This is a genomic window from Metapseudomonas boanensis (assembly GCF_042232855.1).
GTDB lineage: Bacteria > Pseudomonadota > Gammaproteobacteria > Pseudomonadales > Pseudomonadaceae > Metapseudomonas > Metapseudomonas boanensis.
In genome coordinates, this window is the sequence record NZ_CP113889.1 from 3244527 (window position 1) to 3300247 (window position 55721).

At 60.7% G+C, this 55721-nt stretch carries 54 protein-coding genes, 2 tRNA genes and 1 pseudogene (1 of these 57 only partly in view); 27 read left to right on the top strand and 30 right to left on the bottom strand.

The annotated features are described in order from the left end of the window. The first annotated feature begins 21 nt into the window (after positions 1 to 21). The 6 genes from OXH74_RS15020 (at position 22) to OXH74_RS15045 (ending at position 4816) form a co-directional block, all read left to right on the top strand. Positions 22 to 660 carry a peroxiredoxin gene (locus tag OXH74_RS15020; protein ID WP_375737709.1) on the top strand — a complete coding sequence of 213 codons (639 nt, stop codon included), beginning with the start codon at positions 22 to 24 and terminating at the stop codon, positions 658 to 660. Between the two features lie 117 nt (positions 661 to 777). After that, positions 778 to 1743, top strand: coding sequence for a sulfonate ABC transporter substrate-binding protein (locus tag OXH74_RS15025; RefSeq protein ID WP_375737710.1), 966 nt, complete (start codon positions 778 to 780; stop codon positions 1741 to 1743). Positions 1744 to 1837: 94 nt separating this feature from the next. Next, positions 1838 to 2986 (top strand): FMNH2-dependent alkanesulfonate monooxygenase, encoded by a 1149-nt coding sequence (gene ssuD, locus OXH74_RS15030; RefSeq protein ID WP_375737711.1) that lies wholly within the window; start codon positions 1838 to 1840, stop codon positions 2984 to 2986. 10 nt (positions 2987 to 2996) lie between these two features. Next, entirely contained in the window at positions 2997 to 3779 is a 783-nt protein-coding gene (gene ssuC, locus OXH74_RS15035) for an aliphatic sulfonate ABC transporter permease SsuC (protein ID WP_375737712.1), read from the top strand. Then, positions 3776 to 4576, top strand: a complete 801-nt coding sequence (gene ssuB, locus OXH74_RS15040) for an aliphatic sulfonates ABC transporter ATP-binding protein (protein WP_375737713.1) — start codon at positions 3776 to 3778, stop codon at positions 4574 to 4576. Before ssuC ends, ssuB begins: the two co-directional genes overlap by 4 nt. A gap of 24 nt (positions 4577 to 4600) precedes the next feature. Beyond that, positions 4601 to 4816, top strand: a complete 216-nt coding sequence (locus OXH74_RS15045) for a molybdopterin-binding protein (protein ID WP_043252087.1) — start codon at positions 4601 to 4603, stop codon at positions 4814 to 4816. Between the two features lie 118 nt (positions 4817 to 4934). On the opposite strand, the gene OXH74_RS15050 is transcribed toward OXH74_RS15045, so the two are convergent. Further along, a tRNA-Met gene (locus OXH74_RS15050) sits at positions 4935 to 5011 on the bottom strand. A gap of 115 nt (positions 5012 to 5126) precedes the next feature. Continuing rightward, positions 5127 to 5203 (bottom strand) — tRNA-Met (locus OXH74_RS15055). A 320-nt stretch (positions 5204 to 5523) separates the two neighbouring features. Between OXH74_RS15055 and OXH74_RS15060 the strand changes: the two genes are divergently transcribed. Both OXH74_RS15060 and OXH74_RS15065 read left to right on the top strand, forming a co-directional pair. After that, positions 5524 to 7011, top strand: a complete 1488-nt coding sequence (locus OXH74_RS15060; protein WP_375737714.1) for an FAD-dependent oxidoreductase — start codon at positions 5524 to 5526, stop codon at positions 7009 to 7011. 366 nt (positions 7012 to 7377) lie between these two features. After that, a complete protein-coding gene (locus tag OXH74_RS15065) occupies positions 7378 to 8553 on the top strand; it encodes a tyrosine-type recombinase/integrase (protein ID WP_375737715.1) in 1176 nt (391 codons plus the stop codon). Positions 8554 to 8742: 189 nt separating this feature from the next. Here the strand turns inward: OXH74_RS15065 and OXH74_RS15070 are convergent, their stop codons facing one another. From OXH74_RS15070 to OXH74_RS15085, 4 genes are all read right to left on the bottom strand, one after another. Further along, positions 8743 to 12684, bottom strand: coding sequence for a hypothetical protein (locus tag OXH74_RS15070; protein WP_375737716.1), 3942 nt, complete (start codon positions 12682 to 12684; stop codon positions 8743 to 8745). Between the two features lie 295 nt (positions 12685 to 12979). Further along, the gene (locus OXH74_RS15075; protein ID WP_375737717.1) at positions 12980 to 13789 is read right to left on the bottom strand and encodes a hypothetical protein; all 810 of its coding nucleotides are present in this window, start codon (positions 13787 to 13789) and stop codon (positions 12980 to 12982) included. 152 nt (positions 13790 to 13941) lie between these two features. Then, positions 13942 to 14139: a helix-turn-helix transcriptional regulator gene (locus OXH74_RS15080; RefSeq protein ID WP_375737718.1), complete on the bottom strand. Its 198-nt coding sequence runs from the start codon at positions 14137 to 14139 to the stop codon at positions 13942 to 13944. Positions 14140 to 14155: 16 nt separating this feature from the next. After that, positions 14156 to 14512: a hypothetical protein gene (locus tag OXH74_RS15085; RefSeq protein WP_375737719.1), complete on the bottom strand. Its 357-nt coding sequence runs from the start codon at positions 14510 to 14512 to the stop codon at positions 14156 to 14158. 74 nt (positions 14513 to 14586) lie between these two features. On the opposite strand from OXH74_RS15085, the gene OXH74_RS15090 reads away from it, so the two are divergent. Further along, complete coding sequence (locus tag OXH74_RS15090) at positions 14587 to 15231, top strand: hypothetical protein (RefSeq protein WP_375737720.1); 645 nt, start codon at positions 14587 to 14589, stop codon at positions 15229 to 15231. Positions 15232 to 15449: 218 nt separating this feature from the next. Here the strand turns inward: OXH74_RS15090 and OXH74_RS15095 are convergent, their stop codons facing one another. Together OXH74_RS15095 and OXH74_RS15100 are read right to left on the bottom strand one after the other, a co-directional pair. Further along, the gene (locus OXH74_RS15095) at positions 15450 to 15950 is read right to left on the bottom strand and encodes a hypothetical protein (protein ID WP_375737721.1); all 501 of its coding nucleotides are present in this window, start codon (positions 15948 to 15950) and stop codon (positions 15450 to 15452) included. A gap of 102 nt (positions 15951 to 16052) precedes the next feature. Continuing rightward, on the bottom strand, positions 16053 to 16292 hold the full coding sequence (locus OXH74_RS15100; RefSeq protein WP_375737722.1) for a pyocin activator PrtN family protein: 240 nt from the start codon (positions 16290 to 16292) through the stop codon (positions 16053 to 16055). 140 nt (positions 16293 to 16432) lie between these two features. On the opposite strand from OXH74_RS15100, the pseudogene OXH74_RS15105 reads away from it, so the two are divergent. Both OXH74_RS15105 and OXH74_RS15110 read left to right on the top strand, forming a co-directional pair. Further along, a pseudogene (locus tag OXH74_RS15105) lies at positions 16433 to 16837 on the top strand (phage terminase large subunit family protein); the annotation flags it as partial. A gap of 57 nt (positions 16838 to 16894) precedes the next feature. Then, the gene (locus OXH74_RS15110; RefSeq protein ID WP_375741625.1) at positions 16895 to 17395 is read left to right on the top strand and encodes a lysis protein; all 501 of its coding nucleotides are present in this window, start codon (positions 16895 to 16897) and stop codon (positions 17393 to 17395) included. 4 nt (positions 17396 to 17399) lie between these two features. On the opposite strand, the gene OXH74_RS15115 is transcribed toward OXH74_RS15110, so the two are convergent. Then, positions 17400 to 17615, bottom strand: a complete 216-nt coding sequence (locus tag OXH74_RS15115; protein ID WP_375737723.1) for a hypothetical protein — start codon at positions 17613 to 17615, stop codon at positions 17400 to 17402. A gap of 267 nt (positions 17616 to 17882) precedes the next feature. Between OXH74_RS15115 and OXH74_RS15120 the strand changes: the two genes are divergently transcribed. After that, positions 17883 to 18686 (top strand): DNA adenine methylase, encoded by an 804-nt coding sequence (locus tag OXH74_RS15120; RefSeq protein ID WP_375737724.1) that lies wholly within the window; start codon positions 17883 to 17885, stop codon positions 18684 to 18686. A gap of 298 nt (positions 18687 to 18984) precedes the next feature. On the opposite strand, the gene OXH74_RS15125 is transcribed toward OXH74_RS15120, so the two are convergent. The 4 genes from OXH74_RS15125 to OXH74_RS15140 all read right to left on the bottom strand — a co-directional run bounded on the left by OXH74_RS15125 (position 18985) and on the right by OXH74_RS15140 (position 23616). Further along, positions 18985 to 21348 (bottom strand): HEAT repeat domain-containing protein, encoded by a 2364-nt coding sequence (locus OXH74_RS15125; protein ID WP_375737725.1) that lies wholly within the window; start codon positions 21346 to 21348, stop codon positions 18985 to 18987. Between the two features lie 21 nt (positions 21349 to 21369). Beyond that, on the bottom strand, positions 21370 to 22905 hold the full coding sequence (locus OXH74_RS15130) for an IS66 family transposase (RefSeq protein ID WP_375737726.1): 1536 nt from the start codon (positions 22903 to 22905) through the stop codon (positions 21370 to 21372). A 61-nt stretch (positions 22906 to 22966) separates the two neighbouring features. Further along, positions 22967 to 23302, bottom strand: coding sequence for an IS66 family insertion sequence element accessory protein TnpB (gene tnpB, locus OXH74_RS15135; RefSeq protein WP_155688131.1), 336 nt, complete (start codon positions 23300 to 23302; stop codon positions 22967 to 22969). Further along, positions 23299 to 23616, bottom strand: coding sequence for a transposase (locus OXH74_RS15140; protein ID WP_375737727.1), 318 nt, complete (start codon positions 23614 to 23616; stop codon positions 23299 to 23301). The genes tnpB and OXH74_RS15140 overlap by 4 nt, the downstream gene beginning before the upstream one ends. 1191 nt (positions 23617 to 24807) lie before the next feature. Between OXH74_RS15140 and OXH74_RS15145 the strand changes: the two genes are divergently transcribed. Next, the gene (locus tag OXH74_RS15145) at positions 24808 to 26166 is read left to right on the top strand and encodes a DUF4041 domain-containing protein (RefSeq protein ID WP_375737728.1); all 1359 of its coding nucleotides are present in this window, start codon (positions 24808 to 24810) and stop codon (positions 26164 to 26166) included. 446 nt (positions 26167 to 26612) lie between these two features. Here the strand turns inward: OXH74_RS15145 and OXH74_RS15150 are convergent, their stop codons facing one another. Continuing rightward, entirely contained in the window at positions 26613 to 27374 is a 762-nt protein-coding gene (locus tag OXH74_RS15150; protein ID WP_375737729.1) for a hypothetical protein, read from the bottom strand. A 232-nt stretch (positions 27375 to 27606) separates the two neighbouring features. Between OXH74_RS15150 and dinB the strand changes: the two genes are divergently transcribed. Then, positions 27607 to 28662, top strand: coding sequence for a DNA polymerase IV (dinB, locus tag OXH74_RS15155; protein ID WP_375737730.1), 1056 nt, complete (start codon positions 27607 to 27609; stop codon positions 28660 to 28662). 73 nt (positions 28663 to 28735) lie between these two features. Here the strand turns inward: dinB and OXH74_RS15160 are convergent, their stop codons facing one another. From OXH74_RS15160 to OXH74_RS15175, 4 genes are read right to left on the bottom strand one after another with little or no spacing between them, the layout of a single operon-like run. Then, positions 28736 to 29143 (bottom strand): META domain-containing protein, encoded by a 408-nt coding sequence (locus OXH74_RS15160; protein WP_375737731.1) that lies wholly within the window; start codon positions 29141 to 29143, stop codon positions 28736 to 28738. Then, entirely contained in the window at positions 29140 to 29580 is a 441-nt protein-coding gene (locus tag OXH74_RS15165; protein ID WP_215376848.1) for a hypothetical protein, read from the bottom strand. Before OXH74_RS15165 ends, OXH74_RS15160 begins: the two co-directional genes overlap by 4 nt. Positions 29581 to 29615: 35 nt before the next feature. Continuing rightward, the gene (locus OXH74_RS15170; RefSeq protein WP_375737732.1) at positions 29616 to 30599 is read right to left on the bottom strand and encodes a 2-hydroxyacid dehydrogenase; all 984 of its coding nucleotides are present in this window, start codon (positions 30597 to 30599) and stop codon (positions 29616 to 29618) included. 59 nt (positions 30600 to 30658) lie between these two features. Next, positions 30659 to 33415, bottom strand: coding sequence for a response regulator (locus OXH74_RS15175; protein WP_375737733.1), 2757 nt, complete (start codon positions 33413 to 33415; stop codon positions 30659 to 30661). Positions 33416 to 33675: 260 nt separating this feature from the next. On the opposite strand from OXH74_RS15175, the gene cysM reads away from it, so the two are divergent. The 5 genes from cysM to OXH74_RS15200 all read left to right on the top strand — a co-directional run bounded on the left by cysM (position 33676) and on the right by OXH74_RS15200 (position 39707). After that, positions 33676 to 34587: a cysteine synthase CysM gene (gene cysM / locus OXH74_RS15180; RefSeq protein WP_375737734.1), complete on the top strand. Its 912-nt coding sequence runs from the start codon at positions 33676 to 33678 to the stop codon at positions 34585 to 34587. Further along, a complete protein-coding gene (rlmD, locus tag OXH74_RS15185; protein ID WP_375737735.1) occupies positions 34574 to 35926 on the top strand; it encodes a 23S rRNA (uracil(1939)-C(5))-methyltransferase RlmD in 1353 nt (450 codons plus the stop codon). The genes cysM and rlmD overlap by 14 nt, the downstream gene beginning before the upstream one ends. An 82-nt stretch (positions 35927 to 36008) precedes the next feature. Continuing rightward, on the top strand, positions 36009 to 38267 hold the full coding sequence (gene relA / locus OXH74_RS15190; protein WP_375737736.1) for a GTP diphosphokinase: 2259 nt from the start codon (positions 36009 to 36011) through the stop codon (positions 38265 to 38267). A gap of 48 nt (positions 38268 to 38315) precedes the next feature. After that, positions 38316 to 39146, top strand: a complete 831-nt coding sequence (gene mazG, locus OXH74_RS15195) for a nucleoside triphosphate pyrophosphohydrolase (RefSeq protein ID WP_375737737.1) — start codon at positions 38316 to 38318, stop codon at positions 39144 to 39146. A gap of 21 nt (positions 39147 to 39167) precedes the next feature. Continuing rightward, the gene (locus tag OXH74_RS15200; RefSeq protein WP_215376823.1) at positions 39168 to 39707 is read left to right on the top strand and encodes a DUF2058 domain-containing protein; all 540 of its coding nucleotides are present in this window, start codon (positions 39168 to 39170) and stop codon (positions 39705 to 39707) included. 195 nt (positions 39708 to 39902) lie between these two features. Here the strand turns inward: OXH74_RS15200 and OXH74_RS15205 are convergent, their stop codons facing one another. The 4 genes from OXH74_RS15205 to purM all read right to left on the bottom strand — a co-directional run bounded on the left by OXH74_RS15205 (position 39903) and on the right by purM (position 42802). Beyond that, positions 39903 to 40178, bottom strand: coding sequence for a Rho-binding antiterminator (locus tag OXH74_RS15205; protein ID WP_375737738.1), 276 nt, complete (start codon positions 40176 to 40178; stop codon positions 39903 to 39905). A gap of 187 nt (positions 40179 to 40365) precedes the next feature. Further along, positions 40366 to 41082, bottom strand: a complete 717-nt coding sequence (locus tag OXH74_RS15210; RefSeq protein ID WP_375737739.1) for a DUF3108 domain-containing protein — start codon at positions 41080 to 41082, stop codon at positions 40366 to 40368. 11 nt (positions 41083 to 41093) lie between these two features. Further along, complete coding sequence (purN, locus tag OXH74_RS15215; RefSeq protein ID WP_375737740.1) at positions 41094 to 41744, bottom strand: phosphoribosylglycinamide formyltransferase; 651 nt, start codon at positions 41742 to 41744, stop codon at positions 41094 to 41096. Further along, a complete protein-coding gene (gene purM / locus OXH74_RS15220) occupies positions 41744 to 42802 on the bottom strand; it encodes a phosphoribosylformylglycinamidine cyclo-ligase (RefSeq protein ID WP_375737741.1) in 1059 nt (352 codons plus the stop codon). The genes purN and purM overlap by 1 nt, the downstream gene beginning before the upstream one ends. Before the next feature lie 250 nt (positions 42803 to 43052). Between purM and OXH74_RS15225 the strand changes: the two genes are divergently transcribed. From OXH74_RS15225 to hda, 4 genes are read left to right on the top strand one after another with little or no spacing between them, the layout of a single operon-like run. Further along, positions 43053 to 44093, top strand: coding sequence for a DUF2066 domain-containing protein (locus OXH74_RS15225; RefSeq protein ID WP_375737742.1), 1041 nt, complete (start codon positions 43053 to 43055; stop codon positions 44091 to 44093). Positions 44094 to 44131: 38 nt separating this feature from the next. After that, positions 44132 to 44680: a CDP-alcohol phosphatidyltransferase family protein gene (locus OXH74_RS15230; protein ID WP_375737743.1), complete on the top strand. Its 549-nt coding sequence runs from the start codon at positions 44132 to 44134 to the stop codon at positions 44678 to 44680. Position 44681: 1 nt separating this feature from the next. After that, a complete protein-coding gene (locus OXH74_RS15235; RefSeq protein WP_375737744.1) occupies positions 44682 to 45776 on the top strand; it encodes an AI-2E family transporter in 1095 nt (364 codons plus the stop codon). Beyond that, entirely contained in the window at positions 45773 to 46477 is a 705-nt protein-coding gene (gene hda / locus OXH74_RS15240; protein WP_375737745.1) for a DnaA regulatory inactivator Hda, read from the top strand. The genes OXH74_RS15235 and hda overlap by 4 nt, the downstream gene beginning before the upstream one ends. A 64-nt stretch (positions 46478 to 46541) precedes the next feature. Here the strand turns inward: hda and OXH74_RS15245 are convergent, their stop codons facing one another. The 3 genes from OXH74_RS15245 to arsC are packed head-to-tail and all read right to left on the bottom strand — an operon-like array spanning position 46542 to position 47897. After that, complete coding sequence (locus OXH74_RS15245) at positions 46542 to 46949, bottom strand: DUF2069 domain-containing protein (RefSeq protein ID WP_375737746.1); 408 nt, start codon at positions 46947 to 46949, stop codon at positions 46542 to 46544. Continuing rightward, positions 46942 to 47547 carry an NAD(P)H:quinone oxidoreductase gene (wrbA, locus tag OXH74_RS15250; RefSeq protein ID WP_375737747.1) on the bottom strand — a complete coding sequence of 202 codons (606 nt, stop codon included), beginning with the start codon at positions 47545 to 47547 and terminating at the stop codon, positions 46942 to 46944. Before wrbA ends, OXH74_RS15245 begins: the two co-directional genes overlap by 8 nt. Then, complete coding sequence (gene arsC, locus OXH74_RS15255) at positions 47544 to 47897, bottom strand: arsenate reductase (glutaredoxin) (RefSeq protein WP_375737748.1); 354 nt, start codon at positions 47895 to 47897, stop codon at positions 47544 to 47546. The genes wrbA and arsC overlap by 4 nt, the downstream gene beginning before the upstream one ends. Positions 47898 to 48020: 123 nt before the next feature. Between arsC and OXH74_RS15260 the strand changes: the two genes are divergently transcribed. After that, the gene (locus OXH74_RS15260; RefSeq protein ID WP_375737749.1) at positions 48021 to 49241 is read left to right on the top strand and encodes a YihY family inner membrane protein; all 1221 of its coding nucleotides are present in this window, start codon (positions 48021 to 48023) and stop codon (positions 49239 to 49241) included. Between the two features lie 30 nt (positions 49242 to 49271). On the opposite strand, the gene OXH74_RS15265 is transcribed toward OXH74_RS15260, so the two are convergent. Together OXH74_RS15265 and OXH74_RS15270 are read right to left on the bottom strand one after the other, a co-directional pair. Continuing rightward, entirely contained in the window at positions 49272 to 49664 is a 393-nt protein-coding gene (locus OXH74_RS15265) for a hypothetical protein (RefSeq protein ID WP_375737750.1), read from the bottom strand. Between the two features lie 121 nt (positions 49665 to 49785). Beyond that, on the bottom strand, positions 49786 to 51189 hold the full coding sequence (locus OXH74_RS15270; protein ID WP_375737751.1) for a PilZ domain-containing protein: 1404 nt from the start codon (positions 51187 to 51189) through the stop codon (positions 49786 to 49788). 30 nt (positions 51190 to 51219) lie between these two features. On the opposite strand from OXH74_RS15270, the gene OXH74_RS15275 reads away from it, so the two are divergent. Further along, positions 51220 to 51699, top strand: a complete 480-nt coding sequence (locus tag OXH74_RS15275; RefSeq protein ID WP_375737752.1) for a TlpA disulfide reductase family protein — start codon at positions 51220 to 51222, stop codon at positions 51697 to 51699. A gap of 4 nt (positions 51700 to 51703) precedes the next feature. Beyond that, positions 51704 to 51979, top strand: a complete 276-nt coding sequence (locus OXH74_RS15280) for an acylphosphatase (RefSeq protein WP_375737753.1) — start codon at positions 51704 to 51706, stop codon at positions 51977 to 51979. A 46-nt stretch (positions 51980 to 52025) separates the two neighbouring features. Here the strand turns inward: OXH74_RS15280 and OXH74_RS15285 are convergent, their stop codons facing one another. Both OXH74_RS15285 and OXH74_RS15290 read right to left on the bottom strand, forming a co-directional pair. Continuing rightward, positions 52026 to 52976 (bottom strand): hypothetical protein, encoded by a 951-nt coding sequence (locus OXH74_RS15285; RefSeq protein ID WP_375737754.1) that lies wholly within the window; start codon positions 52974 to 52976, stop codon positions 52026 to 52028. A gap of 14 nt (positions 52977 to 52990) precedes the next feature. Next, positions 52991 to 54706, bottom strand: coding sequence for a proline--tRNA ligase (locus OXH74_RS15290; protein ID WP_375737755.1), 1716 nt, complete (start codon positions 54704 to 54706; stop codon positions 52991 to 52993). Between the two features lie 114 nt (positions 54707 to 54820). Here OXH74_RS15290 and OXH74_RS15295 point away from each other — a divergent pair, with 114 nt between their 5' ends. After that, a complete protein-coding gene (locus OXH74_RS15295) occupies positions 54821 to 55228 on the top strand; it encodes a PaaI family thioesterase (protein ID WP_375741626.1) in 408 nt (135 codons plus the stop codon). Positions 55229 to 55330: 102 nt separating this feature from the next. On the opposite strand, the gene OXH74_RS15300 is transcribed toward OXH74_RS15295, so the two are convergent. After that, a protein-coding gene (locus tag OXH74_RS15300) for an OprD family porin (protein ID WP_375737756.1) crosses the window boundary here: on the bottom strand, positions 55331 to 55721 show its end. 947 nt of this gene lie beyond the right edge of the window; the window shows 391 of its 1338 coding nt (coding positions 948-1338); its start codon lies off the right edge, out of view — the gene reads right to left on this strand; the stop codon is at positions 55331 to 55333.

Sequence of the window (55721 nt, forward strand, 5' to 3'; positions counted from 1 at the left end):
CACTCACCCAAGGAGAAAAACGTGAGCATCCGTCTCGGTGACATCGCCCCCGATTTCGAACAGGACTCCAGCATCGGCCACATCCGCTTCCACGAATGGCTGGGCAACAGCTGGGGCGTGCTGTTCTCCCACCCCGCCGACTTCACCCCGGTGTGCACCACCGAGCTGGGCCTCACCGCCAAGCTCAAGGACGCCTTCGCCGAACGTGGCGTCAAAGCCATCGCGCTCTCGGTCGATCCGGCGGAGTCGCACATCAAGTGGATCGATGACATCAACGAAACCCAGGACACGCAGGTCAATTTCCCCATCCTCGCCGACGCCGATCGCAAGGTTTCCGGCCTGTACGACCTGATCCACCCCAACGCCAACGACACCCTGACGGTGCGCTCGCTGTTCATCATCGACCCGAACAAGAAGGTGCGCCTGATCATCACCTACCCGGCCAGCACCGGCCGCAACTTCAACGAAATCCTGCGGGTGATCGACTCGCTGCAGCTGACCGACAACCACAAGGTGGCGACTCCGGCCAACTGGCAGGATGGCGACGAGGTAGTGATCGTGCCCTCGCTCCAGGACCCGGACGAGATCCAGCAGCGCTTCCCGAAAGGTTACCGCGCGGTGAAGTCCTACTTGCGCCTGACCCCACAACCCAACCACTGATACGAGCCCCGTGCCGGGTCCACCCGCCACCCCATCCTCATAACGCCACACCCCCGCCTTACTGGTCCGCTAACGGACGAGCAGGCCGCCAAACCTGACACTGCAAAGGAGAGCGCCATGCGCACCATTACTTTGCGTCGGAGCCTGGTCGCCCTGTTCGCAGCGGCCATTTCCTTCGGCGCCATCACCCAAGCCCAGGCCGAAACTCTGCGAATCGGCTATCAGAAGTACGGCACTCTGGTCCTGCTCAAGGCCAAGGGTACCCTCGAGAAGCGCTTGGCGGAGAAGGGCATCGACGTCCAGTGGACGGAATTCCCCGGCGGCCCGCAGCTGCTGGAAGGGCTGAATGTCGGCTCCATCGATTTCGGCACCACCGGCGAAGCGCCGCCGATCTTCGCCCAGGCTGCCGGTGCGGACCTGCTCTACGTCGCCCATGAGCCGCCCGCGCCCACCAGCGAGGCGATCCTGGTGCCCAAGGGTTCGTCGCTGAAGTCCGTGGCCGACCTCAAGGGCAAGAAGGTCGCGCTGAACAAGGGCTCCAACGTGCATTACCTGCTGGTGCGCGCGCTGGAGGATGCCGGGTTGTCGATCAAGGACATTACCCCGGTTTACCTGCCACCGGCTGACGCGCGTGCCGCCTTCGAGCGTGGCAGCGTGGATGCCTGGGTTATCTGGGACCCCTTCCAGGCGGCCGCCGAGAGGCAACTGCAGGCCCGCAGCCTGCGTGATGGCAAGGACCTGGTGGCCAATCACCAGTTCTACCTGGCGGCCAAGCCTTACGCTGAGAAGCACCCGGACGTGCTAGGCGTGCTGGTCGAGGAAATCCGCGCCGTGGGTGAATGGACCCAGGCCAACAGCGAAGCGGCCACGATCCAGGTGGCGCCGCTTCTCGGCCTCCCAGCGGACATCACTCGCCTTGCGGTCGAGCGCCAGACCTATGGTGCGCAGCTGATCAGCCCGCAGGTGGTGGAAGCCCAGCAGAAGATCGCGGACACCTTCAGCGACCTCCAGCTGATTCCCAAGCGCCTGAGCATCAAGGACGTGGTCTGGACCCCGCCTGCCAATCTCGCACAGGCCCGGTAGCGGCCAAGTCCCACTGCCGGGCCGCGCTCATGCATGACGCGCGACCGGCAGCCTACGCGCCCGCTCCCTCGATTCGTCATAAGGAGACGACTCCATGAGCCTCAACATCTTCTGGTTCCTGCCTACCCACGGCGACGGCCACTACCTGGGCACCGCCGAAGGCGCACGCGCTGTCGATCACGGCTACCTCACGCAGGTCGCCCAAGCCGCCGATCGCCTTGGTTTTGGCGGAGTGCTGATCCCTACCGGGCGTTCCTGCGAAGACTCCTGGCTGGTTGCTGCGTCGCTGATTCCAGTGACCCAGCGGCTGAAGTTCCTCGTCGCGCTGCGGCCCGGGATCATCTCGCCGACGGTAGCCGCCCGCCAGGCAGCGACCCTGGATCGGCTGTCCAACGGTCGCGCCCTGTTCAACCTGGTCACCGGCGGTGATCCGGACGAGTTGGCCGGCGATGGCCTGCACCTGTCCCATGAAGAGCGCTACGAGGCCTCTGTGGAGTTCACCCGCGTCTGGCGTCGGGTGCTGGAAGGCGAGACCGTCGATTACGACGGCAAGCATTTGCAGGTGAAGGGTGCCAAGCTGCTCTATCCGCCCATCCAGCAGCCGCGTCCACCGCTATATTTCGGCGGCTCGTCCGAAGCTGCCCACGACCTGGCCGCAGAACAGGTCGAGCTGTATCTGACCTGGGGCGAGCCGCCGGCTGCCGTGGCTGAGAAGATTGCCCAGGTACGCGAGAAGGCCGCCAAGTTCGGCCGCAGCGTGCGCTTCGGCATCCGCCTGCATGTGATCGTGCGGGAGACCAATGAAGAGGCCTGGGCCGCCGCCAATCGGCTGATCAGCCATCTGGACGATGCCACCATCGCAAGGGCGCAAGCCGCGCTGGCGCGCTTCGACTCCGTTGGCCAGCAGCGCATGGCCGCGTTGCATGGCGGCAAGCGCGACAGGCTGGAAGTCGCACCCAACCTCTGGGCCGGCGTCGGACTGGTGCGCGGCGGTGCGGGTACCGCGTTGGTAGGCGACGGCCGGACGGTGGCGGCACGGGTCAAGGAATACGCGGAGCTGGGCATCGACACCTTCATCTTCTCTGGCTATCCGCACCTGGAGGAGTCCTACCGGGTGGCTGAGCTGCTGTTCCCGCATCTTGAACTTGCCCAGCCCGAGCGTCCGGAGTCCCGGGGCTACGTCAGCCCATTCGGCGAAATGGTGGCTAACGACATCCTGCCCAAAGCTGCAGCGCAGAGTTGAGGGCCTGGTCATGACCCGTACTTTGTTTTTGCGTGCTGCGCCCTGGGTGCTGCCCCTGACATTGTTGGCAGTCTGGCAGGCCGCGGTGAGCTTGGGCCTGCTGTCCACGCGCATCCTGCCAGCGCCGAGTGCCGTGTTGGAGGCGGGGTGGGCGCTGTTGGCGAGTGGCGAAATCTGGAAACACCTGGCCATCAGCGGTCAGCGCGCGGCCATCGGTTTTGCCATCGGCGGCGCCATTGGCCTGGTCCTTGGCTTCATCACTGGCCTGTCGCGCTGGGGTGAGCGCCTGCTCGACAGCTCGGTGCAGATGATCCGCAACGTCCCGCATCTGGCGCTGATTCCGCTGGTGATCCTGTGGTTCGGCATCGACGAAGCGGCCAAGGTCTTCCTGGTTGCCCTCGGCACCTTGTTCCCGATTTACCTGAACACCTACCACGGGATCCGCAACGTCGACCCGGCGCTCGTGGAGATGGCCCGAAGCTATGGTCTGTCCGGCTTCAGTCTGTTCCGCCAGGTGATTCTGCCGGGCGCGCTACCCTCGATCCTGGTGGGCGTGCGTTTCGCCCTGGGCTTCATGTGGCTGACCCTGATCGTTGCCGAGACGATTTCGGCCAGCAGCGGCATCGGCTACCTGGCGATGAACGCCCGCGAGTTCCTGCAGACCGACATCGTTGTCCTGGCGATCCTGCTCTACGCCGTGCTGGGCAAACTGGCTGATGTCGCCGCCCGTTTGCTGGAGCGCCTGTGGTTGCGCTGGCACCCGGCATATCAGGTCAAGGGAGATGCGCAATGATCACCCTACATACCCTCAAACGCGGAATACCGCTGGCGCTCAATGGCATCGGCAGGGCCTTTGGTGAGCGCCAGGTCCTGGCGGACATCGATCTGCACATTCCGGCTGGTCAGTTCGTCGCCGTCGTGGGCCGCAGCGGCTGCGGCAAGAGCACCTTGCTGCGTCTGCTGGCCGGCCTCGACCTGCCCAGCGGCGGCCAGTTGCTGGTGGGCAATGGTCCGCTGGCGGCTACGCGCGATGACATTCGCTTGATGTTCCAGGACTCGCGCCTGCTGCCGTGGAAACGAGTGATCGAAAACGTCGGCCTCGGGCTCTCCGGCAATTGGCGCCCGCAGGCCTTGGAGGCCTTGGCAGCTGTTGGCCTGGCCGAACGTGCCGAGGATTGGCCGGCAGCACTGTCGGGTGGTCAGAAACAACGCGTGGCCCTGGCTCGCGCGCTGATCCACAAGCCGCGCCTGCTGCTGCTCGACGAACCGCTCGGTGCGCTGGATGCGTTGACGCGAATCGAAATGCAGCAACTGATCGAGCGCTTGTGGCAACAGCATGGCTTCACCGTGCTGCTGGTGACCCATGACGTTAACGAGGCGGTGTCGATTGCCGATCGGGTGATCCTGATCGAAGAGGGCCAGGTCGGCCTGGATCTTTCGGTCGACCTGCAGCGCCCCCGTCAGCGTGGCTCGGCGTGCCTGGCCGCGCTCGAAGCCGATGTGCTCAACCGTGTGCTGGCATTGCCCGAGCTGCCACCGCAACCCGAGCCCGTTTCACCTCTGCCAACGCAATTGCGTTGGGCGCTTTAAGACCAATCCCCAAGGAGTAAGACCATGACCATCAAAGCCATCAACGTTCGCAACCAGTTCAAGGGAACCATCAAGGAGATCGTCATCGGTGACGTGCTCTCCGAAATCGACGTGCAGACCGCCGCGGGTGTCGTCACTTCAGTGATCACGACCCGTTCCGTGCGTGAACTGGAGCTGCAGGTTGGCAGCGAAGTGATCGCATTCGTGAAGTCGACGGAGGTATCGATCGCCAAGCTGTGATCTGGGCAGGACGCCTGGCCACGTGGCCAGGCCGATGCGCTGAAAAGGGTAGGGGCGAAGAGACGAAAGGCGTTGAAACGAAAAAGGCCACTCGATTGAGTGGCCTTCTTCTTGAAGCTGGTTGCGGGAGCTGGATTTGAACCAACGACCTTCGGGTTATGAGCCCGACGAGCTACCAGACTGCTCCATCCCGCGCCGGCAATTCTACAGTTCTGTGGGAGGCCGTCAATCGATTTCTGCTTTTTAATCAAATGTTTATTCGGGGCCAAACGAAAAAGGCCACTCGATTGAGTGGCCTTCTTCTTGAAACTGGTTGCGGGAGCTGGATTTGAACCAACGACCTTCGGGTTATGAGCCCGACGAGCTACCAGACTGCTCCATCCCGCGGTCGCCATTCTACAGCCAGACGCCGGGGGGTCAAACGTTATTTTCAAAAAAGTGTTTTTTCTTCAGATGCTTAGCGTTGCCAAAGTCCTGGATGGAGGGCCTCGAGGCCATGCCCACCGGGGCTTGCAGGGCTTTTCGTGTGCAAGATTTTACACAGAGTGAGAACGCCGCGTTACGCGTCTGAACTGCCTCCGGGAAGCACATAAGGGCAAAAGCGTGCGTTAGTCCAAGTGGACGAGGTGGAAGATTTCCGGCTGCTTGTACTTTGAGCGCTCGAACCAAGCAGCCCCCGCATGACAAAACCAACAAGGACAACATGCATGACCGTTGACTTCTCCGCCTCACGTCCCTACCGCATCCACCATGTTCCCCAGTGGGATCACGAGACCGATGTCCTCGTCGTCGGATTTGGCGCTGCCGGCGCAAGTGCTGCCATCGAGGCCGCCAGCGCGGGGGCAGGCGTAACGCTGCTGGAGGCGACTTCCGGAAACGGTGGCACCAGCGCCATGTCGGGGGGAGAGATCTACCTGGGAGGAAGTGGAGGCACCCCTGCTCAGCGCCAAGCTGGCTTCAGTGACGACACCGAAGACCTGTTCCGCTATCTGATGATGGCCGGTGGACCTGATGCGGACGAGTCGAAGGTGCGTGTCTACGCGGAAAACAGCCTTGCACACTACGACTGGTTGGTTGCCCAGGGGGTCAAATACAAGAACACTTTCCTGCCGGAAAAAATGATGGAACCGGTGACGGATGACTGTCTGATCTGGTCAGGTAGCGAAGAGGCCTGGCCGTTCGTGGAGCAGGCCAAACCTTGTCCTCGTGGGCACACGCCACAGTTTGTCGGTTGGGGTGGTGGGCGCATGCTCATGGATGCCCTGGCCGCGCGAGTTGAGGGCCTCGGCGTGGATATTCGCTACGACAGCCGCGTGCTTGCGCTGATTGCCGATGACGCCAACAACGTTCATGGCCTGGTGGTCCGTAACGATGGGCAGCTTCGCTTCATGCGGGCTCGCAAAGGCGTCATCCTCTGTGCTGGCGGTTTCGCGATGAACCGCGACATGGTCAGGCGCTACGCGCCGCATCTATTGCGTTCCGACGATCCCATCGGAACACCTGGCGATGACGGGACCGGCATTCTCCTGGGCAGGAGCGTAGGGGGCGCGGCCATTCATATGAACGAAGCGTTTGTGAGCTTGCCGTTCTATGCGCCAGAGTCGCTGGTGAAGGGGATTTTCGTCAATGAACGAGGCCAGCGTTTCATCAACGAGGACTGCTATCACGGGCGCATTGGCCATCACATCATGCAGCAGTCGGGCGATCGTATTTATCTGCTGGCCGATAACGCCATTTTCGAACGCCCTGCAGAGTTCACACGCATCGATATCGCCGCCGTAGGCGAGACCTGGGAAGAGGTCGAGCAGGAACTTGGTCTACCAGAAGGCACCCTGGCCCACACGGTCGAACTGTATAACCGCCATGCCGCTGAAGGCCGTGATCCCTTGTTCCATAAGGGCGAAAAATGGCTGAAGCCGTTGAATGAGCCACCCTTCGTCGCGCTGGATTGCCGAATCGGCTATGCCTTCTATCCGCACTTCACCCTTGGGGGGCTGGATACGCTGCCGACGGGCCAGGTCGTCACGGAGAAGCGTGAACCGATCCGTGGCCTGTATGCGGCCGGACGTACCTCGTGTGGTTTGCCGCGCTGGAGCGGCGGCTACAGTTCTGGCCTGTCGCTGGCAGATGCCACCTTCTTCGGGCGCCAAGCGGGGTTGAATGCTGCGAGGGCCGTGACCGAGGAGAGTCAGTAAGGTTAGCCTGCTGCAGCTTGGGCCTGCTTCATTGCCGCAGGCCCTACATTAAATGCGTTCTGAATCGCGCGTGGCTTCGTAGGTTCTCGAACCTGGGCCAGCGTGCTAGATAGTGGTTAACATAACAAGGTGTGAATTCGATTTTCTTTGACGCTACCCATTAAAACCAAAGACTTATGAGTCAAAGAAAGATCATCCACATTGACTGTGCCTTTCGTTTTCTCGCGTTTTATTGCATCCGCATGACCTGCGCAGGTCGCGGGCTGCGCGGGAAGTCTGTTCGCGGGGGTTCGCCCTTGTGCTGTCCCAGCCCATGAAAAAGGGGGTATCAAAGCGGGGTATTTTTCTCCGCAGGTGATACCCGCTATGCCGCTTACCGACATCCAGATCCGCCAGGCCAGGCCCGGCGACAAGCCCCGAAAGCTCAGCGATGAGCGGGGGCTGTTCATCGAGATCCGCCCCACCGGCGCCAAATACTGGCGCTACCGCTACAAGATTGACGGTAAGGAAAACGTGTTCGCCCTGGGCGAGTATCCCGAGATGGGCCTGGCTGAGGCTAGGTCTGAGCGTGACAAGGCGAGGGCCTTAGTGAAGCAGGGGAAGCACCCTGCTCATGTCAGGCGAACCGAGCGGGCGCGGCAGACTCTGGAGAATCAGTCCTCCTTTAAAGTGGTCGCCCTGGAGTGGATAAGCGGCAAGGTCGGAATTAGCGACAGCTACCGCAACCAACTGACTCGGGCATTCACCAAGAACCTGTTCCCCTACGTCGGCAAGATGCCGGTACGTGACGTTACAGCGGCCCACCTGCTGGAGTGCCTACGGCGCATGGAGAAGCGTGGGGCGACCTACTACGCCATCTCTCTGTGCAACTGGCTTTCGCAGATGTTCCGTTTTGCCGTTCGTACGCTGCGTGCCGATGCTGACCCGGCCTCCGCGCTGTATGGCGCTTTCGTGCGGCAGCCTATCGAGCACAGCCGCCCGATGTCGGTAGCGGACATGGCCCGCTTCCGAGAAGAGTTGCAGACCTATGGCGGCTTTCGGACTAACACCATTGCCCTGGAGCTGATGCAGCTGCTGTTCCTGCGGACAGTCGAGATCCGCCGCGGCCGGTGGGAGGATGTGGACCTTGAGGCAGCGCTATGGGATATCCCGGCAGAGTTCATGAAGAAGCGGCGCCGCCACCTGGTGCCGCTTCCGGCGCGGGCAGTTGAGCTGCTGAAGGAGTTGCACTCCATCACCGGCGGGCGAGGGCTGATGTTCCCCGGGCTGCGGCATCCGGACAAGCCGGTGGACGGCTCGACCTTCAACCGCGCGCTCGAACGCTTGGGCATGAAGGGTTTCACCTGCCATGATTTCCGTGCAACAGCCTCGACCCATCTCTATGAATCAGGCTTGTTCCGCGGCGAAGTGATCGAAATGCAACTAGCCCATGCGGAGAGCAATAAGACCAAGGCTGCCTATAACCATGCCCAGTATCTATCTGAGCGCGTAGAGATGATGCAGTGGTGGGAGAAATTCTGCTTAGCAACCTCCAATGAGTGACCTTGCGTGTTGAATGATTGACGCCTAACCAGTTTCATCTTGCGGAGCTTCCTGCTGACGGAGGCTCATATTGAGAGTTTCGAAAGTGAGCGAGAGGGCCGCTTAACCGGCCCTTTTACTTTCTGGAGGTCAATCCAATCCTGTACCTCCAGCTAGCGCAATATGGATGGTTGTTGATCTAGAGGCCGGTCAGACCATCGAGAGCTGGAACCCCTTGATGTAGAGTACTTCGAGGATGGCCTTGATTCCGGCCTGGCCGCTGACGGTCGCCTGGGTGGCTGCCTTTAGGGTCGCCGTGCCGGTCAGTTCCGTTAACTTGATATCCACTACACCCGCAAGTGCGCCCGTCAGGTCGCCGCCCAACATTCCCCCGGCGGAAAGCTGGAAACTGACCTCGATGTCCTTCTTGGCAATCAGCAGTGTCCCCTGGAGCTGGATGAGGGGTGCGCCGGCGGCAACCTTGGCCTTTTCCAATGGCAGGCTGTGCTTGTAGGAGACTAAAAGGTCGTCAGCGACGCCGCGTAGCGGAACGTTGTAGTCGTGAGCCGTGAGGTTTAGCCCGTCGATGGCCAGGCCAGGGACCTTGATTGTCAGGTTGCTCGAAAGTGGCTTGATCTCATCAACATATATCGAGACCACGATTGGCGTGCCGTTGTGGAGCAAGTCGTTCCATTGCGCGCGTTCGTTCGTTTGAATCGGCTTCAAAGGAAGTCCGCCATCTTCGGATGGTGTCGTAGTGAAGAAAAGACTGCCGGAGAACCGGGCATCCAGCGGCTGCTTGATTGTCTCGCCGAGCCACTCGGACGTGAGTACGACGTTCCAGACCCTTTTCTCGAGGATCGTCTCCTTGGCTACCGCCTTCCGGATGGGTCTGGCCTGCTCCGGTGGGAGCCGGTCGGCAATGTCCAGGGCCCCACCGAGATTTCCTAGCCTGTCTGTCTCGCGTTGCTCCGGCGTCCGCGCCGGGGCGCTGGGCGCGCTCGAAGGTCCTTGGCCGGACGGCAGAGCGGGCGTTCCGCTGGACGGCTGGGTAACCTGGGCGCCACCACTTTGCGGTTGCGGTGCGGTCTGGAAGCTGGAAGAAGGCTTGGCGCCGGCTGCTACGTCTTTGGCGGAATTCGCAATTTGCACTGAAGCCTCTGTGAGCTTCTTGAGCAGGTCGGCGACCTCCGTTCGGCCGGACATGTCGCGGAAGATGTTGGCGGTAGCCAGCGCTGTAAGTCCCGCCGCCATGCCGTGCGGATCGGGTGCGGGTGGCGGCGATATGATGCTCACGAGCGGCGAAGGCAATGAGGAGGCGTCCAGGCCCTCGACCTTGACGACCTGAGGTGTCACCGTCTGCGTCGGCGCGATTTCGGGGGCAAGGTGAGGGATCGGCGAGGCCTGCCAGTCCCAGAACCTCGTATTGTCGATTTCCTCCGAGGCGTTGCAGTGGCCGAGCTTGGCCTCGGCGAATACGCCTCGGGTCGGATAGGTCACTAGACGCTCGACGGGCGACGGTTCCTCTATTTTCAGGCCGTCGTAAGCCTCCTTAATGATTTGGGAGAATTTCGGGTCCACGCACGTGTAGGCGACGAACTCGCCGAGGACCTCCAGCGGCCGGTTTTCCACTAGTTCGAGCATGGACTTGCCGTTGGAGACGACAAAACCGCTGAGGTCGCGGGCCCGGTCCGCTGGCGCGGTTCCGAGTCGCAGGGCGCGCTCGTAGTGGCCCTGGTGATGGATGATGTGGTCAAGAAGGCCGAGGAGCTGTGCTTCCTCTTCGATCTCGCTTGCGGGGCGACCCGGCGGCGGCGGTGGAGAAGGAGGTCGGTTGGACACGAGCGTAACCGTCGTGTCCGCGTCCATGATCAGGTCGCCGCCGACGTAGGGATGATCCACTAGTATCGTGCGGCCGCCGAATGTGTCGGCTGCGGTGATCTTTATGTGTCGTACTGACATGTCGTCAACGCCACCGACCCGCTGGAACGAGATGTCGAAAGCGTCAATCAGCCCCCAAGCCATAACTCCGTTCGGGACAATCGCCGTGAATGCATTCCACGCTTCTTTGTGCGTAAAGCTGCCTGGCGGATTTATCGGATTACCGTCGTTGACCTTCAGAGTCCAGGGCGCAGCAGAAGTGCGGATCTGGCATCGGATCCAGATAGCCTGTTTGTCTTTGTTAATGTCTGCGACCATTCCGCCAGACAGGACTTCGAATTCGAGGAACTTGAAAAGCGGTCCAGCGGGGGCGTTCGGGTCGGGTGCAGGCGGTGCGGGCGCGGTGAGCGACTTCACGCGCTCCCGATGCATGATCGCCTCCAGGGTGTCGAAACGCGATGCCAGCCGCGGATCGAGCAGGGCCGCCTGGATCACCGACCGGTTGTGGACGAGGAGCTCCCGGTTCACTTCGTAATAGGCCTTGCCGATTCCAGGAATCCTCAAAGTGACCAGATTTGGTCCACGGTCGGTCAGCAGCACCGGCCGGCGCCGAACGAAGGACACGACTAGCCGGTAGTGGCGGAGCACCTCGTAGTAGAGCATTGTCAGCGCGTGGCTGTGGTTGTAGTTGACCACGGTCCGCGTCTCGATTGCCTCCCGCTCCGCCTGAGAGGTCTGGACGACAACAGTGCTGAACAGCTCTCGCGACGATGTCGCGGCTTGGGCGATGTTGTCGCTAAGCTTCTGGATCGTGTTGGCGGCGATGTCGCGGCTTCCACTCGACGTTGAATAGGCGCCGCCGAGCGCGGCAGAAATACCGCCCGAGACGCCTGAGATGGCACCCAGCGCTGCGCCGCCGCCGGAGCCGCCGCTCTGGCCTGCGCTCGCCCCCGCCCCGCTGCCGCCCGAGGCGGCAACCCCGCCCATAATGCTGCCGCCGCGTTGCCACTCCTCAATGCTAGCCTTCACTGACTCCTCGATCACTCGCTCGCGGCGCAGGTCGTGTACCAGCCTCTCGTCGACCTTGGTCTTTTCGTCGCGTGTGCCGACATCCTGGTGCGTCCAGTCGACGATCGCGAAGTTGACCGACTCGCCAGGCGCCAGCGGGAAACTGTAGAGAATCTGGCCGAGTGAGTGGCCGACTGGGACTAGGCTTAACCGGTATTCGTTCACGAAACCTGGACGAACGTGCGACTGCGCCGAGGCTTCGAGGGGGAGTTCGACTTCCCCCGGGGCGAAACCAACTACTTGGTGGAAACTGTACTCGTGGATTGCTACGTTTGCCGGAATGATCGCCTCGCAACCGTCGGCACCTATTAGGGATGAGGGATTGGCCGCGAAGGAACCGGGCGAGAGTCGCCAGTCCGTCAGGCCGGGCGTCTGCATGGCCAATAGGCCGAGATTTGCTAGTTCGGGTGGGAGAGTGTCGACATCCAATTCCAGCCGCATGACCACAGCATCGAGCGTAAAGCGGCGTTGGACTAGAGCGTCCATTTGAAGGGCGGCGAGACCGAACGGGTAGACATGGACCTCGGCTGGAGTGTCGGTCTCGCCTAGCGTGACAGCGTCTAGGCTTATCGCCATTCGTAAGGCTTCGCGGATCGGTAAGGGAAGCGGCGAAAGGTCAAAAGACAGGTAGCCGACATGATCCGTTGCGAGCATCCCCAAGGGATAAGCTGTCCGACGGGGCTCCTGGTTTTCCTTCGACGGCATCAGGGGTAAACCCTCCCGCTCGGCGACAAGGCGGAGAGCGTCCTCGAGTACGTCGTACAGCTGCGTGGCCGGGATGTCATTTAGTCTAAGCCCGCCGGCCTGGGCCCGCGCCTCCCGCAGCACGCTGGCAATGAAGTTAAAGGTGCGGAGTTCTTCCTGCGTAGCAAGCGTCTGCAAGCCCTGCACTGTCAGCACACTTTCCAGCAACTGGGCCAACGCTTTGCGGACCCGGTGCATGCAGTCGGGGATGATTGCACAGTCAGGTTCTATCTCGGTCAACGTTTCCGTGATCACCGCGTTGAAGCGGTCGCCGGTCGGGGGCGACTGTTCAGTCCAGACGATCTCGGCGTACACCGGCATGCGCTGGATTGGCCGATGGGTCTTAGGATTGACTGCAAAGACGGAAAGGCGAATTGGGAGGCTGGCGACTTGAGGGTTAGACATTTGTTTGGCTCCAAGCGACAAGGCCGGTGCCGACACCAATCTTTGGAAGCGCACCGAGCTGGGTCCCTGCAACGCTCTGGAGTGTAGTAAGCAATTGCGTCATCGGCCAGCCCGGCATGATGGGCTGGCTTGGCATCCGAAGGGCTGACTAAGCAGCCCTGGATGCTTTCTGTTGCTCAATCCACGCTTGGCTCTCTAGTTGTGACCACTGGGAGTAGCGTCCAATCTTGCTAGACGGAGGAAATTCTTCGAACTGGAGCATCTCCTAGATCTTCGTTTTACCCATGCCAACCTGAGCCATGAACTCTTCGATCTTGCCTAGGCTGTATAGCAATTCTTACGGTTTTTACTATTGATTATTAGCTCCCGTCAGGTGCTCGGAGTATGCAGAAAGTAAGATCTGGGCATGGGCTGTGCATTCGTCGTTATATCTGCAGGATGTGTTGATTTCTGGCATTTTTATGGCGGAGTCTTCCGACATGCTTCCAAACATGTTGTTGTTGTTTAGCAGAATATCTTTGGATCCATCAGTTTTGGCAAACCAACAGTAGCGTTCTTTTCTTTCTCCGACTTCGCGGGATGCGCATGTGGTAACGACCCATTCCGCTTGCGTTGGAAGTGTGAAGTCGAATTTTCCACTCGCATCAGACTGAGTGGTTGAAAATGGCGGGTCGAGAGCGGCCAGGTAGCGCTCGGCAGATGAACTGCTCACAAGATTTCTCAGGAGTTCGTTTCTCACAAAGACCTTTTTCTCAAACTCCTCCAAATGCTTTTTATAGGCTTTTCCTGAAGGATAACCCTCCTTTTTATTTCTCTCCATTGTGCTAAAGATATCTTTTTCCTGGGTGATTAACCTTGGAGCTAGGTCAATCACGTCCACAGCAACTACTTTCTGAAGGGGGGCGATAATCTTACTGAACTCATCATGCCTATAGATTGAAATTAAAACGCCGCCGAGAGGTATGCTGCTTCCGCCGCGAGTTACGATGAATATTTGACCGCTTGTATTGCGCTTGGCAACGAGAGGAGTCGGCTCATTTTTCGGTGCTGACGATCTATCCTGATTTAGAACCTCCTGATATCGCGCGTACAGCGTAATCGTCGAAGCCCCAAACATTATTGTGAGTGAGAAAAAGATAAAAAGTAGTATGTTTTTCATCTGTTCACCTCTAGCCTGGTGTTGATAAACAGCCTAGCTTTGGTTTCAGAGTCTGCGGGAATTAGCTCGATGCGAGTGGCCTTCATCCATTGATCTGATCCGCACCGACGTCGCCTAGAGAGTAGGTGATTTTTATGTGCAAAGAGGGCTGCTTACGCAGCCCGTTTAGATTTCTGCTCTTCGATCCAGTTTTGGATCTCAATCTGCGACCATCGAGAATACCTGCCTAGCTTGATCGGGGCCGGAAACTCCTCGAACTGGAGCATCTCGTAAATCTTCGTTTTCCCCATTCCGACCTGCGCCATGACTTCTTCGATCTTAATCAGGCGGTCCAGTGGTTTCTGATTCATCTCAGTTGTCCTCTCTTCATTTTTTTTCGGCAGCTAAGCGCAGTTCCAGCGGCAGAATTGGGCGCCAGGTTCGGCCGTATGCCGCTGCCTGTGCCTCGATCAGGCAGCCAACGGCCTCCAGCGAGTCGACCTCGAAAACGCCGGTGATGTAGTGACGCGTAATCCTGTGATTCGCCCGGTGGACCGCGATGGCGATGGCGATGGCGATGGCGATGGGGTTGTGGTTGATGGCGATGTCCGGGTCACGGTAGACCCTGGCTCCGCCGCTGCGGGCGCCGCCGGCACCTGCGAAGAGATCGACGTACAGCTCGTGAACAAATGGCAGTGCCCGTTGGGTCGCGACGGAGTGGAGATGGGGCTGGAAGGTGCTCATGTTGCCCCCCCATGGACGAGCAGTACGGCAGCGGGCAAGCTCGCACTGGGTTGCTTTATCAGGAGGGGTGCGGAGTGGATGATTCCATCAAGAGACGAGTGCTCACGGCCACGTTGTGGGCTCTTTGGTGGTTGTTGGTAGGTTCTGCGTCCGTATGGTTGTTGGCTGGCTCTGTCGCCTATTGGGCCAAGACGGGATGGTTGCCAGCTGATACCTCCGGCTGGGTGCAAGCCATAGGTGGCCTTCTGGCGATTGGTGTTGCCCTGATGATCCCGTTCATCCAACGGGCGCAGAACAAGGATCGACAGAGGCAGGACGAGATTCAGGCGGCTATACGCAAAACAGGGCTGGCCTTGCAGCTCTCTGAAGAAACAGAAATCCTGATCTCCCTGTTCGTGGCGCGCCGTACCTTTCAGTCGCCACGCATCCCTTGGCATGATGCAGAGTACTATCGCACGCGACTGGGCATGCTCCAGTCGCGCATAGGTGGTTTGCTGGGCGATGACTACCACTTGCTGAGATGGGGTGTATTTTTGAATCTGCAGACGGCAATCCATGAATTGGAGTCGTCGCTTCGCGTAGTTCCGATTGATGATCCTGTTCACGTTCGAAATGCTGAGAGCGTCCTTAGTTACGTCACTGAATCGAAAGGCTGGGCAAACGACGTGTTGAACAATCTGGTCAAGCTGAATGGCAACCGGATGGACGAGACGCTCTAATTCGACCTTTCTCGAAGGTGACGTATACCCCTTAACAAGCTGCGCGTGCGGGCGGAAGGGGAAGCGGAGCGTTGTCCCCATTTCTGTGCAGCGGCGCACGTCTGTCGTGGGGTGCCCAACCTCTGAGCGCGCCCTGGAAAGGGTAGGGATGGTGCCTGCCGCTGCGCGGCAGAGGCTGTTTATCTCGCCACCCTTGGGCATGTGCTGGCCTGAAGGTTTCATGCAGCTGCCTCCAGTTCTGGCAGCTGCTGGGTGCGGGCATTAGCTTCCAGTGCATCCTTCAGACGTTCGTGCATGCGGGAGGCAAGGCCGATCTGTTGAAGTGCGATGCGCGCCTTGTCCCTTGCCTGGAGGCCGGCGAAGGTGCTGGCGGCCAGGTCGAGCGTTGAGGCGACGTCGGCCAGTGTGCCCAGATCCCACTCATTGAACGGATTCGATCGACGCGCATACTCAGCGATTCGGCGATCCGCATCCTGGATTATCTCGTCGCGCTCCAGTTGGTGGCGGGTCAACTCCTGTTGACGCGTGAGATGTAATTCCCCGATATCGGCATTCAGCAGGGCGATGCGCTCTGCTGCAGCTTCGCGTGCGATCTGGTGGCCTTCGTCGTAGCCGGTGGCCCGCGCGTTCCGCACCATGCGCAAGGCGATCCAGGGCCAGCCGAGATTAACGATGACCAGCGCGGCGGCCATGAGTTGGATGGCGGTGATGTTCTGCATGTGCTGTATCTCCCTATAGGTGCCCGGCGCCGGGAATAGGCGTCAGAGTCCGGCGCCGGGGCTTGAGTGGTGGCTTGCATGCCCGGTACGGCCGGGCGCCGGTCATGCCGCCTTCTCGGACTGCTTGTCGAGGAAGTCGGCCAGGTCCTTCAGGCGCACCCACCAGCAGGCCAGGCGAGACTCGGTGTGCTTGTAGGTCACCAGGTCCACCTTGTTGTCACGGATGAGGGCGCGCATGCGCTTGTCGGTCTTGATGTGGGGGAAGTAGTGCTCCCTGACCTGGCTGAGCGTCAGGCTGCTGACCTTCCATTGCTGCATCAGTTGGTTGAGGGTGTCGCTCATCCTTGGACCTCAGCATCACGGACCCTTGGGAAATGGAGCGCAAGCTCACCAGCCTGTTTCGGCGGGCCCTGGAGGACGCCGAGCGGCTGATCAGCATCGACACCGAGTTGGAACAAGCGGCCAAGGAGCCCAACTGAACCATGGATCATCAGTATGCCGACGGTGCTGCCACGTACCGGGCGGCATACCTGCGGGGCCTGAAGCCAGACCCTGAACTCTGGGTGGACGAGTGGGCTGACGAGTATCAGCGCATCCCCCGCGACACGGGCGCCGCAGAGCCCGGCAAGTACCACACCGACCGGACGCCCTACGCGCGCGAGCCGATGCGCTGCCTATCACCGACCCACCCGGCGAAGCGCGTGGTGACCATGGTCGCCTCGCAGTTGATGAAAACGCAGATCGCGCTCAACTGGATCGGCGGGTGCATCCACATGGCACCGGCCAACGTCCTGGCGTTGCTGCCCAGCCTGAGCCTGTCCAAGCGGGTATCGAGCCGGATCAGCAAGACCATCGATGCCGTACCGGTGCTGAAGGAGCGTGTTGCCAACCTGCTCCCGACCTGGTGGCGGCTGGCGGCAGTTGGCGTGGTGATCGCGCTGGCCATGGTGGCAGCTTGGACGGCGCAGGGATGGCGCCTTGGTCGGCAGCTGGCCGAACAGGGTAGGGCACACGCCATCGAGCTGGCCAAGCGCGACAAGTTGTACACCGACACCCTCGCAGAGATCTCGCGAGCCGCTGCCAAGGCCGCGCGTGATGAGCAGGACAAACGCCTGAAGCTAGAGCACCAGCTACAGGCCGATGACGAAACCAACCACAGGATACTGACCGATGCACAGAAGGCTAATGCTCGGCTGCGTGATCAGCTCGCTACTGCTGACCTCCGGCTGTCAGTCCTCCTCGATGCCACCGACGCCGCTGCAGGTAGAGGCTGTGGAGTGCCTGCCGCCGCCGGCACCGGAAGCGTGGTGGATGGAGCCCCGCGAGCCCGACTTGACCCAGCGCATGCTCAACGAATTGTCGGCATCACCAGCGACGGTGACCAGGGGCTCATCGCTTTGAAGGCGTGCCAGGATTACGCACGGCAGGTATCAGCGAGGCACTAAGTGACTATCGGGGTCCGTGCTTATGAGCGTTCTGCTGCGCACCCCGTGGATCGAAGGCGTTTTTCTTGGCGGGCTGCGAGTCGCGGCCCAGCCCCTTGTAGTCCGGGCGGTACTTAGAGAATGCTTCCCGAAGGAACAGGCGGGCACCTTCCGTGCCCAGTTCTTCAACCAGCAGCTCCAGCGACAGTGCCGCCAGGTCCTGTACGTTGGGTGGGGTCATGATGAAGTCGTGCGCTTTGCTTCTGACGGCCACCATCGAAACGATGCTGATGTATCTCATACCGTCCCTTTAAACCATTCATTTCAGAGCTCTGCGGGTTTGACCCGCCGAGAGTTGAAGAGGAGCGGTCGGCCCTAGTGTTCCAGCACCCGGACCGACCGCTGAACCGCAGACCTAACCTGCAAGCCCAGCCAAGGCTCCCCGCCTCGTGCACGAAGCGCGGCGAGTCTAACAACTGGATATTCATACAGTAAAGGCTTGCACAAAATGACCAATCCGATCGTTCCCTGGATGGGCGGTAAGCGCCGCCTGGCCGACCGCCTTATCTCGCTGTTCCCGCCCCACGAGTGCTACGTCGAGGTCTTTGCCGGTGGCGCTGCGCTCTTCTTCCTCCGCCCGATGCCGGCACCTACTGAGGTGCTGAATGACATCAGCGGCGACCTGGTGTGCCTCTACCGCGTGGTGCAGAACCACCTCGAGGAGTTCGTGCGCCAGTTCAAGTGGGCCCTCTCCAGCCGGCAGATCTTCGAGTGGCAGAAGATGACCCGGCCCGAGACCCTGACCGATATCCAGCGCGCGGCGCGTTTCTTCTACCTGCAGCACCATGCCTTCGGCGGCAAGGTTTCCGGGCAGACCTTCGGTACCGCCACCACGGGCCCGGCCATCAACCTGCTGCGTATCGAGGAAAATCTCTCCGCGGCGTGGCAGCGCCTGTCCGGTACCTACGTCGAAAACCTGCCCTGGTTGGAATGTGCAGAGCGCTACGACCGGCCACACACCTTCCTCTACATGGACCCGCCGTACTGGAAGACTGAGGGCTATGGTGTGGACTTCCCGTTTGAGAACTACGAGCGAATGGCCGACTTCATGCGACGCTGCAAGGGGAGGGTGATGGTCAGTATTAACGACCACCCCGACATCCGGGCTGCATTTGACGGCTTCCACATGGTGGGGCTGGATATCCGCTACAGTGTGATGAACCAGCGGCAAGGGCAGGCCGATGTGACGGGCGAGCTGGTGATCATGAACTGGGAGCCGGCTGCGCTTGGGGGCTTGTTCGCTGGACTCTAACGCACCTGCAACTTGTCCACGTCAAAGCTGCGAAATTGCACTGAGGTGGCCACCCAATTACGCTCGTGGTGACCTGCCTATTCCACGCGGATTGACAGTAGCACCGGAGGGCCGCGTGTATTGGTAGCGACTGGCTGCACGCGCCCCCCCCAGCCGCTGGTTGCGACAGGCAACAACCGGCCAGAAGTGGACGTTGTTGCTATTGTGAAAAAAATGCTGGATTCAATCCTGAGCTGTCGCGAGAGCTGACGGTTGGATACCTGTGACTATACATCTGTAGGGCGCAATGAATTGCGCCCTACACGTGATACGCATCAACCAATGCCTTCCCGGCTGCACGAAGCATTCTGTCTCTGGGGACGGATATGCCGAAGTCGAACCAATGAATGACGTTGTAGTAAAACTGATCGGCAGCCATGTACTCGTCAAGAAGTGCCTTTACCCGGCGGCGCGGAAAGGCGCGGACATACTTGAGCGAAGCCAATTTCCGCACGTCCTCAATCTCAGACCGGAGGAGCGGAACGATGGCGGAATCGGCAAGCCCCTGGAAGGCCTTGTCGGGTATCAATGGAATGATGCGTGCCAAGAGGTACCCAGGCATCGTGGCGGCCAGCAGGTCATTGAGCCGATGCTTGCCGAGCGCATACAGTGTACGCGCAGCATCCTCGTACTTGGTGCTGCTCGCAGTCGAAAGCAGCGATGCATATTTGCGACCGTGTAAGGGCCGGTCGAGCGATGCGATCACCAAGGGAATGTCGCACCATTGGCCGAACTTAGCGAGGTACCGAAGGTCTGCGGCTGAATAGTCGGCACTGCCACTTGCAAGCATCGATCGAACGAGCGGCAGGTCGGCCGCGTCGAGTCTGCTGCAGATGATGTCCAAACCTTCGCGCGTAAACCTGCTGCGCAAGTACTCCCCAAGTGAGCGGGTTTTCTCGATAAGATCATTCAACGGACCATACCGCGTAGCCATTTCCTCCAGCAACGACTCAAAACGATCCACGAATTGATTGGCAACGGCCTTACGTAGGTCGTCTCCACGTAGCCTGAAGTCACGACGGATCAGCGCGAAGTAGGCGTTCTGGTCGAAGATCTCCGACCGGACTTCTTCTTCGAGCTGCGCGACGGTCAAACGATCAAAGAACTGCTCGGTGTAACGCGCTAAGACCGCCTCACCTTCAGCATCGGTCTGGCTCATGGCTGACAATCCAAATCCTCTGGAGGTCGGGCTCTTGCGCACAAAGACAGCTTTTGCCTGCTCAATGGAATAGCTCCGGCCGCTTGCGACGAGCGCCTGTAGCGCTTCATAGCGCACCTCCGCATCACTGTCGTTTAATAACGGTTCGGCGATGCTTGCGACGAGCGACCGCCGCTTTTGCAACAACTTGACCACTGTGATTCGGACCAAAGCGTTGCGATGATTGAGTCCACTCAGCAAGATTTCATCGTCAAACTCGGCATCGCGGCTGAACAGCTCGTCGAGAAGATTCTGCTCCACCGTGCTGGGCTGCAAGGCGTAGAGCGCCTCCAAGGCCTTGCGGCGATCGTCATGCAGCGTGATGCGGATGATGGCGTTGGCTGCCGCGCTAGCCGTCTGTGTCTCGTTCCTGGCAAACTCTTCATTGATGTAGGGTAGGTCTGTAGGCTGACCACATTCGCCAAGATACTCCAATGCGGATACGCGTACCTCAGTTTCGGCATCTTCGGCAAACCACAGCGAAACGATCTCCTTGCGGCCAAAGTGCTCGTTCTCGACGATTGGTTGAGCGATCAGGCGCATGGCTTTCAGCGCGCCGACACGCCTGTCGGTCGTGCTGACCAAAGAGCAAATGGGCAGAATGTTGTTCTTGAAACCGTCCACCGCTGCAATCCAGTGCCACAGCGGCACATTCTCGTGTTTGAAATGCGCCAAGCCGTCGTCAATCAGCCCGTTGAGTTCTCGCCGGCCGAACTCAAAACTAGTCCGCGCGCTGAAAAGAAGGTTTGCGTCATGCGGCCCCAGTGATTGCTGATCGTTACCGTGGACGGCCGCGATGATGGAAAGCAATCTGACCCGCGCCACGTCTTTGGCCGCCAGGGGATGCTCATCGGTCGCTTTCTCAGCCGTACTCAAGAAGTTTCGCAGGAATCTTGCGCCTTCTACGGACAGTGGCGTAGTCGGCCCTGGCTCGGACGTCGGCGTGGATTGCGTCTCGGCAGCAGGTGCTTGATCTTTCTCGGACTCTGACGCGTTGTCCATTTTGGCAAGTGAGATGACGTATCCCTGGATGCACTTGCGGAACTTACCTTCGAAGTCCCGCACGTCCGCGAAGGTGCACGCCAACAGCTTCTTCTCGTCAAAGACTTGGTCTTTGAATGCGACGACCTTCTTAAGATGATCCCCGGGATCGGCGAGCAACGAGGCGTCAATATCCTTCAGCAGGAGGTTAATTTCGGGTCGACCCTCCCTCTCGTTTCGCGTCATAGAGCGCTTGAATTCTTCCTCAAAGCCGGACGTGTAGGGCTCAGTCCCGGGCGGCGTACCCCAACGCTTCCAAAGCATGCCAACGAAGAGATCGCATCCATCAAGATCGCGATTAATGATCGCTTGTGGCCGACCGACACCGGGCAGAGTGTCTTCCCAGCCGACTAGTTCGACCTGATATCCGAGCGCGTCCGCCAACTGACTGTAAGCGAACGGGCATTACACCTTGCCGGCGGATACCCAGTTGTGCGGCAGCAGCTCGGCTAGAGCGCTGGCCTTCTGCGTCGGCAGTCGTGTCAGCACATCCTTGAGATAGGCATAGGGATCATGCCCATTCATGCGCGCCGACTGGATCAGGCTCATGATTGCCGCCGCCCGTTTGCCGCTGCGTAGCGACCCGGCAAACAACCAGTTCGAGCGTCCAAGGGCCCACGGCCGGATCTGGTTCTCGACCGGGTTATTGTCGATGGGCACAGCACCATCCTCGACATAGCGAGTCAGTGCCTGCCAGCGTTTGAGGCTGTAATCCAAGGCTTTCGCCGTGGCTGAGCCGTTGGGCACCCGATCACGCTGGGCCAGCATCCAGGCATGCAGCGCGTCGAGGATCGGTGAAGCCTGTTCCTGCCGTATTCGCCCGCGTTCTTCATCGCTCATGTCGCGCACTTGGCGTTCGACTTCGTACAGCCCAGCGATAGAGTGCAGCGCCTGTTCGGCCAGTTGGCTTTTGTTCGCCGCGTGCAGATCGAAAAACTTGCGGCGGGCGTGGGCCATGCAGCCGATTTCGGTGATGCCTTGCTCGAAACCGGCCTTGTAGCCAGCGAAGTCGTCGCAGACCAGCTTGCCATTCCACTGGCCAAGAAAATTGCGCGCATGCTCGCCGGCACGGCTGGGGCTGAAGTCGTAGACCACGGCCTTCAGATCGGCGAAGGGCGTGGTGCTGTAGGCCCAGACGTAAGCCCGATGGGTTTTCTTTTCGCCCGGCGCGAGCATTTGCACCGGGGTTTCGTCAGCGTGGATCACGCGTTGGCCCAGCACGGCTTCGCGCAGCGCATCGACCAGCGGCTGGAGCTGCACGCCGGTTTGCCCGACCCACTGCGCCAGCGTCGAACGAGCGATAGCCAGGCCGGCACGGCCGAAGATCTTTTCCTGCCGGTACAGCGGCAGGTGGTCGGCGAATTTGGCCACCATCACGTGCGCCAACAGGCCGGCGGTGGGGATACCCTTGTCGATCACCTGCGCCGGCACCGGCGCCTGGATCAGCGTTTCGCACTGGCGGCAGGCCCATTTCCCACGCACATGCTGCTCGACGGTGAACACGCCCGGCGTGTAATCCAGCTTTTCGCTGACGTCTTCACCCACGCGTTGCAGCTGGCAGCCGCAGGCGCACTGGGTGTTCTCCGGTTCGTGATGGATCACGGTGCGCGGGAGTTGCGGTGGCAGCGGTGCACGCTTGGGCTGCTGGCGTGCTTCGGCCGGCGCAGCCGGCGGATTGACCGCTTTCAGCTCCGCCTCGATGGCCACGATGTCGGTGTCGAGCAGGTCATCCAGCAGGCGGCCCTGGTCAGGGCTCAGTTGCTCGCTGCGCTTGGCAAACTTGTGCCGCTTGAGGATGGCGATTTCGTGGGTGAGGTTCTCGATAACCGTTTGGTCGCGGTGGATCTTCTTGCCCATCAGGTCGACCTGCGTGAGCAACTGCGCGGCCAGTGCGCGCAGCTGGTCAGGTGTCAGTTGGTCGAGATTGGGCGAGGCAGTCATGCCGCTGATTGTGCCAGAGCAGGCGGTCAGCGGAGATAAACCGATGGGCTAATGGCAGGTGCTACAGCACTGTGATCGCGCCGGCGGCACCGACCCGCTGCCAGGGTAGACCCAGTACCAAAGCCTGAAGTTGCTCGGTGTCGAGTTCGACTTCCGAGCCGTGCCGGATGCCTGGCCAGTGAAACTTGCCCTGGTGCAAGCGCCGCGCGGCCAGCCAGATACCCACACCGTCATGCACCAGGACTTTCATGCGGTTGGCGCGGCGATTGGCGAAGAGATAGGCACAGTGCGGCTTCGCCGCACCGAACACGGCCACCACACGGGCCAACGCGGTGTCGGTACCGGCGCGCATGTCCATCGGTTCGGTGGCGAGCCAGATGGTATCGATGCGGATCACGGGGTGAGCCCACGCACAAAGCGGGCGCAGCCTTCAGGATCGGAGGCTGGCCATTTCACCGTGACCGCTTGCTCGCCAAGGGACAACTCAATGATTGCGAACGCCTCAGTTGTTCGTTTAGGCGTGGCCCTCAATGGAACGAACGCCGGCAACGCCGCTGGTGGCTGATCTCGGTAAAGCGGCAGCCACTTGCGAATGACGTTGGCGTTGATGCCGTGGCTGATGGCAACGCTGGAGACGGTCGCACCAGGTTGCAGGCACTCCTGAACAACCTGGGCCTTGAACGGTTTGGGGTAAGAGCTTCGTTGGCGCATGGAAATCCCGGCGATAAGGGCTATCGCGTCCGCTTAAAAATACGCGGACACCATCGCCCTTAATGCGGGAGTTCGGAAGGTGACTTGGCTGGACGCTTACAACTGACTGTTGAAATCGTCAACGATAGCTTTGGCAATCTTGCGCTCTTCATCCAGGTCGCCCGGAGAAGCGAGAAATACTTTGACGAACCGTCGTGTTCCTGCCATTGCACGCTATACCTGTTCCATGTGCATGTTATTTATCTTTGGGACTCGTCACGCGACCGCGGATTGGCGGCTGCCTTGCTTCCGCAGACGCACACTCAATGTCGCTAAGTCCTTACGGCTCTGCCAACCTTTCACTTGGCCACACACAGCTCGTACATAGCTGTTCGGCGAGTTGCGCGCCGGGATGAATGGGCTTTTATGGCGATGTGGCAATCGTCGCCCGTCCGATTGACCGTTGGCTATGCCGAACCTGCAGCTCGACAACGGCTGCCAAGCAGGATCAATGGTTGGTACAGAGCTGTACTCCAAGAATCGCGTACCACTGCCGCTACCTTCCGATTGCTGCAGAGCCCTGCGATGTTCTGGCATCCCAACTGGCGTCGCCGCCCGTAGACATCAGCAGGTGTTTATCCCGGATGCTGTTGGGAGTAAGGATACAGCGGAGGATCTTCGGCAAGCAGTCCGCCGTGTTCAACGGCAATTGTCTGAATCTAAGCGTTTTCAGTAGCCAGTGGCAACGTCCGCTTCTGGCCGATTCTGTTGAAAAACTCCTGCTGCAATTTCTGCCCGCAAAAGTGGGCGACTGACGTTGAAATCTGAGCCAATGCCGGCGCTGATCTACTCCAGATTTCGCGTAGCAACGCCTCAGTCGGGCGTTTCTTCGGCTTTCTGCGAGCGAACCAAGACTGCACCGACTTTTTCAACAGAATCGGCCGAAAGGGGAAGGGCAATCTACCTCCACCATCTTGTTAGGCGGTCCTTCCAGTCAACTGAAAGTCTGCTCGGTAGAGTTGACGGGACTGGCGTGACCCGCTGCCCACGTGACTGGCACAGAATCCCAAGACCCGCCCACCGTGTCGGGTTTTCTGTTTCTGGCCGTAGACGACTGCCAGACAGTTATTGCGGCTAGGTTGCGCTATAAAGTCTTGCAGGTTGGCGTTCAGAACTGAACAACCATTCGATTTACTAACGAGGAAGGAACCTATGGCCTTTAGCGACTATTGGAACGGCCCAGCGCACCGGCAGCGGGCGGATGATCTGGACATCCAGCTTACAGACCTTCAGGCGCGCTATGCGCAGTTGCAAGCGCTCAATAGGAAGATCGGCGCCATGGACGCCTTGGAAGTCCAGAATCTGATTGAGCAAGAGAAAGGAAAGCTTGCTGCTGTCCGCCAGGATATTCAGCGCGCCGAGCAGGAGGTAACAGCGCTCGCGCAGCGCTCCGCTGATTTACAAGGGCAGATCCTCGTATGGGAGGAGACGTTACTTCTGGAGAGCTTTGCGCTCTATGAGCCCAAGTTCAAACTGAATGCCAGCCATGAATACAAGTCCCGTCTGGACAGTGTCCGCGAGCGTCAGAAGGCGATGATCAAGAGCGGGGAGGCTGCCACCGGGAACATGGCCTGGACGGTCAATGGCAGCCAAACTCAAGGGCGCAAGCTCGTAACCGACATGATCAAGCTGGTGATCCGGTCGTTCAACAACGAAGCAGATTACTGCGTGGACAACGTAAAGTTCGACAACGTCGAGCTGGGCGAGAAGCGAATTCTCAAATCGTTCGAAGCCTGCAACCGCCTCGGCAAGATTATGGACGTGGAGATATCGCGCAAGTACCTGGCCCTCAAGCTCGATGAGCTGCACCTTGCCCACGAGTTTCAGATCAAGAAGCAAGAGGAAAAGGAAGAAGCCAAGCGCGCCCGAGAAGAGCTGCGGGAGCAGCAGAAGCTTGAGCAGGAGATTCGCGCGGCTCGGGAGAAGATCGCCAAGGAGCGTAAACACTTCGCCACCGCTATGCGTGACCTCCAGGCTCGCCTGGACAAGGCAGCGTCTGAAGAGGAGCGCGCACCACTCTTGGCGAAATTGGCTGAGGTTGAAATGGGCCGGGCCGCGTTGGAGAGCGAAGAGAAGCTCATTGACTATCGCGAACAGAATGCCAAGGCCGGATATGTGTATGTGATCTCCAACGTGGGAGCATTCGGGGAAGGGGTATACAAGATTGGTATGACCCGCCGCCTGGAGCCGATGGACCGCGTCGATGAGCTGGGTGACGCATCGGTGCCGTTCTGGTTTGACGTGCATGCGATGGTCTTCTCTGATAATGCCCCCGCGCTGGAAGCGAAGCTGCACGACCGCTTTGCCGCAGGTCGCCTAAACAAGGTCAACGGGCGCAAGGAGTTCTTCCGTGCGGACATTGCTGAGATCGAGTCGGTCATTCGAGAAAACTACGACGTTGCCGTCGAGGTCACCCACGAAGCGCCAGCCGAGCAGTATCGCGAAAGCCTGCGCATGGAATTGCCCAAGGCCGCAATCCAGCAATCAGCACGAGTTGCGGCACAAAGCTAGCATTAGCGATTGGATGCCCGTGAATAGGCCTCGGTTCTCTGGAGGCCTATCTACCTCAGGACCTATATGCGGAAACGTCCAATTTTCGCCACTTCTTGCGAATCGTCCCTTCGGCGTACACTGGTCAAGCCAGATGTAATCGGTGGTCAACTGACCAAGGCGTCCCGGCAGACTGTGTGAGAGTTACCGGGACTCAACGAGAAGGCCCATTGTCCTGTCTGGACCACGGGCCTTTTTGCTTGGAAGCCTTCCCTTTGGGTGGGGCAAATTTGGGGCAACTCGTCCGCCAAACTATGCCCTTCTATGCCATAAACGCGCTTTAGGTGTAACCGGCGAACCGTCGTAAAGCCTGTATTTCATTGGCTCTAGCCAAAATTCAGCGAGTACACACGCACAATCGGGGTGTGATTAGAAAGGTTTTCCATCAATACCTAGGGATAGACTGCTTACTGACCTGAGCGACGTGCATTGCCGAAGCTGAGTTTGTTTGCATGGGACCGTTGGACAGTGTGCTTCATCGCGCGAAAATCACTTGACTTACTCAAAGCTCGTGAAACGACGTAAACGGGCGGCGCCGTTCGTAAAGAGACAGCCTTCAACTCAGGTGGGAACGGCTGCGCATCGACCTTAACGTATGCGACTGTTTCGCCTAAATACAGGCGGTAGGCATTGACGCCAAACCACTTTTCACGCCCAGGATTAAGTATTGCTGTCGTTGGACTATGGTCACCTTCATCGCGCCACCGTGACAAGACGGCATCAAATACTGGGGACAGTTCGGTGGCATGAGTGTTTACAGCAGCGCGAGCGAACGGTTCATGAGGGCCAAGATCTACTTTGGAGTAGAAAGGACGTGATGAGACCGAAGCTCGCCAGAGAATGGTTACTAGAAACTGAAGCAGTCGGCTTGGATCTACGCTAGCCGATTCAAATCCTGCGGTTTTACCGTCGCGCTGAAGCGGGTGAAAGCGTTCGTCAAATTTCTTCAGAAGCACTTCGATCCCGTAGTCGTCGATTTTGCTGAAGCTCGGCTCGCAGTCTTCGCACAGGATTTCTTCGTCATACACACCGATCGGTGCTTTCTTTGGGAACTGCCCCGGTTGGCCAGAGACAAGTAGAGACTTCTCTCCATCGACGCGCATTTCACGAAAGAAGGCTTCGGGGATCGCGTGTGCCTTGATAAATTTATGCTGCTGAAGGCAGAGCATGCAGGTTTTCATAAGCGACCTAACGTCCAGGGTGAGCGAAGCGTCCTGAGAATACACACGCACAAGTGGCGGGGAGTAGGGGAGTAGGGGTGTAAAATTCTTAGCCACTCGTCGGCGAGACTGCTGAAAACATTCGGTGAGCAGGTCGGGGCCACAGTAACTCGTTTAGCGGGTACGGTAGCGGGTATCAAATGCGCGTTCCTTTGGCTAATGCTAAAAAAATCAATTGGTTATGAGTCAAAGAAAGATCGTCCACATTGATTGTGACTGTTTTTACGCTGCCATCGAGATGCGGGATGACCCCAGTCTGGCCAATCGGCCGCTGGCTGTTGGTGGCGCAGCGGATCGGCGTGGGGTGATTGCGACCTGCAATTACGAGGCGCGGGCCTATGGCGTGCGTTCGGCGATGTCGTCGCGGCATGCGCTGAAGCTATGCCCGGACTTGCTGATCGTCCGGCCGCGCATGGATGCCTATAAGACTGTGTCTCGCGAGATCCACCAGATTTTTCGTGATTACACCGAGCTCATCGAGCCGCTGTCCCTCGACGAGGCTTATCTGGATGTGTCGGACAGCCCGCACTTTAGCGGCAGCGCCACGCGCATCGCGCAGGAAATTCGCAGGCGGGTAGCGAAGGAGTTGCGCATTACGGTGTCGGCTGGCGTGGCGCCGAACAAGTTCCTGGCAAAGATCGCCAGCGACTGGCGAAAACCGGATGGACTGTTTGTGGTCACGCCGGAGCTGGTGGATGATTTCGTGGCAGCGCTTCCCGTCAGCAAACTGCATGGGGTGGGCAAGGTCACGGCGGACAAACTCGCGCGTCTCGGAGTGCGTACCTGCGCCGACCTGCGCGACTGGAACCGTCTGGCACTGGCTCGCGAGTTTGGCAGCTTCGGCGAGCACCTCTATAACCTGGCCCGCGGGCAGGATGACCGCCGTGTGCAGGTTGACAGCCGGCGGCAATCGGTCAGCGTCGAGCACACCTACGACCAGGATCTGCCGGACCTTGCTGCGTGCCTGAATCGGCTGCCTGCGCTACTGGAGGAGCTGAACGGCCGTATGGCGAGGCTGGATGCCAGCTACAAGCCGGACAAGCCTTTTGTCAAACTCAAATTCCACGATTTTACCCAGACGACCCTGGAGCAAGCGGGCGCCCGGCGTAACCTGGACAGTTACAAGCTGTTGCTCAGCGCGGCGTTTGCCCGGGGCGACAAGCCGGTGCGTTTGATCGGGGTGGGTGTGAGGCTGCAGGACCTTCGTGGTGCCCATGAACAGTTGGCGCTCTTCTAGCCAGCGAGTGGCGCCGTGTGGGGGCGAATTCATTCGCAAAGGGCCGCGAAGCGGCCCTGGGGGAGACTGACGATCAACCCTCTGCCGGCCACAGCCGAATCGGCTTGCCTTCGGTCGGCCACAGGCGCAGTTGGTCGATCGGGGAGAAGTCCCAGCGCTGGACCTTGGTCAGGGCCTCGAGGAAGCGTTGCTCTTGCTCCATCAGCGACGGGGCACACATCTTGCGAGTACTGCCGGCGGCGCCGAAGCTGAGCTGGTCGCCTTCCAGCTTGTAGGAGGCGAACCAGTGGTTGCAGCCGGCGGTGCCATAGGCGCGACCGTCTTCGCCGAGGGTGACGGTCAGGTGGCTGCGGTCGATGAGTGGGCGCTCGCCGATCCATTCCACTTGGTAAGTGCGGTCAGTCTGCAGCTGCAGCGCATCGGACGCGCAGCCGGTCAGGCCCGCGGCCAACCCGGCCAGTAGCAGCATGTGGTGCTTCATGGGGCGTCCTCCTGGCGGCATTTTGGGCAGTAATGCTTGCCGGCACGGCTGCGCCAGCCCAATTCGGCGATGCGGGCTTCTGCCGCCGGGGACTGCGCTGACTTGCCAAGGCCGCCATCGACGGCGAACTCGAAGTCCAGGCGGGTGCCGCAGCTATCGCAGTCCACGTGCCAATTGTGGATGGCAAGCTCCTTGAAAACGGGGCCCTTGGCCACCGCCAGCCACTGGCCGGGCGGGTTGATCAGGTGGCGTACCTTTTCGACCACCAGGCGCATGCTCAGATCGCGACTGCCCTTGAGGGTCACGAGCAGGGCATCGCCGTTCTGGATCGAGCCACCGGTGCCGGTTACCTGGTAGAGGCCAGGCGACAGGGCGCGGCACTCGTTGAGGGTGTGGGCGGGGTTGAGCAGGGTGTAGCGAAAATCGTGTTCGGCCATAGGTCCTCCAGAAACGCCGCGCATCCTACCACGGCCTAGGCTTCCACCTGGTTGCAGGACCGCCCGGCGGCCCAGGCAGTGATGTTGTCGAGGGTAGTGCGGGCGATGGCGGCAAGAGCCTCGCGGGTGAGGAACGCCTGGTGGGCCGTGATGATGACATTGGGGAAGGTCAGCAAGCGGGCCAGCACGTCGTCCTGCAGGGGCAGGTCGGAGCGGTCTTCGAAGAACAGGTTGGCTTCCTCTTCATACACGTCCAGGCCGAGGTACCCGAGCTGCCCGCACTTGAGCGCTTCGATCAGCGCCGGGGTATCCACCAGGGCTCCGCGGCCGGTGTTGATCAGCATGGCGCCGGGTTTCATCCGTCCCAGGCTCTCGGCGTTGATCAGGTGCCGGGTGGCGTCGTTCAGCGGGCAGTGCAGGCTGATGATGTTGCTGTTGGCCAGCAGCTCCGGCAGCTCGACATAAAGCCCGCCGAGCGCTTCTACGCTGGGGTTGCGGTTGGGGTCGTAAGCCAGCAGACCGCAGCCGAAACCGGCCATGATGCGAGCGAAGGTGGCGCCGATCTTCCCAGTGCCGACCACACCGACGGTCTTACCCACCAGGTCGAAACCGGTCAGGCCGTGGAGGCTGAAATCCCCCTCGCGGGTACGGTTGTAGGCGCGGTGCAGGCGCCGGTTCAGTGCGAGGATCAGCGCCGCGGCGTGTTCAGCTACCGCGTGCGGCGAGTAGGCTGGCACGCGTGCCACAGTCAGGCCCAGCCGCTTGGCGGTGACCAGGTCGACGTGGTTGTAGCCGGCCGAGCGAAGGGCGATCAGGCGTGTGCCGCCGGCGGCGAGTCGCTGCAGCACCGGTGCGGAAAGGTCGTCGTTGATGAACGCGCAGACCACGTCGAAACCGCTGGCCAAGGCCGAAGTGTCGAGGGTAAGGCGCACTTGCTGGAAGTGGAGATCGAAGGTCGGGTGGGCGCCGAGGAAGCTGTCGCGGTCGTACGCCTGGCTGCTGAAGACGATGGTGCGCATGGTCTCTCCTTGTTTGTTCAGCAGTCTAGCCGGCCGCGGATCGCTGGAATTGATCGGGGTCAGGCACTGACCCTGGCGGTCTGTGCGAGGCGGACGATGGCGGCGTCGAGTTCCTCCAGAGCCTGTCGTGACGCAGGGTCGTTCTGCTTGAGCAGGGTTTCGCTGCGCTGGCAGGCAGCCCGCAACTGTGGAACGCCGCAGTAGCGCGTGGCGCCGTGGAGGCGATGGACGCGTTCCAGCAAAGTGTTGCGGTCGCCGTTGGCCTGCGCCTGCTGGATCGCTTCGCGGTCGGCATCGAGAGAGGCGAGTAGCATGGCCAGCATATCGGCGGCCAGGTCGGCCTTGCCGGCGGCCAAGCGCAGGCCTTCTTCGGCATCCAGCACCTTCAGGTCGCCGTTCGCGAGCAGTTCGCCGTTCGAGTGGGGGCTGGGCGGCTCACCCAGGGAGAGGCCGCTCCACTTCAGGATCACCTGGATCAATTGGCGCTCGCCAATGGGTTTGGTCAGGTAGTCATCCATGCCACTTTGCAGCAGGGCGCGCTTTTCATTGGCCAGCGCATGGGCCGTCAGCGCAATGATGGGGACCGGATCCATTCGTTGCTCGTTTTCCCAGCGGCGGATCGTTGCGGTGGCCTGGATGCCATCCATCCCCGGCATCTGCACGTCCATCAGGACCAGATCGAAGCGCTCGCGCTGCACGGCTTCCACGGCGGAGACGCCGTTGTCCACAGCGCGCACGTCGGCGCCCATGTCACTGAGCAGGGTCTGCACCAGCAGCAGATTGGCTGGGTTGTCGTCGACGCAGAGCAGGCGAGGGCGGTGATTGATGCTCACAGGCCGGTCTTCCTTGCGTAGCTGGCGAGGCGCAACCAGCCCCGTCAGGGCCTGCTGGAGCTTGCGGGTACAGGCCGGTTTGGCTTGCAGCTGACTATGTGCCTCCGGCAGTGCCCGGTGATAGAGCCCCTGCTCGGTTGTGGGGCAGAGCACCAGGCTCTTGCAGCCGAGTTGCTCGAGTTCCCAGATACGTTGGCTGAGTGGCTCGGGGGCGAGCGATTCTGCATCTGCGCCGATGACCGCGAGCCCGATGGCCTGTTTGCCCTGGCGGAGGCTGGCAACTCCTTCCACCAGCGCCTCGATGCTGGGGAACTCGACTACGTCCAGGCCGAGGTCTTCCAGTTGGTGGCACAGGGATTGGCGAGTCAGCTCCAAGGCTTCCAGCACGGCAACCCGACGTCTGCTGAGCAGCGCCAATGGCAGGTCGTCGCTGTCGGTGGGCGCTTTGGGTAGGCTGAGGGTGATCCAGAACTCCGAGCCAACCCCCGGCGTACTGCTTACGCCTATTTCACCGCCCATCTGCTCCACCAGGCGCTTGGAAATCACTAGGCCCAGGCCGGTGCCGCCCGCTTGTCGGGTAAGGGAGTTGTCCGCCTGGCTGAAGGCCTGGAACAGTGCACGCAGGTCAGCGTCGGAGAGGCCGATTCCGGTGTCCTGCACGCTGATGCGCAGTTGGGCCAGATCGGTTTCGCTGTCGTCATCGAGCATGGCGCGAACGGCAATGGTGCCTTCGCGGGTGAACTTGATCGCGTTGCTCACCAGGTTGGTCAGCACCTGCTTCAGGCGCAGCGGGTCGCCCACCAGGTTTAGCGGTGTATCACGGTAGACCAGGCTCACAAGCTCAAGGTGCTTTTCGTGCGCCGCCGGGGCGAGGATGGTCAAGGTGTCCTGGATCAGGTCGCGAAGATTGAAGGGCAGGCTTTCGAGCATCAGCTTGCCAGCCTCGATCTTCGAGAAGTCCAGCACTTCGTTGATGATCCCCAGCAGGCTTTCCGCGGACTTCTCGATGGTGCCCAGGTAGTCCTGCTGGCGCGTGGTGAGATCGCTTTTCTTCAGCAGATTGGTGAAGCCGAGGATGCCGTTGAGCGGAGTGCGGATCTCGTGGCTCATGTTGGCGAGGAACTCGGACTTGATGCGGCTGGCCTCCAGGGCCTCCTTGCGTGCAAGGTCCAGTTCGATGTTCTGGATCTCGATGGTTTCAAGGTTCTGCCGCACGTCTTCGGTTGCCTGGTCGATGTTGTGCTGGAGCTCTTCCTGTGCCGTTTGCAGCGCTTCGGCCATACGGTTGATGCCTGAGGCCAGCTCGTCCAGCTCATGACTGCCAAGCGGTGGTAGGCGGGTTTCCAGCCGACCTTCCTTGAGCAGGGCAACCCCGTGCTTGATGCGTCGCAGCGGCTCGTTGATCGTCCGGCTCAGGCGCAGGGCCAGCAGTGCGGTCACGCCGAGACCGGTCCCGATCAGGAGCAGGCTGGCAAGCAGGCTCCGGTATCCACGCAGGAGAGTGCCCTGGTGTGACATTTCCAGTTCGACCCAGCCAAGCAACTTGCCGTCTCGCGTGTGCAGAGTGTCGCCCGCATCGACGCGCTGCTCCTCGAGAACTGGCTGTAGAAAACGCGTCGCATCAGTGTTGCTGCTCAGGGCCAGGCTGTCGCTTTCGCCTGCCGGGGCCTCGTTGAGCATGCGTGGGCCGGCGTGGGCGAGACGCTTGTGATTGATACTGATGAAACTGACAGCGCGTACGTCCGGCTGGTCGAGGGCGTGGTCGGCGATGTGCTCCAGTAACTGGGCGTCGCCGCGCTTCAAGGCAGGCGCGGCAAGCGGGGCCAGGTGTTCGGCGATTATCTGGCCACGCTGCAACAACTGGGCCTGGAAATCGGCCTGTTGCACCCAAGTGAAGTAACCGCCCAGCACCAATGCCAACAGGCTGGTGGGTAACAGCGTGAGCAAGAGCACGCGGCCCTTGATGCCTAGATCCTTGAACACGCCCATCCTCCCCATGCGCTATGTGCGCAGTGTAGCGATTCGTCGGGAGGTAATCTCCAGGCAGTTTTGCCAGTTTTTCAGTGCGGGTGGTCCTCGGGCCTGTCTGGGCGGGGCAATTGGGTTGAGCTGGGGCGGCCCTGGAGAGGGTCGGCGTCGCCCAGCTGACCTGCGGCCATAATCTGCAACCTACGTGCGATATGGAGTTGGGCGGTTTGCCGTTATCATAGGCGTCCTTCCCGAGTCTGGACTGCGAACCTGCCATGACCCTGCAGTACCCCACTATCGCCGACTGCGTCGGCCACACCCCACTGGTGCGCTTGCAGCGCCTGGGGGGCGATACCAGCAACACTCTGCTGGTCAAGCTCGAAGGCAACAACCCGGCTGGTTCGGTCAAGGACCGTCCTGCGTTGTCGATGATCACTCGCGCCGAGCTGCGCGGTGACATCAAGCCGGGCGACACCCTGATCGAGGCGACCTCCGGCAACACCGGCATTGCCCTGGCCATGGCGGCCGCGATCAAGGGCTACAAGATGATGCTGATCATGCCCGACAACATGAGCGCCGAACGCAAGGCTGCGATGACCGCCTACGGTGCCGAGCTGATCCTGGTCAGCCGCGAAGAGGGCATGGAAGGCGCTCGCGACCTCGCCGAAAGCCTGCAGCGCGGCGGCCGTGGCAAGGTGCTCGACCAGTTCGCCAACGGTGATAACCCGGAAGCCCATTACGTCGGCACTGGCCCGGAAATCTGGCAGCAGACCCAGGGTACGATCACCCATTTCATTAGTTCCATGGGCACTACCGGCACCATCATGGGTGTGTCGCGTTACCTCAAGGAGCAGAACGAGAAAATCCAGATCGTCGGCCTGCAGCCGCAGGAAGGCTCGGCCATTCCTGGTATCCGTCGCTGGCCGCAGGAATATTTGCCGAAGATCTACCAGTCCGACCGCGTCGACCGCGTCATCGACATGGCCCAGAGCGAAGCGGAAGACACGATGCGCCAACTGGCTCGTCAGGAAGGCATCTTCTGTGGCGTTTCCTCGGGTGGGGCAGTGGCCGCCATGTTGCGCCTGTCGCGCGAAGTGGAGAATGCCGTGATGGTGGCGATCATCTGCGACCGCGGCGACCGTTATCTTTCGACTGGCGTCTACGACGATCCCAATGTCCCGGCGTAATTCCAGCCTGCGCTTCCAGCCAAGCGGTGGAAGCCGGGCCTCGCAAGCTCCGGTGGGCAAGAAGCAGCGCCTTGCCATCGAGCGACTAGCCCATGACGGTCGGGGTATTGGTTTTGTCGACGGGAAGACCTGGTTCGTCGAGGGCGCCTTGCCTGGCGAACAGGTGGAAGCGCGAGTGCTGGCTGCGCGCAGCCAAGTGGTGGAGGCGCGTACCGAACAGGTGCTCACCGCCAGTCCGTTGCGCCGCATCGCACCGTGTGCCCACGCAGGGCATTGCGGCGGTTGCACCCTGCAACACTTGCCTCATGCCGAGCAGCTTGCCCTTAAACAGCGCACCCTGACCGAGCAGTTGGCTCGCGTCGCCGGCCTGGAACCGGAGGCCTTGATTGACCCACTTGTGGGGCCCGAATTCGGTTATCGGCGCCGCGCCCGAATCGCCGTGCGCTGGGATGCCAAGGCCCGCAAACTGGAGGTTGGATTCCGCGCGGCTTCCAGCCAGGCCATCGTCGCAATCGCCGATTGTATGGTGTTGGTACAACCCTTGCAGCCGATCATGCGCGGGCTTCCGGCGTTGCTGCATGGACTGGAACGACCGCAGGCCATCGGGCATGTCGAATTGTTCCACGGCACGGCATCGGCCGTCCTCGTGCGTCACACCCAGCCGTTGGGTGAAGGTGACCTGTCGCAATGGCGCGCATTCTGTGCCGAGCACCAGGCCCAGCTCTGGCTGCAGGGCGTTGGGGAGCCGCAACCGGACCAGCCCGACGCGCGCCTGGGTTACCGCCTGGAGCGCTGGGATCTGATGCTGGATTATCGCCCTGGGGATTTCGTGCAGGTCAATGCGCCTGTCAACGAGGCTATGGTTGCGCAAGCGCTAGACTGGTTGAGCCCACAACCCGGTGAGCGCGTGCTGGACTTGTTCTGTGGGCTTGGCAACTTTGCGCTGCCGCTGGCGCGCAAGGTAGGCGAAGTGGTGGCAGTCGAAGGCGTCGAGGCGATGGTGGAGCGTGCCCGCGGCAACGCTCTGGCCAATGGCCTGGGCAACGTGCACTTTTTCCAGGCCGATCTGTCGAACCCGCTAGTTGGCGCAGCCTGGGCGGCGCAGGGATTCGATGCGGTATTGCTGGATCCGCCCAGGGATGGTGCACTCGAGGCTGTCCGGCAGATTGCCTCCACGGGGGCTCGGCGAGTGGTTTATGTCTCCTGCAATCCAGCGACCCTGGCGCGTGACAGCGCCGAGCTGGCCAAGCAGGGCTATCGGCTGAAACAGGCCGGGATTCTCGACATGTTTCCGCAAACGGCCCATGTCGAGGCCATGGCGTTATTCGAGGCGAGCTAGGAAGCTCGCGTAATCCGACTGGTCCACAGAGGCTGGCGACTATTCGACGTGAGCGGTTCATGTCGTAGGGAAGGTAGGCAAGATGGTACAGGTGAGAGCGCAACAGCCGGTCAATACGGACGGCAGCATCAACCTCGAGGCGTGGCTGGACCATGTCCTGAGTCTCGACCCGGTGCTCGACCGCGCGTTACTCAAAGAGGCGTGCGAGTTCGCCCGCGACGCCGAATTGCAGTCTCAGGCCAAGGACACGCAGAACCGCTGGGCTGAGGGTACTTCCAGTTTCCACACGGGCCTGGAAATTGCCGAGATCCTGGCGGACCTCAAGCTTGACCAGGAGTCCTTGGTGGCAGCCTTGATCTACCGCGGCGTGCGCGAGGGCAAGGTGCCCCTGGCAACCGTGCAGCAACGCTTCGGCCCAGTGGTGGCCAAGCTCATCGAGGGCGTGCTGCGCATGGCGGCCATCAGCGCGAGCATGAACCCCCGCCAGTCGATGGTGTTGGGCACTCAGGCGCAGGTGGAAAACCTGCGCAAGATGCTGGTGGCCATGGTCGATGACGTGCGTGTGGCACTGATCAAGCTGGCCGAGCGTACTTGCGCCATCCGTGAAGTGAAGAACGCCGACGAAGAGAAGCGTCATCGCGTCGCCCGCGAGGTGTTCGACATCTACGCCCCTCTGGCCCATCGTCTCGGTATCGGTCATATCAAATGGGAGCTGGAAGACCTCTCCTTCCGTTACCTGGAACCTGACCAGTACAAGCAGATCGCCAAGCTGCTGCACGAACGGCGTTTGGATCGCGAGCAATACATCGCCGATGTGATGAAGCAGTTGCGCGAAGAACTGGCTGCTACGGGCATCAAGGCCGATATCAGTGGTCGCGCCAAACACATCTATTCGATCTGGCGGAAGATGCAGCGCAAGGGCCTGCAGTTCAGCCAGATCTACGACGTGCGGGCCGTGCGCGTGCTGGTGCCTGAGGTGCGTGATTGCTACACCGCCCTCGGTATCGTGCACACCCTCTGGCGCCACATCCCCAAGGAATTCGACGATTACATTGCCAACCCCAAGGAGAACGGGTACCGCTCCCTGCACACAGCGGTGATCGGCCCCGACGGCAAGGTGCTGGAGGTACAAATCCGCACCCACGCCATGCACGAAGAGGCCGAACTGGGCGTTTGTGCGCACTGGCGCTACAAGGGTACTGACGTCAAGAGCAGCTCCGACCACTACGAAGAAAAAATCGCCTGGCTGCGCCAGGTGCTGGAGTGGCACGAGGAGCTGGGCGATATCGGTGGCCTCGCCGAGCAGCTGCGGGTCGACATCGAGCCGGACCGCGTCTACGTCTTTACCCCTGACGGTCACGCGATCGACTTGCCCAAGGGCGCTACGCCTCTGGATTTCGCCTACCGCGTGCACACCGAGATCGGCCACAACTGCCGTGGCGCGAAGATCAACGGCCGCATCGTTCCGCTCAACTACAGCCTGCAGACCGGCGAGCAGGTGGAGATCATCACCGGGAAGAACGGTGCGCCGAGCCGCGACTGGCTCAACCCCAACCTGGGTTACATCACCACCTCGCGGGCGCGGGCGAAAATCGTCCACTGGTTCAAGCTGCAGGCCCGCGATCAGAACGTCGCCGCCGGCAAGGCCATGCTCGAGCGGGAGCTGTCGCGCCTGGCGTTGCCGCCGGTGGACTTCGAGAAGCTGGCCGAGAAGTGCAACCTGCGCGCAGCCGAAGACATGCATGCCGCGCTCGGTGCTGGCGACCTCCGCCTGGCCCACGTGGTCAATGCTGCGCAGCAACTGGTTGAGCCGGAACGCGGCACAAACGAACAACTGGAGCTGATCCCGCGGCGCATCCACCATCACAAGCCGGGCAAGCGCGGCGATGTGCAGATCCAGGGTGTCGGCAACCTGCTTACGCAGATGGCGGGTTGCTGCCAGCCGCTTCCGGGCGACCCGATCGTCGGTTACATCACCCTCGGTCGTGGTGTCAGCATCCACCGCCAGGATTGCGCTTCGGCATTGCAACTGGCTTCGCGCGAACCCGAGCGGATGATACAGGTCAGCTGGGGCCCAGCGCCGGAACAGACGTATCCGGTGGATATCATTATCCGCGCATATGACCGTTCTGGCCTGCTGCGCGACGTGTCCCAGGTGCTGCTCAACGAGCGCATCAACGTGCTGGCGGTGAATACCCGTTCCAACAAGGAGGACAACACCGCTGCCATGTTGCTCACCATCGAGATCCCGGGGCTGGACTCGCTCGGGCGCTTGCTGGCGCGCATCGCTCAGCTGCCGAATATCATCGAGGCCCGCAGGAACCGCGGCGCGACGTCGTAGGATGGTGCTATGCACCAACCTACATGGATACAGGCACAGGACATCGTTATGTACCAACTCAAAGACCTGCTGCACCTGATGGCCCGGCTGCGTGATCCGCAGTACGGCTGCCCGTGGGACCTGAAGCAGGACTACGCGAGCATCGTCCCGCACACGATCGAGGAAGCCTATGAGGTGGCCGATGCCATCGAGCGGGGCGACTTCGCGCACTTGCCCGGGGAACTCGGCGACCTGCTGTTCCAGGTGGTCTATTACAGCCAGTTGGCAAAGGAAGACGGGCGTTTCGAGTTTGCTGGCGTGGTCGATGCCATCACCCGCAAGCTGGTTCGTCGCCACCCCCATGTGTTTCCCGATGGCGACCTCTACGGCGCACCGGACATGGCACGCCTGGAGGAGGCTGCAATCAAGCAGCGCTGGGAGGAAATCAAGGCCGAGGAGCGCGCCGAGAAGGCTGAAGCGCCCGAGCAGCTGTCCCTGCTCGACGATGTGCCTGCGGCGTTACCGGCCCTCAGTCGGGCCGCGAAGTTGCAGAAACGCGCAGCGCAGGTGGGCTTCGACTGGCCGGAAGCCCTTCCAGTGATCGACAAGCTGCGCGAAGAGCTGGATGAAGTGCTGGAGGCCATGGCCGACAATGACAGCCAGGCCATTGCCGACGAGGTTGGCGATCTGCTGTTCGTGGTGGTCAATCTGGCCCGGCACCTGAAGGTGGACCCAGAGACTGCACTGCGCAATGCCAATACAAAGTTCGATCGACGTTTCCGTTTTATCGAACAGGCATTGCGCGAAGCAGGTCGTCCCATTGAAGATTGCAACCTGGAAGAACTGGATGCCCTGTGGGGCGAAGCCAAGAAGCAGGAAAAACCGGCCCTTGGCTGCTAACTCGAGAGACTGAATCCCGTTATGAGCCTTTCCCTTCGCGACCAGTTGCTGAAAGCCGGCCTGGTCAATGAAAAGCAGGTCAAGCAGGCCAGCAAGCAGCAGCAGAAGCAGCAGCGCCTGGAGAAGAAGAACCAGGTCGAGAAAGACGAATCCTTGCGTCAGGCAGCTCTTCAGGCTCAGGCTGAGAAGGCTGCCCGCGATCAGGAGCTGAATCGCCAGCAGCAGGAGAAGGCTGACCAGAAGGCCAGGGCTGCGCAGGTCAAGCAACTGATCGAAAGCTCGCGTCTGCCAAAAATGACCACCGACGACTATTACAACTTCGTCGACGAAAAGAAGGTCAAGCGAATCGCGGTGAACGACATGATGCGCGACAAGCTCAGTCGTGGATCCCTGGCGATCGTGCGGCACGGTGGCGGCTACGAGATCATCCCGCGTGATGCAGCGTTGCGCATCCAGGAGCGCGACCCGCGCCGGGTGGTGCTGCTCAATACTCAGGTGGAAGAGCCGGATGCCGATGATCCGTACGCCGCCTACAAGGTGCCTGATGACCTGATGTGGTGAGGCACGTTGAGCCTAGAGCGCCGGGCATCGCCCGGCTTTTTATTGTCCCGTCGATTTGATTCCCGGCGCAGCGTAACTGGGTGTCTTGTAGGAGCGAGCTTGCTCGCGAAGCGCCGTGCACCTTTCGCCGGCAAGCTGGCTCCTACGGAGTATGTGGGGCTGCGCCAACGAAATCGCTCCTGCAGGGCTATAGCTTCAGCAAATCTGGTTGCCCAGCAGCACCCGGCCGAAGCTGGCGCCTTCGGTGAGCGGTGTAATGGCGATGATCTGGTCTAGGCGCAAATGTTCCTGGCCGCCTTCGTTCTGCACGATCAGAAACTCTTCCTTGTCGGGTGTTGTCAGGGTCGTCACTGCGCGGGCATCCAGGCGCCCACCACCGGTCAGCTCGATGTGCAGCTGATAGCGGTGCAGGCAGGCGATCTCGATGTAATCGTAGAGATCGCAGGATAGCGGCAGGTATTCCTCGGTCATGACTGATTCCTCAGCGGCATGATGGCAGCCTGCGCTCTTCATGCAGGTGCCGGCCGAACGGGCTGTTCACCTTCCTAGTATTGGCACTCTTCAGCATAGCGGGGCCTGGTCCAATGTTTGGTCGTTCGGGCGCCGTTGAGCAGGCAAGAAAAACCGGGCGCTGGGCCCGGTTTCTTCATGATGTGGATTACTCGGTCAGGCCTTTCACCTGCCGCCCGTTGACCGTGCCTTCCTTGAGCATGATCTGGTATTCCTTGCCGTCCTTTTCCACCTGATGCAGGCGGACCAGCAGGAAGTCCCAATCCTTGGCGAACCAGAGCACGGTTTTGCGGCTGCTCTGAGTGGGGTCGCGAACACGTTCCACCTTGATCGCATCGACTACACCCGCTTCGGTGTGGACGCGCTCTTCGCCCAGGACGCGGAAGTCGTAGGTTTCGATCTCGTCGCCATCGATCACCTGGTAGCTCATGCTCTTCTTGCCGTCGGCAACGTCATGTTGCAGTACCAGTTGGTAGGTGGACTTGTCTTGCAGGCCACGGTTGAGTGGCAGGCGTACCTGAGCACCCCGATCGCTGCCGATAATCTGCTTCTGGGTCCAGTCGAAGTCGAACTCGACTTGCTTGCTCTTGCCCAGGCCGCTGCGGTTGAAGCGGTAGGTCAGCGGCAGGAAAGCGTTGTTCTCGACGCGGAAGGTGCTGACTTCGCTCAGGCTGGCGACCAGCATGGCGGCTTCGAAATCCAGTTCCCAGCGACCATCGCCGAGACTCTTCAGGCTGCGTCCAGCGTTTCCGCTGATCGGCAGCTGTTTCCAGTCGGCGGTGTAGCTGGCCGTGAATGGCTTCAACTCGGCGGCCATGGCAGGCAAGGTGAAGAGGGCGAGGACCAACAGCAAGGCACGGCGCATTGGCGAATCTCCTAGTTACGCAGTTGCTGCCCGCTGGCAGGCAGCTCTTGTCCATCCAGTTCGGCACCTGTCGGGGTCAGGCGGAGCCTGTCTTCGGCAAACCAGCGCATGGCCAGCGGATAGATGAGGTGCTCCTGCACGTGGACACGCTGGGTCAGGCTTTCCGGTGTGTCGTCCGACTGTACCGGGATTACGGCTTGCACCACCAGAGGCCCGCCATCGAGTTCCTCGGTGACGAAGTGCACGCTGCAGCCGTGTTCCGTATCGCCGGCTTCCAGTGCGCGCTGGTGGGTATGCAAACCCTTGTACTTGGGCAGCAGAGAGGGATGAATGTTCAGCAGCCGGCCCTGATAGTGGCGAACGAAGCCTGGAGTAAGGATGCGCATGAACCCCGCTAGCACCACCAAGTGCGGCGAAAATGCGTCAATTACTTCGATCAGTGCCGCGTCGAACGCCTCGCGGTCGGCATAGGCCTTGTGGTCGAGTACGCGGGTCTCGATGCCTGCGCGTCTGGCACGCTCAAGGCCAAAGGCGTCGGCGCGGTTGGAAACAACCGCGCAGATGCGTGCCGGATGGTCGCAGCCGGTGGTGCTGTCGATCAGCGCCTGCAGGTTGCTGCCGGAGCCGGAGATCAGCACAACCACATCACAGCGTGCGGCCATCAGTGGCTTTTCAGGTTGTTCAGAACGACACGTTGGGCGCCTTCGGCAGCGGCGGCGATTCCGCCGATGATCCAGGGTTGCTCGCCCGCTTCACGCAGAACCTTCATGGCCGCTTCCGCTTGTTCCGGTGCCACGCAGATGACCATGCCTACGCCGCAGTTCAGCACGCGGTGCATTTCCACTTCCTCGACGTTGCCTTGCTGTTGCAGCCAGTCAAAGACCGCCGGGCGCGTCCAACTGGCGACGTCCAGGACGGCCTGGGCGCCTTCCGGCAGCACGCGCGGGATGTTCTCGATCAGGCCGCCACCGGTGATGTGGGCCATGGCCTTCACCGCACCCGTTTCCTTGATCAGCTTTAGCAGCGGCTTGACGTAAATGCGAGTCGGCGCCATCAGCAGGTCGGTCAGGGGCTTGCCATCGAGCTGGACCTGCCCGATGTCGGCGCCGCTGACCTCGATGATCTTGCGGATCAGCGAGTAGCCGTTGGAGTGCGGGCCGGAGGAGGGCAGGGCAATCAGGGTGTCGCCGGTGCGGACTTTGGAGCCGTCGATGATCTCAGCCTTCTCGACCACGCCGACGCAGAAGCCGGCCAGGTCATAGTCTTCGCCCTCGTACATGCCGGGCATCTCGGCAGTCTCGCCGCCCACCAGGGAGCAGCCGGCCAGTTCGCAACCGGCACCGATGCCGGTAACGACGGTTGCTGCGACGTCGACGTTGAGCTTGCCGGTGGCATAGTAGTCGAGGAAGAACAGCGGCTCGGCACCGCACACCACCAGGTCATTGACGCACATGGCCACCAGGTCCTGGCCGATGCTGTCGTGTTTGTTCAGGTTCAGCGCCAGGCGCAGCTTGGTGCCAACACCGTCGGTACCGGAAACCAGCACGGGCTGCTTGTAGCCGGCCGGGATTTCGCAGAGGGCGCCGAAGCCGCCCAGGCCGCCCATCACTTCCGGGCGTGCGGTGCGCTTGGCCACGCCTTTGATGCGTTCGACCAGGGCTTCACCAGCGTCGATGTCTACACCGGCGTCCTTGTAGCTCAGGGAGGGTTGCTTGCTCATAAATCCAGGCCTATAGGGGAAATTCGAGGTTCGACCGGCAAGTCTGGCTGCCGGTTTGCGAAGGCGCGCGATTTTATCAGGGTTGCCCGGTAGCGGCCATCGGCAGCGGTCGGGCATGGTGAAAAGCTTAAAAAAATCTTCGCCTTTGCCCGGAAAAAGGCCGCGCCGTTGCCCATCGAAGGACGGCTGTTTAAGGTATAGCTCTCAAGTTGCGGCCTGTGCCGTGTCCCGTCTAATCAGAGAACTCACCATGCGCCTGATTGCCCCGTTGCTCTTGCTCTGCCTGTCGCTGTTCGGCTTGGCTGTCCATGCCGAGCCGGTCAGCGACCTTTACCAGGTTCGTGAGCCGGTCGCTTCGCAACAGCCTGAAGAGCGCACTCAGGCGCTGAACCGTGCCCTGGAAACCCTGCTCCTGCGTCTGACCGGCAATCGCAAGGCCGCACAGAATCCTGCTCTGGAAACTGTGCGTAAGGACCCGCAGGAATTGATCAGTCAATACGGCTACGAAGGGCAGATGCTGGTGGTGGATTTCGATCCTGTGACCACCGAGCGCACCCTGCGCCAGGCCGGTATCCCGATGTGGGGTGCGAATCGCCCGTCAATCCTCGCCTGGTGGCTGAACCGCGGCAATGAAGGCGCCAGTCTGGTAGGTGACGGGCAGGATGCAGCAGCCTCGCTGTATCAGGCAGCGCAGAATCGTGGTTTGCCGCTTCGTCTGCCGCTTGCTGATCTGGACGAGCAGTTGTTGGCAACGCCCGAACAGCTGACGTCCGCCCAGCCCGGCGCGCTGACCCAGGCTTCCGAACGCTATGCCGCCGATGCATTGCTGGCAGTGGATGCTGCCGAGGCGGATGGGAAATGGCAGGCGCAATGGCGCTTGTGGCTCGGCGACAGTCGCGAGCAGGGAACTGTCGAGGCCGCTGACAACGCAGCGTTGGCGGATGCCGTACTGCTGGCAGTGAGTGAGCGCCTTGCCCCCCGCTTCGTGGCTGCGCCAGGCGCGGGGGAGGATATTGAGTTGGAGGTCCAGGGCGCCAATCTCGCTCGCTATGCCGAGTTGTCGCGAATGCTGGAGCCATTTGGTGCTCGTCTGGAGTCGGTCGAGGGTGACCGTCTGGGATTCCGGGTCAACGCCAGTGCCGAACAACTGCGTGCCCAGTTGGCCCTGATCGGTTTGCGCGAGTTACCTGTCGGTGAAGCTCCGGCAGATGCAGTCCAAGCTGCTGGGCAGGCCGGCTCGCCGGCTCCTCAGGTGGTGCCCCGCAGCAACCTGCTGCGCTTCCACTGGTAGAGGGCGTACACTGCAAACCTGTCTGGGACGGGGATGCCATGCACCAACTGCCCAATCTGCTCACGCTGCTCCGCCTGGCATTGGTACTTCCCATTGCCGGGTTGTTGCTGTCTGAACGTTATTCCCAGGCCTTGTCGCTGTTCGTGATTGCCAGCCTGTCGGATGCCCTGGATGGATTCCTCGCCAGGCAATTCGGCTGGACCAGTCGCCTCGGCAAGCTCTTCGATCCCCTGGCTGACAAACTGTTGCTGGTCACCAGCGTCATCTGTCTGGCGATTGCCCAGCTCCTGCCTTCCTGGTTGGCGTTGTTGGTTTGCCTGCGTGATTTGCTGATCCTGCTGGGTGCCGGACTGTTTCGCATGCTGGTGGGGCCAACGCAGTTCACGCCTAGTTGGCTAGGAAAGTTGAGCACCCTGTTGCAGATGGTCCTGGTGCTCGTGGTATTGCTGGGGGTGAGTCTTGTAACAGCTATCGGCCCGGCGATACCCCCGCTGATCTGGCTGGTAGCGGCGGTTACGCTGGCCAGTGGTGCGGAGTACATATGGGTGTGGGGGCGGAAATTTCGCTACGCAAGGATGAGGGCCTGAAATGACCGAATCACGTCGCTGGCTTTGGCTCGGCGGCCTTTTGCTGCTGGGGTGGCTGGTCTATCAGCTTCACTCGGTGTTGTCCCCGTTTCTGGTAGGGATGTTGTTGGCCTACCTGGGTGATCCGCTGGTGGACAGGCTGGAACGCTGGGGCTTGTCGCGTGCCTGGGGTGTAATCCTCGTCTTCGGGCTTTTTGGTGTCATCCTCCTGGCCTTGCTGCTGGTGGCGTTGCCGATGTTCGGGCGCCAATTGCTGCGCCTGTATGAATTGGCGCCGCAGATGCTCGATTGGCTGCAGCACAGCGCTTTGCCCTGGGTCCAGGTGAAGCTGGGACTGCCACAGGGTTTCTGGCAGCTCGACAAGGTCAAGACGGTTATCACCAGCCATTTGGGACAGACCACGGATATTGCCAGTGCGTTGTTAACGCAGGTGACTGCATCTGGCCTGGCACTGCTTGCCTGGCTCGGTAACCTGCTGCTGATTCCCGTCGTGGGGTTTTATCTGCTGCGTGATTGGGACCTGATGGTGGGCAGGCTGCGTGGACTGCTGCCACGCCAGCGGGAGGGATTGGTCGTCGCCCTGGTAGGCGAGTGCCATGAGGTACTGGGTGCGTTCCTGCGAGGCCAATTGCTGGTGATGCTGGCGCTGGGGCTGATCTATGCCGTGGGTCTGATGCTGGTTGGCCTCGACGTGGGCTTGCTGATCGGGCTGTTGGCTGGGCTGGCGAGCCTTGTTCCCTACATGGGCTTCGTCGTTGGATTTGGTGCGGCGGTAGTGGCAGCCTTGTTTCAGTTCGGTGGCTTCGAACTCTACCCGCTGATCGGTGTGGCGACGGTGTTCACGGTGGGCCAATTGCTCGAAGGCATGTTGCTGACACCGATGCTGGTGGGTGACAGGATTGGCTTGCATCCGGTGGCGGTCATCTTTGCAATCCTGGCTGGAGGACAGCTTTTTGGCTTTACCGGCGTGCTCCTGGCGCTTCCTGTTGCAGCAATTGTCATGGTCTTGCTGCGCCATGCGCATGATTTATATAAACTTTCGGATCTTTACGGAAAGCCGGTCAGCGGCCCCGACGATCCCAGCAGTACGGCATGATACCGATCCAGCTTCCCCTGAGTGTGCGTCTGCGTGATGACGCCACCTTCGCAAACTTCTATCCCGGCGCGAATGCTGCGGCCCTCGGCTATGTCGAGCGCCTTTGCGAAGCGGATGCTGGCTGGACCGAAAGCCTGATCTACCTGTGGGGTGGCGAGGGTGTCGGACGCAGCCACCTGCTGCAGGCGGCCTGCTTGCGCTTCGCACAGCGAGGTGAGCAGGCGATCTACCTGCCGCTGGCTGATCTCGTGGAATATGGCCCAGAAATCTTCGACAATCTCGAACAGTGTGAGTTGGTTTGCCTGGACGATCTGGACGCATTGGCGGGGCGTCGCGAGTGGGAAGAGGGGATGTTCCATCTCTTCAATCGCCTGCGCGATGCGGGGCGCAAGTTGCTCTTGGCCGCCAATACAGCGCCTCGCGGCTTGCCGGTGAAGTTGCCGGATTTGAAGTCGCGCCTGACCCTTTCGCTGATTTTCCAGCTGCAGCCGTTGTCTGACGAGGACAAGCTGCGTGCGCTGCAGTTGCGGGCATCACGACGTGGCTTGCATCTGACGGACGAGGTAGGTCGCTTCATCCTGACTCGCGGAACGCGCAGCATGAGCAGCCTGTTCGACCTTCTCGACATCCTCGATCAGGCCTCGCTACAGGCCCAGCGCAAGTTGACCATTCCATTTCTGAAGGAAATCCTGGGCTGGTAGGGTGTCGACAGCAGATGATGCTGTCGACGCTTGGCTCCGTCGTGCGGCTCAATCGACCTTTACATCATTCCCCTGCCAGCTTGCGGTTGTACTGGAAGCGCCAGCGCGTGTAGAGCAGCGCTGAGCAGAACAGCGCCAGGCTGAGCCCTGCTTCCAGCCAGCCGAAGATAGCCCTTGCAGGGTCGATGGCTGCGAGTACGCCCTGGATGAAGTAGAGGTTCACTACGAAGCATGCCCAGGCGTGGACGCGAGCATTGCCCATGATCATTCCGGGGGCGAGCAGGGCAAGCGGCACCAGTTCGATGGCGAGGATCACCCATGGGCGGGCGCCATGCAGGTCTGCGAAAGCCATCGTCCAGACTGCGAGCAATACGGCCAGCGCCAGGAAGCTCAGCAGGCTGACGGCACGGCTGACTGCCAGACGGGGGGCGAGCCAGGTCAGTTCTGGGAGTTGCTTGGGTTTTCTAGTCACGCCGTGCCTCCAGGCGTTGGGCGATATGCGCCAGGCGCTGGCCGAGGGCTCGGCAAAGCGTGATTTCATGTTCGTCCAATGGTCGCTTGCCATCGGCGCCGGCATGGTGGCTGGCGCCGTAGGGGGTACCACCGCCCCGGGTTTCCAACAGTGCAGGCTCGCTATAGGGCAGGCCAGTGACCAGCATGCCGTGGTGCATCAGGGGCAGGAGCATGGAAATCTGGGTGGTTTCCTGGCCACCGTGCAGGCTGGCGGTGGAGGTGAATACTGCTGCCGGCTTGCCGACCAGTTCGCCGGTTAGCCAAAGGCTGCTGGTGCTGTCCAGGAAGTATTTCAGCGGTGCTGCCATGTTGCCGAAGCGTGTCGGGCTGCCGAGGATCAGTCCGGCACAATGGCGCAAGTCATCCAGCGTTGCGTAGAGCGCTCCATCGGCAGGAATGTCCGGCGCCACCGCTTCGCATTCGGCGGATACCGCCGGGACGGTGCGCAGTCGAGCTTCCAGGCCTGCAAGCTCGACGCCACGTGCAATCTGCCGGGCCATTCCTGCCGTCGCGCCGTGGCGGCTGTAATAGAGGATCAGGATGTAGGGTGCGCTCAAGGGAGGATCTCCAGCACTTTTTCTGGCGGACGTCCAACGACAGCCTTGCTTCCAGCTACCAGAATCGGTCGCTCGATCAGCTTGGGATGCGCCACCATGGCCGCGATCAACTGATCCTCGGTGATATCGGCTGAATCCAGGTGCAATGCCTTGTATTCGTCCTCACCGGTGCGTAGCAGCTGCCGGGCGTTGAGCCCCAGCTTGGCGAGCAGGTCACGCAGTTCGGCTGCATTGGGTGGGGTCTCCAGGTAACGAACCACCTTGGGAGCCAGGCCGCGTGCTTCAAGCAGCTCCAGGGCGCCGCGGGACTTGGAGCAGCGAGGGTTGTGGTAGAGCGTGAGTTCGGTCATATCGGGGTCGCAAGGGCTTGGTAGAGGCGGCTATTCTAACCGCGTAGGGGCGCCGGTCTGAACCGTGCGCGGCAGAAACGGTCTGTTGAGGCGGGCCGGTCGGTCAACAATCAAGGAGATGGAATGCGCCAACGCCTGAGCGATGTCGTGGAATTCTGGCGCTTTCTGCTTCAGCGATTCGTTGTCGACCGTGGAGCCAACAGTGCCGCTGCGCTGACCTACACGAGCCTGTTCGCGGTGGTGCCGATGATGACGGTGACCTTCACCATGCTGTCCGCCATCCCGGCGTTCCAAGGCACGGGAGAGCAGATCCAGAGTTTCATCTTCCGCAACTTCGTACCGTCCGCTGGTGAGGTGCTGCAGGAGTATCTGCGGGCTTTTACAGTCCAGGCTCGGCAACTGACGTGGGTCGGAGTGGCGGTGTTGGTGGTGACCGCGTTCATGATGCTGGTTACCATCGAAAAGGCCTTCAATACCATCTGGCGGGTTCGTCAGCCCCGACGTGGCGTCTCCAGCTTTCTGCTTTATTGGGCGATCCTGAGTCTCGGTCCCTTGCTGCTTGGCGCCGGCTTTGCGGTGAGCACCTACATCACTTCGCTTTCACTGCTTTCTGGCTTGGATGCGCTGATCGGCGCCAAGACGCTCCTGGGCTTCATGCCGTTGCTGTTCAGCGTGGCGGCCTTCACCCTGATCTATGCCGCGGTGCCCAATGCGAGGGTTCCGCTGGGCCATGCGTTAACCGGGGGCGCCTTCGCGGCCCTGTTGTTCGAAGCCGCCAAGGCGTTGTTCGGGCTTTATGTCAGTTTTTTTCCGGGCTATCAGTTGATCTACGGCGCCTTTGCCACGGTGCCTCTGTTCCTGTTGTGGATCTACCTGTCCTGGCTCATCGTATTGTTCGGCGCTGAACTGGTGTGCAATCTGTCCACACCTTGGCATTGGCGCCGCAGGGCATTGCCACCTTTGCTGGTTTTGCTGGGCATTCTCCGGGTATTCCACGATCGCCAGCTTCGCGGATTGTCAGTGCGGCATCTGGATGTGCAGCGTGCCGGCTGGCATCTACCGGAGGACGAGTGGCTGGAGATGCTCGAGCTGCTTGAAGCGCAGAATTTGGTGTGCCGTGTCAGTGGTGGAGCCTGGGTGCTGTGCAGGGACCTTGGCAACTACAGCCTGCATCAGCTGCTGAACCACTGCCCCTGGCCCTTGCCCAGACTGGGTCAGTTGCCGGCGCATCTGGACGAGGACTGGTATCCGCCACTGCGTAACGCCCTGGAGATGCTGCAGGAGGAGCACCGCGCATTGTTCGGAGGCAGCCTGGCTCAGTGGTTGAAAGCGCAGGCTGAGTGACGGCTTGTCCACTCAAGCATGACGAAGTAGTCAGGCGTGGAGTCGATCGACCCTGGTATCGACGGTCTGGACGGCCTGCACGAACAACTCATCTACGAGTAGGCCTTTGATCGGCACGGCCGATCGCAAGTGGATCTTCATCACTTCGATCTTCTTCTTGAAGGGCAGGCGAGCGATGCCGGCCAGCAGGATCTTGCCCTTTGCGTTCAATTTACCGTGATCGACGAACACTTCCCGTTGAGCCCCGCCGTCGGAGTAACGCACCAGAAGCGACACGGGGAAATTACTCAGGCCAGGTGCTTGCAGCCAGGCCGCGACGTTGAACTCTGTCACTCGGCCATCGTAGGTCGTAAGTGAGGCGCGGGCACCCGTGATGATGCTGTCGCAGATCGGCGCGATGAGTGTGTCCTGGTTTTTTGACATGGTTAGTCCAGGTTGCAGGCGGTACGAGCGTACTGAATTGGCCGGATTATAAGCAGCACGACCAAGTGGGAACTGTGCTCTCGGCCCTCCTCAGGCGTGACTCGGCTCGCAGTTTGCTCGTTCAGTCCATTTGCAATGGGTAGCGCGCAACCATTGAGGTAGCCAGGTTGGTTGCTGGGAGGGCCAGAATCGCCTGGTTATGCACGCTGGCTAGCTGTAGCCAGAGGTTTTCCCCTTCGACGAATTGCTGGTACGGCAGCCACAGGCCGAGGTGCCAGTCTGCGCCCGGCTCTGGCGTACTCTGGAGTATGCCAGGGTGCGTTTGCGCGTTCGGCGCCCGGCGCAACCAGACGGGGCGAGCTAATCCTTTCAGATAGCGCAGGCCCAGATGCAAACCTTCGGCATTGTGGTAGCGCCAACGAACCAGTGCGAGTGTCGGTGAGCCCTGGTTGTGCAGCAGGACCAATTGCCCAACTGTCAACTGGCCACCCTGATCGGAGTTGCAGAGCAGTCGCGCCCCTCCGGGGCTGCCATCAATCAGGTTTACTGTGCAACGCACCGGGTGTTTGGACAGCAAATCGGCGTGGATGGCGTGGAGCCCGACGGCTAAAGAACCGGCCCCCGTATGCTCGATGCGAGGGTGCCGGCGTTGTTGCTGGCCCAGCCAGTTTGGCCGGACTTTCTCCAATAGCTGCTGTTCGGTATCTGAACGCAGCGGTGCGTGTTCGTGAAGAGCGACGAGCAAGGCACCCAACTCCAGTCTTCGGAGGTAGGCCCTGGCGCCGTCTGGCTGTTGGTCGAACGGAAGGCAGGGTTGCGACTCAGTGAGGTCGACCGTGGGGCCGCCGTTTTCATCATCTGCATCCCAAGTCACCAGCCGCGCCAGCCGTGCCAGGGGAGCCAAGGCGCCGAACAGCGTCGTGCATGTGCCCTCGTCCAGATGAAAGGGGTTGCTCAAGGCCAGCAGCAACGTTTGCTGGTACAAGCCGCGCAGGGTATTGGCCGGTGTCGGTCGGAAGGCTGCAGCGACTGGCTCATCCAGGCATTTTTGGTGGTCGCCTATCCAGTACAGCAGGTGGCTGTCACGCCACAGAGCGGGTGGAGGTTCCTGATAGAGTTCGTAATTTCGAAGTGCTGACTGGGTTAGAAAGCTTTGTGCCATATAGAGACACCACGCCAGGTGGGGGCGTGAAGGCTGATGGCCCTGCAGGATTTGCAGTAGCAGGCGCTTGAACCCGCACGCCATTTCGTCGCAGAGTTTGACGAAGAGGGGCGGCGGCTTTCCGTTCAGGTGCGTAGCCGCATGGAAGCGGAACTCTTCGCTGAAGTTTTGCAGCACCCGTTGCCTTTCAAGTAAGGTCAGGTGACTGCGATTGAGGTCGAACAGAAGGCATAGTACCTGCTGTAGGGCACTATCCTGAGGATGTCGGCGGGCCTCATCGAGTAAGCCGGCAAGGTTTGCGAGCGGGGCCTCGCTCTCTTTCAGGATGTCAGGTACCTGGAGGCGCAAGGCATCCAGCGTCATATCAACCCCGTGTGCACGAGGATAAAAAGCATGGGATCGCGACTCCGGGTTGCAATTGGGGCTTTCGTGCTGACCTGCGCCAGCCTGTTCCTGGCTGGTTGCTCGGACGATGTCGGTGTCGATCAGCATGGTCAAAAGGTAGCGGCTGAGCGCCTTGAAGGCCAGTGGCTCGTCATCAATTACTGGGCCGAGTGGTGTGCTCCATGTCGCACGGAAATCCCCGAGCTGAATGCATTTGCCGTGGCGCAGCGTGACAATGGTGTGAAAGTATTGGGGGTGAACTTCGATGGCTTGCAAGGCGATGAGCTAAGCCAGGCAGCCGAGAAAATGGGCATCAGCTTCACGGTCCTCGCCGAGGACCCCGCCAAGCGTTTTGAGCTGCCACGTAGTGAGGCCTTACCTGTTACTTACATCATCGATGCTCAAGGAAAGGTGCGTGAGCGGCTTCTCGGGGAGCAGAGTGCTGCTGGCTTGACCGCAAAGCTCGAAGCTCTACGCAAAGGGGGATAGGACAGTGGCAAGAATCTGCCTGCATGGCTACGTAAGCGGCAAGGTCCAGGGCGTTTACTACCGGCAATCGGCGCAGGAGCAGGCGGATCGCCTGGAGTTGGATGGCTGGGTGCGCAACCTGGCTGACGGGCGGGTGGAGGTGCTGATAGAGGGCGAGGAGTTGGCTGTGCGGGAGTTGGCCAGTTGGCTGGAGCAAGGCCCCGCGGGGGCCGATGTCAGTGCTGTGGAGCTCCAGCAGCAGCCTTTGCAGGGGGTTGCTGGTTTCATCGTGCGCCGTTGAGGGCGCTCGAATCGATGGGCGGGATGCTGTTCCTGTGAGGGGCTGTTCAGTCCGATTCGCCCGGGTCAGCAGCGATTCGCCCGGCGTCCTTCATCAAGGACTGGAGAAATTCCTGCTGCAGTTCCGGGTCATTGCGGGTCAATTCGATCAAGCTCTGTTCAAGCTCACTGGCCTCTTCCTCCATGCCCAACTCGGACAGACGCTTGACCCTGTGCACCCACTGCGGCACTTCATCATCTTCGAGGTCTTCGAAGATCAGCGAGTGGGCTTCACCTAACTTGCCGCGCAGACTATGGCTGACCATGAGCGTGGCATCGGCGCGTGCATTGTCCAGTGGGTCCTCGACGCTCAGCTGAAGCTTGCCGATGCGGTTGATGTCCTGTTCAGCAAACGGGCCGTCGAGCAGGTTGAGGCGCAGTATGCCATTGCGATCAGTGAGCAGTTCGTGGGTTTGCGCGCCCGCCTTGACCAGCACTGGCCGCTCCGCCCAGGGGAGGCTGGAGTATTCCATGCGCTTATCCAGCTGCTTCTCGTCGAGGCTGGCCAGGTTCTGCTCCGAGCGGCCGTTGGACTCGACGTTCATCGCCGGGTTGAGGCCGGCAAAACCGTAGCTGATCCAGTCCTTGGTGGCCGTATCCGGCAGGCTGCCGAGCAGGACGACGTTGAGCGCGTTGGCGCCGATACCCGCCACCACCGCTACCGCACCAAGTGGTACCTCGTAGAGCTCGCGCCAGGGCTGGTAAGGGGTGTAGCGGTCGTAGTGACGGCTTACCTCGAACTCGGTGACTTCGAAGGTCTTCTGCTCAATGATCCGAATGCGCCGTTGTGGCAGTTCCAGCACCTGGGGTTCGCCTGCATCGATCTGCAAGCTGTGATTGAGCAATTTACGCTCGATGCGCTCTTCGTGTTCGCTACGCTGCGGCAAGTGATTTGCGCAACCGCTGACGAAGAGGGCGCCGCACAAGGCGGCGCCGGCAAGGCGATGGGAACTACACATGGGCATTTTATCGATCAGCGATTTGTGCGGGTGGTAATGAAGGAAAGCGCTTCTGCGACCGGGATAGCCTGGCTATCTGATTCGCGGCGGTTCTTGTATTCCAGGGTGCCTTCGGCCAGGCCGCGTTCGCTTACCACGATGCGGTGGGGAATGCCGATCAACTCCATGTCGGCAAATTTGACGCCGGGGCTGGTCTTCTTGTCACGGTCATCGAGCAGAACTTCGATGCCCGCGGCGCGCAGGTCAGCGTAGAGCTTGTCGGTAGCTTCCTTGACTGCGGGAGTCTCGTACTTCAGCGGGACCAGAGCGACCTGGAAGGGGGCCAGGGCGTCCGGCCAGAGGATGCCGCGATCGTCGTAGTTCTGCTCGATTGCGGCAGCGACGACGCGCGACACACCAATGCCGTAGCACCCCATGATCAGGGTGACCGGTTTGCCTTGCTCGCTCAGGACGTTGAGCTTCATGGCTTCGCTGTACTTGGTGCCCAGCTGGAAGATGTGCCCGACTTCGATGCCGCGCTTGATCACCAGAGTGCCGTTGCCGTCCGGGCTAGGGTCGCCGGCTACGACGTTACGCAGGTCAGCCACTTCCGGCAATGGCAGGTCGCGATCCCAGTTGACGCCGAAGTAGTGCTTGTCATCGATATTGGCGCCGATGGCGAAGTCGCTCATCAGGGCCACGGAGCGGTCGACGATGCAGGGCAGCGGCAAGTTGAGCGGGCCCAGCGAGCCAGCGCCAGCGCCGATTGCCTGGCGCAGTTCAGTCTCGCTGGCGAATACCAGCGGGTTGGCTACCTGGGCCAGGTTGGCGGCCTTGATTTCGTTCAGTTCGTGGTCGCCGCGGACAATCAGAGCGACCAGGGTGCCTTCTTCCGCGCCATGCACGACGAGGGTCTTGATGGTCTTCTCAATCGGCAAGCCGAACTTTTCCACCAGGTCGGCGATGGTCTTGGTGTCCGGGGTGTCGATCAGGCGGAGGTCTTCGCTGGGAGCGGCGCGCTCCTTCTCGCGAGGCAGTGCCTCGGCCTTCTCGATGTTGGCGGCGTAGTCGGAGCTGTCGCTGAAGGCGATGTCGTCTTCGCCCGAGTCTGCCAGCACGTGGAACTCGTGGGAGCCAGTGCCGCCGATGGAGCCTGTATCGGCAAGTACGGGGCGGAAGTCCAAGCCCAGGCGGCTGAACACATTGCAGTAGGCCTGGTGCATGCGGTCATAGGTTTCCTGCAGCGACTCCTGGTTCATGTGGAAGGAGTAGGCGTCCTTCATGATGAACTCGCGGCCGCGCATCAGGCCGAAGCGGGGACGGATCTCGTCGCGGAACTTGGTCTGGATCTGATAGAAGTTGATCGGCAGTTGCTTGTAGCTGTTCAGCTCATTGCGCGCCAGGTCCGTGATTACTTCTTCGTGGGTCGGGCCGACGCAGAATTCGCGGTCATGGCGGTCATGCAGGCGCAGCAGCTCGGGACCGTATTGCTCCCAACGGCCGGACTCCTGCCAGAGCTCGGCAGGCTGCACAGCTGGCATCAGCACTTCCAGCGCGCCTGCGGCATTCATCTCCTCGCGGACCACGGTTTCGACCTTGCGCAGCACACGCAGGCCCATCGGCAGCCAGGTATACAGGCCGGAGGCGAGCTTGCGGATCATGCCTGCCCGCAGCAGCAGTTGGTGGCTGATCACCACGGCGTCGGAGGGGGTTTCCTTGAGGGTTGAGAGCAGGTACTGACTGGTACGCATGTTTGGCCGTTTTGTCGGTTGCGATAGGGTTGAATGGCTCGGCATTGTACGGCGCTGATCAAGTGGCGTACAGGATTGCGGTCCTGGAAACGGAGGAAGCAGGGGATGGACAGACTGACGGCGGAGCAGGTTCAGGCGCTTATACGTGCAGGCGTCCCGATGGCGGACGATATGGACTTGCGTATTGATCGGCTTGATGAGCGTGGAGCTCTGGCACGGGTACCCTTCCAGGCCAAACTGGTGCGCCCGGGAGGGACGCTATCCGGCCCGACGATCATGGCGCTGGCCGATGCGGCCATGTATGCGGTGGTGTTCGGGAGCCTTGGCCGGGTGGAGATGGCCGTGACGTCCAACTTGAACATTAACTTCCTGGCCAAGCCGAAACCGGTCGACCTGATTGCCGAGGCCCGCATACTGAAGCTGACTCGAAGGCAGGCCGTGTGTGAGGTGTCGTTATTTTCCGCAGGGGAGGAGGGCGAGCTTGTGGCTCATGTAACGGGAACTTACGCGTTACCTCACTAAATGATCCTGTTTGATTTATGACTGGCTTCTATATATGCGTTCAAAAAAGAAGCCCGGCTAGGCCGGGCTTCTTTTGAGCGTCTCGAATAACCGAAGCTGGAATTACAGGATATCCAGCGGGTACTCGGTGATCAGACGGATTTCGTCGTTGGCAGTACCGCCAGCGGAGCCGAAGAAGGCCATGTCGCTGTTGGCGCGCCAGCTGGCGTGACGAACGCGGAAGGACAGGTCCTTGGCGGCGCCTTCCTGAACCACGTACTTCATCTCGATGTCACGTTCCCATTCCTTGCCATCGTCACCGATTGCGCCGGCGAATGCGCCGTTCGGGTCGGCCTTGGTGCCGTCGACGTCGTCACCGGTGATGTAACGAGCCATGAAGCTCAGGCCGGGAACGCCGTACTCAGCCATGTTCAGGTCGTAGCGAACCTGAATCGACTTCTCGTTCGGGCCGTTGAAGTCGGAGTACTGAACCGAGTTGGCCAGGAAGATGGAG

Excerpts from the sequence above, each read along its gene's own strand:
- cysM (WP_375737734.1), top strand. The coding sequence starts at position 33,676 with ATGACCCTGCAGTACCCCACTATCGCCGACTGCGTCGGCCACACCCCA.
- OXH74_RS15170 (WP_375737732.1), bottom strand. The coding sequence starts at position 30,599 with ATGCGCACCATCGTCTTCAGCAGCCAGGCGTACGACCGCGACAGCTTC.
- OXH74_RS15230 (WP_375737743.1), top strand. The coding sequence starts at position 44,132 with ATGCACCAACTGCCCAATCTGCTCACGCTGCTCCGCCTGGCATTGGTA.
- OXH74_RS15025 (WP_375737710.1), top strand. The coding sequence starts at position 778 with ATGCGCACCATTACTTTGCGTCGGAGCCTGGTCGCCCTGTTCGCAGCG.
- OXH74_RS15145 (WP_375737728.1), top strand. The coding sequence starts at position 24,808 with ATGGCCTTTAGCGACTATTGGAACGGCCCAGCGCACCGGCAGCGGGCG.
- purN (WP_375737740.1), bottom strand. The coding sequence starts at position 41,744 with ATGGCCGCACGCTGTGATGTGGTTGTGCTGATCTCCGGCTCCGGCAGC.
- rlmD (WP_375737735.1), top strand. The coding sequence starts at position 34,574 with ATGTCCCGGCGTAATTCCAGCCTGCGCTTCCAGCCAAGCGGTGGAAGC.
- OXH74_RS15065 (WP_375737715.1), top strand. The coding sequence starts at position 7,378 with ATGCCGCTTACCGACATCCAGATCCGCCAGGCCAGGCCCGGCGACAAG.
- OXH74_RS15290 (WP_375737755.1), bottom strand. The coding sequence starts at position 54,706 with ATGCGTACCAGTCAGTACCTGCTCTCAACCCTCAAGGAAACCCCCTCC.
- OXH74_RS15210 (WP_375737739.1), bottom strand. The coding sequence starts at position 41,082 with ATGCGCCGTGCCTTGCTGTTGGTCCTCGCCCTCTTCACCTTGCCTGCC.
- relA (WP_375737736.1), top strand. The coding sequence starts at position 36,009 with ATGGTACAGGTGAGAGCGCAACAGCCGGTCAATACGGACGGCAGCATC.
- OXH74_RS15080 (WP_375737718.1), bottom strand. The coding sequence starts at position 14,139 with ATGAATCAGAAACCACTGGACCGCCTGATTAAGATCGAAGAAGTCATG.
- OXH74_RS15265 (WP_375737750.1), bottom strand. The coding sequence starts at position 49,664 with ATGTCAAAAAACCAGGACACACTCATCGCGCCGATCTGCGACAGCATC.
- OXH74_RS15075 (WP_375737717.1), bottom strand. The coding sequence starts at position 13,789 with ATGAAAAACATACTACTTTTTATCTTTTTCTCACTCACAATAATGTTT.
- OXH74_RS15110 (WP_375741625.1), top strand. The coding sequence starts at position 16,895 with ATGGTGGCAGCTTGGACGGCGCAGGGATGGCGCCTTGGTCGGCAGCTG.
- OXH74_RS15225 (WP_375737742.1), top strand. The coding sequence starts at position 43,053 with ATGCGCCTGATTGCCCCGTTGCTCTTGCTCTGCCTGTCGCTGTTCGGC.
- OXH74_RS15260 (WP_375737749.1), top strand. The coding sequence starts at position 48,021 with ATGCGCCAACGCCTGAGCGATGTCGTGGAATTCTGGCGCTTTCTGCTT.
- OXH74_RS15085 (WP_375737719.1), bottom strand. The coding sequence starts at position 14,512 with ATGAGCACCTTCCAGCCCCATCTCCACTCCGTCGCGACCCAACGGGCA.
- OXH74_RS15275 (WP_375737752.1), top strand. The coding sequence starts at position 51,220 with ATGGGATCGCGACTCCGGGTTGCAATTGGGGCTTTCGTGCTGACCTGC.
- mazG (WP_375737737.1), top strand. The coding sequence starts at position 38,316 with ATGTACCAACTCAAAGACCTGCTGCACCTGATGGCCCGGCTGCGTGAT.
- purM (WP_375737741.1), bottom strand. The coding sequence starts at position 42,802 with ATGAGCAAGCAACCCTCCCTGAGCTACAAGGACGCCGGTGTAGACATC.
- OXH74_RS15045 (WP_043252087.1), top strand. The coding sequence starts at position 4,601 with ATGACCATCAAAGCCATCAACGTTCGCAACCAGTTCAAGGGAACCATC.
- OXH74_RS15160 (WP_375737731.1), bottom strand. The coding sequence starts at position 29,143 with ATGAAGCACCACATGCTGCTACTGGCCGGGTTGGCCGCGGGCCTGACC.
- OXH74_RS15200 (WP_215376823.1), top strand. The coding sequence starts at position 39,168 with ATGAGCCTTTCCCTTCGCGACCAGTTGCTGAAAGCCGGCCTGGTCAAT.
- OXH74_RS15270 (WP_375737751.1), bottom strand. The coding sequence starts at position 51,189 with ATGACGCTGGATGCCTTGCGCCTCCAGGTACCTGACATCCTGAAAGAG.
- dinB (WP_375737730.1), top strand. The coding sequence starts at position 27,607 with ATGAGTCAAAGAAAGATCGTCCACATTGATTGTGACTGTTTTTACGCT.
- OXH74_RS15285 (WP_375737754.1), bottom strand. The coding sequence starts at position 52,976 with ATGTGTAGTTCCCATCGCCTTGCCGGCGCCGCCTTGTGCGGCGCCCTC.
- OXH74_RS15120 (WP_375737724.1), top strand. The coding sequence starts at position 17,883 with ATGACCAATCCGATCGTTCCCTGGATGGGCGGTAAGCGCCGCCTGGCC.
- OXH74_RS15165 (WP_215376848.1), bottom strand. The coding sequence starts at position 29,580 with ATGGCCGAACACGATTTTCGCTACACCCTGCTCAACCCCGCCCACACC.
- OXH74_RS15115 (WP_375737723.1), bottom strand. The coding sequence starts at position 17,615 with ATGACCCCACCCAACGTACAGGACCTGGCGGCACTGTCGCTGGAGCTG.
- hda (WP_375737745.1), top strand. The coding sequence starts at position 45,773 with ATGATACCGATCCAGCTTCCCCTGAGTGTGCGTCTGCGTGATGACGCC.
- OXH74_RS15060 (WP_375737714.1), top strand. The coding sequence starts at position 5,524 with ATGACCGTTGACTTCTCCGCCTCACGTCCCTACCGCATCCACCATGTT.
- ssuB (WP_375737713.1), top strand. The coding sequence starts at position 3,776 with ATGATCACCCTACATACCCTCAAACGCGGAATACCGCTGGCGCTCAAT.
- OXH74_RS15140 (WP_375737727.1), bottom strand. The coding sequence starts at position 23,616 with ATGCGCCAACGAAGCTCTTACCCCAAACCGTTCAAGGCCCAGGTTGTT.
- OXH74_RS15150 (WP_375737729.1), bottom strand. The coding sequence starts at position 27,374 with ATGCTCTGCCTTCAGCAGCATAAATTTATCAAGGCACACGCGATCCCC.
- OXH74_RS15130 (WP_375737726.1), bottom strand. The coding sequence starts at position 22,905 with ATGACTGCCTCGCCCAATCTCGACCAACTGACACCTGACCAGCTGCGC.
- ssuD (WP_375737711.1), top strand. The coding sequence starts at position 1,838 with ATGAGCCTCAACATCTTCTGGTTCCTGCCTACCCACGGCGACGGCCAC.
- OXH74_RS15235 (WP_375737744.1), top strand. The coding sequence starts at position 44,682 with ATGACCGAATCACGTCGCTGGCTTTGGCTCGGCGGCCTTTTGCTGCTG.
- OXH74_RS15205 (WP_375737738.1), bottom strand. The coding sequence starts at position 40,178 with ATGACCGAGGAATACCTGCCGCTATCCTGCGATCTCTACGATTACATC.
- OXH74_RS15100 (WP_375737722.1), bottom strand. The coding sequence starts at position 16,292 with ATGAGCGACACCCTCAACCAACTGATGCAGCAATGGAAGGTCAGCAGC.
- OXH74_RS15095 (WP_375737721.1), bottom strand. The coding sequence starts at position 15,950 with ATGCAGAACATCACCGCCATCCAACTCATGGCCGCCGCGCTGGTCATC.
- ssuC (WP_375737712.1), top strand. The coding sequence starts at position 2,997 with ATGACCCGTACTTTGTTTTTGCGTGCTGCGCCCTGGGTGCTGCCCCTG.
- arsC (WP_375737748.1), bottom strand. The coding sequence starts at position 47,897 with ATGACCGAACTCACGCTCTACCACAACCCTCGCTGCTCCAAGTCCCGC.